Genomic DNA, 57,671 nt, shown 5'->3' with positions numbered 1-57,671 from the left:
CAAGGCTCGCATCAGTTCCAACCGCTGGGCTTCTCCAGCCGAAAATGTCGTCGTATCCATCACCGTGTCAAGCCCAGCCTCTGTCTCTAAAATACGGTCTTTCATCTGGCATTTTTCTGCCAAAGAAAGGATTTCCTCATCTGAGATATTCCTCCGTCCCAGGACCAGATTTTCACGAATGGTCTGTTTAAACATCTGGGGTTGCTGGGGGACATAAGCAAAATGGGCCTGTAGCTGGTAAGGATGCACCGTCTGACTATTGCGCTTGTTCAAGCGAATCTCTCCTGCCTGCCAATCATACCAACGCATCACCAGTTTCATCAAGGTTGATTTTCCCACTCCCGACGCTCCCACAATGCCAATAATACCCCCTGTTGTAAAGTCGACGGACAAGCCATCATAGATGGGTACCCCATCAGGTGCATAAGCAAATTGTAGGTCGCGAATGCCAATCTCCTCGATGGTTTCCAAGAAAGGCTCTCCCGTCTTATCCATCTCTGGCTCATCGAGCAGGGCCAAGATATTACGCCCCGCATTCATGGCACGTCTAAACCCTAAAGGCAGGCGACCTAGCTCCAGAAATGGTGCAAAGGAACTGGTAAAGGCAACTACTAACGATAGGCCCGCAAATCCGCTCAATTCTTCCATTTCAACAAGTAGGAGCGTTTGCCAAGCAAAGAGAGTCAGACCGAGACCGATCACCGCAAAACTACCTGCCTGCTGCATAAAATTGGTCTGAGCCACCTGCCTTTCCCTCGCATTGACTTGTTGACTCTGTCCCTGCAAGACCTTGGTGTAGGCAGGCATTTGTTGGAATTGTAATAAATCCTTGACCGCTTTCAATCCTTGAAGAAAAGAAGCTGCATAACTCTTTTTCTCCTGATGCTGTGCTTGTAAAATAGGGGTCAACTCCTTGGCAAATCGCTCCGGTAAGACGAGTCCCAGAACAGCATAGGTCAAAAGGGCTAGAGCTGCCAAGAGGAGACTCTGCCAGGCAAAAAAACCAGCTACTAGAATGGCTACCAACACTCCTGTGGCAATAGGTGCTAAGGTATGGGCAAAAAAGATTTCCAAGGCCTCAATATCCTCACCAATCATCTTGAGCAAGACTCCACTGTCTTGACCATCCAATTTACCCGGTGCCATACGGCGTAATTTGGCAAATACCATCTTTCGCAAGGTGGCAAGACTATGAAAAGCCACATAATGCCCAAAGTAGTGTTCACCATATCGGAAGACACCCCGCAACAACCCCAAGCAGATAAAGACTAGAAGAAGCCACCCAGACGGTGCTGTCCCCTTCTCTAAAGCCTTCCCTGCTGATTGTAGTAACAAAACAGGAATGCCAATCGTGGTGCCAACTCCCATAACCGCAAAGAAAACCGCTAGCCCAATGTAGAAAAGCAGGTGTTGCATCATCTTTATCAACCGGAACACCACCATTCTTGTCGGGTATCTTTCTTTATCCATAGACGGATGCCTCCAATTCTGCCTGAGTATCTACTAAGTGGCGAAAGGCTGGAATCGTATGATACAATTCCTCTGCCGAACCTATAAACACCTGATGATCTACCAAGAAAAGGGTCTGCTCTGCACGATACACCTGTTTCATCTTATGGGTGATCACCACGACGATTGCCGTCTTTGCAATCCATTCAATCAAGCGAAAGATCTGCGCTTCATTATCCGCATCAATGCTCGACGTTATTTCATCAAAGATATACAGGGACCGCTTCGCCAAGATTGCTCGGGCGCAGATAATCTGTTGGCGTTGACCGACAGACACCTTCTGTCCATTTTCTCCTACTATCGTCTCTAAGCCATCTGGCAAATCATGGATAAACTGCAAGACACCCTGCCTATCTATCCATGCGAGGATTTCTTCTTTTGTCCAATCACAGGCCATTGCCAAATTGTCATAGATGGATTGATTCAACAGGTAAGATTGATTCGATACATAAAGAACCTCGCGGTTGATAGCTGTTTGAGACACATTTTTAAGAGCAGTTTCACCACATACAATCTCTCCTGTTTGGGGAGTCAAGCGTTTCATCAAGAGCTGGGCTAGGGTTGTCTTGCCCTGTCCAGACGTTCCTGAAATAGCATAGAGATGTCCCGCTGATAGGTCGGCGTCAATTTTTTGCAAGACCTCCTTTCCTTCATAGGCAAAAGAGACCCCTCGCAATCGTACACAATCAAAACTCTCTAAAGTCGGCGTCTGTCCTTCTGATATTTCCTCCATACTATCTAAAAAACAAAAGATACGATCAGCCATTTTGGTCGTCATCATGACAAGGTGCATACCGTAGCCCTGCTCTCGAAGCGGGGCAAAAAATTCGGTCGCAATCAGAATAAAAAAGATAAACTGAAACAAGGACAGGTGTCCCGTAACCAACTGACCGATAGCTAAAAAGCCGGATACTCCAATCCCTAGATACATGACTGCATCCATGTAGCCTACTGCCTGCAGTTGAAAACCTAACAATTCCATCGTTGCATCCCTAAACTCTTCTGCCTGCTCATTGAAATTCTTCTCATACACGGCATCTGCCTGATAGGTATATAAGGTATTTAAGCCCTTCAAATCATCTAGAAAAAGGTTCCCCACATCCATATAGGAGGCCCAGTAGCGATTCATGATACGCTGTGAGCGCTTCTGCATAAGAATACTCGAAAGCGGAATGAGAGGAAGAGCTATAAGAAAGAGGAGGCTCCCTAGCGGGAACAGCCAAGCCACCACAAGGAGAACCGTTGTACAGTTCAGATAGGTCCTTAGCGCCAGTGTCAGGTAATGGGAATAATAGGTATCCAGGCTATCAATGCCTTGGGAGGCTATCGTAAAGACATCTGAGGCCGTTGCCTCCGACTCAAACTGCCCATCTCGCGCAATCAAGACCTCAAAAAAGGATTTTTTCAACGCATCACGGGCAAACTGGGAGCCGATTCCCTGCAAGCGCTTCGCCATAAGCGCTACCGCATAGCCGACCAAATTCACGGCTAACATACGAAAGAGTAAGTCATTGAGGGCAATCGTTTCTGTTGCTAGAGAAGCAGCAAAAATGTGACTCAGCCAGTAAAAACTCAAAACCCGTACCAAAAACTGAACCCAAGACAACAAAGCTGCCACATAGACCACTGTCATCTTCGGTCGTATCTGCTCTTTTAGTCGTGCCAACAGATATTTTCTCTTCTTCCGTGACAGTTTCTGAGCTTGATGCATCCCACTCCTCCCTTCTCCTATTTGTGACTATTATAACATTCTTTGAATTATCTGTAAATTCTAATCTGGCACTCAATAAAAATCAACTATAAACATTGTTATAGTCAAAAATGAGAGAAACATTCACCACACAAAAAAGGGAGTAAACAGGTACCGTTCGCAAAGCTACAGTCCTGTCCTACTCCCTGATGTTATGGATAAAAAGTCCGGATTATATTTCTGACAACAAAGCGGATATTGGCTAAGGTCACCTCTTTTTGCATGGCTGTTTCAAGAGGATAGACTCCCGTCTGAATAGCATAGGTGGCTAAAAAATAGTCATCAAATACTCCTAGCTCTGTCGCTAGACTGCCGCAAACTGCAATCGTAGGAATCCCTCTGGTCCGAGCTAGGCTCGCCACTCCCACTGGAACCTTACCACTCAGACTTTGGGCATCCAAGCACCCTTCCCCTGTAATGACTAGGTCTGCTTCCTGCATCGCCTGCTGTAAGCCAACGATTTCTGCCACAAAGGGAAAGCCTGCTCTGAGCTCACCTCCCAAGACCACAAGCGCACCACCCAAACCACCTGCAGCTCCCGTTCCAGCAAGGGTCTGCAAATCGATGCCCAGTTGCTCCTTGACGAGTGCTACATAGGCTAAAGCCTCCCGATCCATTGCTGCTACCTGATGGGGAAGAGCCCCTTTTTGCGGACCAAAGATACGGGCGTACCCTTCCTTGCCTGCATAGACATTGGTCACATCTGTCAGCCCGACAAGAGAAAGGGAGCGCAGTTGCTCCTTCTCCTCTTTCGTCAAACTAGCCAGTAACCCCTGTCCGCCATCAGAGGTCCCCGTGCCACCTAAGGTAACAATGATTTCCTTACATGAGCGACGGAGAGCATCCCTAATCAAGGCTCCCAAGCCACAGCTAGTCGCTCGCTCAACCGTCTCTGGTGTCGGCGCTATCCTATCGATACCAATGACTGACGCCGCCTCAATAAAGGCTGTCTGTCCGACCAGAAAATAGGAAGCCTCAATAGGGCGCTCTAATAAGTCCACCGTTGGAACACTGATAAACTCTCCATCAAGCGCCTCCACTAAAGCCGCCAAAGTCCCCTCACCACCATCAGCAATCGCAAAGGTCTCTACTTTCGCCCCTGCAAGCACTCCCTCGACAGCCTCTCTTGCTGCCTGATTCAACTCTGCAGAAGTCGCCGAACCCTTAAATGAATCAATGGCAATGATAATCTTCATATCGTCCTCCATTACCGCCACTTAAAACACTGCTACTACCCTACCGCTACATTCCTATAGTCGTAAACAATCAAACTGGTCCTTCCTCTACTTAAAATGGTACTTGGGCTAAAGGGATACTGAGCTACTTAGCCCGTCGAAACAGCAATGAGCAGACACTGGAAGAGTCTCCTTATTTATAAATAGATGTTTTGAAATCATCTGTTTGACGTAGATAGGCCTTATAAATTTTAGATTTTAATAAGTGAACCCAGCTAGCTGGTGTATGCGATGTGGTTCGGTCAATATTTGACGCATCTGTTACCATCGCTGCATCCATTAAGTCTTGTAGTTGTTGCACCGATGTAATGGTCACCTCTTTGGTTGAATTCGGCACACCTAGTTCATACTGAATCGTGATTGGTTTTAAGGATGGGGCCTTTGCAACACGTTCTGCATACATTGCCTTTTTAAACTCAGCCCACGTGCCATACTCTTGGTTAAAGACTTTATCAAATACTAAATTATCCGTAATCAATCCGACATATCGCTGGAACCAATTTGACCAGGTGCGACTACCACTATTTAGAGCTTCCTGACCATACTGATTCGATACATACGGTAGGAACCCATCTTTATAGCCCTTCGCCGCCCAAAGCTCAAAGGCCATCCGTTTAAACATGATATCACCAGGAGCCCCCTTCTCATTGGACAAGGCTGCATAGATAGGCGATAACATGGAAATTCCATAATAACTGTTGCGGGCAGGCTCTGCCTCATCATAGTATGACCGTCGATTGATTATATTCCGATCCACCAAATCATCTAAGGTTTGAAGGGAGGCTACTTCATTGTCAGCTAAACGTCTAATTTTATTGCCCGCATGTGTTTGATTGCCATCCCTATCAGTGATGTATTTGTTTTCAATGACACGCAACCATTTTTTCTTCACATCATCGGACTGTTTTAAGAGTGAGCTTGCTTCTAGATAATCCAAGGTATAGATAACATCAAACATGCGGGTGATGTATTGGTCGACATCTGCCATACTTTGATAGCGCTCCAAAGGATTTGCCGCATGGTATCTATCTGCATCATCAACAGGCTCTTTAAACATCGTATTGAGGCCGATGATAGACGAGCTTTTTCCAACAGACTCTAACAAGCCAAAGGCAAACAACTCTGCACCCAGCCCTTCTCGACGATGCAAATTATTAAAGAAGGCTGTCCCATCTAGGTTATGAGTCATTTCATGCGTAAAGGTCTGAGACCCTGCCTTATCCAAGACACCATATGCAACAAAGTGGATCACAACTCCCGTTGCATAGGCTGCAGAGCCATTACTGAGATAATAGCGACCAACCGGTCCAAAGAATCCTTGAATGGAAGCATCTTTATCATGCAGTGTCCGCCAAGACGATCCTCCAGAAGCATTGGCATAATTAAATCCGTCATAGGTCAAAATAGTGGCAAACAGCTTATCTTTGGCTGAATCCTCTAAAATGTTATACCAAATATCAAAATAATCCCGTTGCCAGATTGCAGCAGTATTGACACGCTCTCTCATATAGGCCTTAAACTCATCGCCAGTTAGTGACGTGGCATTCTTATAGCGTTCATAGCCACCAAAGGAAATACCGGCCATATTTGACATCACAAAGACACTCTCATCCGGTAATGTCAATAGGGGTAGTAGCATATTCCGATGGAACCATCTATCACTCGCAATGGTATCGTAGACACCCACAGAATAGCGATTATTTTTTTGACCGTAGGCTGCATCTTGTTTTTGACGTGCTTCTTCAACACCCGATACTGTTTCTACGATATAGGCCTTACTATTTTCTTTCAACCACTCATTGTTCGATTTTGTTGGTAAAAATAGTTGGCGGTAATTTTCAACATAATCAAAGAGTGTCTTATTCGGCTTGGCAGTGCTGATGACATTATCAAATGCCTGAACATTATTTGAAGCCCTTAATAGATCAAAGCCAACATTTCCCAAACGGATGATATGGTCAATTGTCGATACGGATTGGTTGCCAAAGAAGTCTAATTTATAGGCTGACAAATCTTTGACGTTCATCGCACCATAATTGATATTGTACCACTTGTTTAAATAAGTTAATCCCAAAAGAAACGGTGTAGCATTGGTCTTTATTTTTTCAATCAGGGCCTCCTTGACTGCTCCTTCTGGAAGGTTAATCGCCGCATCCGTTGATAAGACCTTTCTCAACTCTTGCGCTAAGTTTGCCTTGACAGTAGTAAATGTGCTGTCTAGGTACAAATCCTGAATCGATTTTGTTGTATCGTTTTCTTGAATCTTCAAGGTTTGACGGACTGCTTGTGAGTCCAATTCAATCGCTGATAGGGTTGGTAGCACAGCATCAATGACTTCTGAATAGCTATCTACCAAGACCTCTGGTGTATATAGTAGAGGAGTTCCTACAATACTATACTCTGCTATCCGATTATTTTTGAAGTCCCCTTTGTAGGCGAGGTCCAGATATTCTATCGTATTGTCATCATAGTGGAGCAGCAGGCGATTGATTGCCGTCTTATGAGTATGAATATCTAAAATTGCTTGATGATCGATCATTGGCACAACATCACGCAAACTGGTTTGATACAATTTTTGTGAAGCTAGGATCTGATTTCCCATGCGCACAATGTACTCTTTATTATAAAACGGCAGAAGTTTTTCTGTATTATGGTAGGCTATGGTCCGCTCTGCCCTTGCGTTTTCTACCATAGTGTAGTCCGCCCGATACTGGTTCAGTCGCTCCGACCTGTTGGCAGACTTAGGAAGATAAAATACAGCGTTATCCTGATAGCTTCCTTGCTCATCTTGGACTAATTCTGGCAAGGCAACGCGGACCTTATAGACAGGCAGGCCATTTTTTTCTTCTTCACTACTAGTCGTAATTGGTAACCACAGGGGCTTGCCGCTGGTGGATAAGACTTTGATAAAGTGTGTCTGAAGGTTGTCCTCCCTTAGATGTGGCTCAGTCTGTAACTGATAGGTATCACCAACCTTTTTATACAACTCAACACTGCTAATATCTCTAAATTCGATCTTCTTATACTCTAGTTCAACGGTGGTCGATTGTTGAATATCGCTCTGTGCACCGCTTCCTAGATCGTAGGTAAGCTCTGTTTTAAGGGTGTAGGGGGTAAAATACTCTAGATTTCCGATAGTCAGCGGCGCATGAACATCTGTAATCGCAATATCACGAACCAAGACATCTCCCTTATACAGCTTGACCTTAGCCGATTGATAGGTCTGACTTGGATCACTCAAGGTAAAGGTCATGGACACCGACCTAGTATCTTCATTTTTAGTGAGCGTGGACACGGTCATTGTCGGTGGCTGTTTTACCTTCGAGCCTACTTTAACAATCTTATCTCTTGCCGGTTGGATAGCTATCGTTGGACTACCTGCAATGACTTGACCTGTCTGTGCATCTACTGTATAGGTTGTCGTAGTCGTTTTTGTCCCATTTTCTCCAGGCTGCTCTACAACCTCCTGCCCTTGTTCCAAGGTATCATCCGTTATTCGACGCTCACTGTATGGTACAACTTCTGTGATGACGGTCGGTTTCGTTCCCACTGCAACCTGCCGTGTAACGGGGAGTATCGTTATGGTTTCACGGATAAGGGTGCCTGTACCTACTTGCGTAACTACTAGCTTTTCCCCTGCTTGTCCAGCCTCTACCTCTACCGTCTGACCAAGATCCAGAGTCTCATCAGCTGAATAGACCGTTTCAAATGGTAGCATCGTACGCGTTTCAACTTCGCCTACCTTACTCCCCACCTTCACCACTCTATCGACAGCAGGTACCTCGGTGACTAGGGGAGCATTCGCCGTCACTTGACCTGTTGCTTGATCCAGCGTATAGGTAATAGTGGTGGTTTTTATCCCATTTTGACCAACCTGTTCCACCACTTCTTGCCCCTGTTCTAGGGTATCATCTGCAATGCGCTGCTCGTTATAGGGAACTTCTTCTGTTGTGACAGTCGGCTTTACACCAACAGCGACTCTATGATGGATAGGTTCTTTAATGACCGTCTCATGGAGAACCTCATTTGTATCTGCTTGTCTAGCAACAACTTTTTCTCCTACTTGTCCGACTTGTAAGTCCCTGGTTTGACCAGGTAATAGGCTATCATCCGCTTCGTACAGAGTGGTAAACGGGAGCTCTACTCGGGTTTCGATTGCGTTGATTTTCGTCCCCACCTTGACGACTCGATCAAGGGCAGGTTCCTCGGTGACTACGGGGTCGTTCGGAGTCACTTGACCTGTTGCTTGATCCAGTACATAGGTTACGGTGGTCGTTTTTACTCCATTTCGACCAGCCTGTTCCACCACTTCCTGTCCTTGTGATAGGGTCTCGTCTTCTATCCGTTGTTCACGATACGGAATCTCTTCTCTTGTGACAGACGGCTGTGTCCCTACCACTACTACTCGCTGAATCGGCGCTTTTGTGAGCCGTTCACTAATGACTTCCGTCGTATCTACATAGGTAGTAATTGTTTTTTCACCGCTTTGTCCCGCCTGCACTTCTTTTAATTGCCCATAAGGCATCGTATCATCTGATTCATACACTGTATCAAATGGTACCGTCTCTAGTTGCGAAGCGGTTTGACGCTTATCCTCCTCTTGAGGACTTGGTTGCGGCTCATCAAGTGGCGGTAGGGGGTGCTGTGACGGGCTGGATTTGATGTACCCGACATAGTGATAATTCGGAATATCTAGCGGGGTTGGTGCCTGTCCAGAGTCGCTAACGGATAGCGTTTGGTTATAGCTTGCCAGCGCATGGCTTGAGAGAGCAAGGGCACTAGGTGGCAGAAGAGAGCTCCCTAAAATAGTGACCAATAACACAGAGGTTATTTTTCTTTGCCTATTTTTACCAACAGCAACTCCTACCAGCATGAACAATACTGCAGCCGAAGAAAGGAGTAATGAATAATCACTTCCTGTAGACGGTAATATAGTTGCCACCCTAGCCTTCGTTGGTCGATAGATTAAGTAATAGGTCGCCTCTTCTTCCTGTTCTAACTTTGGCAACTCTTTGACAATTCGTTGCTTTTCTTCCTCTGTCAACTCCTCTTCACTTACATACTGATAGTTTACTGTATGCGTCTTTTGCTCACTCGCCAATACCGGACTAGCCTGAAATGACACCAGCATACATCCAATGACAGCTGGCACCAAGCCCACAGACAGCTTCCTCAACGAAAAGCGCTTACATTTTTCTATTTTCATAAACACCCCCACATAATATTCTTCAGTGCTATTGTACCATACATTATCCCATCCGTGAACAAGTTTGTGAAAAAAATGCCCAGCAAAACGCTGAGCAACACTACGGAGCGACTGATGGTTGGAGACAGGGGCGAGTGAATGGGTACCGAACCGAAAGCAAGTTATACTCTTTAAAAATCAAAAGGATACTTCGTCAACTTGCCTTGGTGAACGCTAGTTCTACCTTCGGCTTCGTTTCCTAGTCTACTTTTGATTTTTATTGAGTATTAGGTTCATGGAGAAAGGCAGACTCCATCTCAGAGTAGATACGCTTCACTCCTTCATTCATTTCACGAACCCAGCCAAACTCTGTGAGTGATTGATTAAATTTCTCCGCCAATCCCCTTAAATGTCTCAACTAAGTCAACAATTTTTTCAAAAACAGTCTGCTTTTTGGTACGGTATTGCGGGTTAAGTGGACTCATCTTGGGTAGCGCCTCATTAAGGGCATTCCCGTTTTCACTAGCATATTCATGTTTGAGGGAGGTTTGGATATAGCGTTTGGCACTTTCTTGGTTCAATCCTTCTGTCTCAATCAAGTCAGCCACTGCTTCTTTCTGCCTTTGACGGGCAAATGTATAAAATTGTTCCAAAATATCTGACTTATCGGCAAAACTATCTAAATCACTATCATGAATAAAATCAACAATTAACCCTTCCTTAGCCCGATGACCTAGACTTGCACGGATGGTTCGTGTGACTTCTTCGATGACTTGGTCCTTACCAGACACTTTTTGATTGGTCTCAAAAATCAACTCTAGAATGTAATCCAAATTGATTTCCTGCGATTTCAGCAACTCTACTTCAAAAACGACTGAATCCCAATCAATAGTAGACTCAGCATCTTGTTGATTGCGACGTTCACTATCATACCAGGACTTGATATCATTATAGACTGATCGATAATCTTGAATCTCACGCATACTTGGGATATTGAGCTGTGAGAATTCTGCTAGAGTCTCATCATCTAGATGAAAACGTTCTTTAAAGATTTCCACAGCTGCTACATCCGTCATATCTAGCTCTTGCAAGACCTGCAAACTCATAAAGTCATCATAGTTTTGCAAGATATTATCCAAGCGTAAGAACTGACCAAATAAGGTCACAAACTCTTTCTTATCACTTTCTTTGACAATCTCAGAGGGATTTGGAAACCTTTCTTGCAATTCTTGAACAACAGCTAAATAACCTTTTTGCTCTTCTCCAGCTTCTACATAACCATTCATATAGTCCTGATAAGAACGTTCCAGCAAAATATCTACCGTTTCCGTCTTCCCGAACAGTTTAATGGCTTCTGTCGTTGCCTCCTCCAAATCACGAAAGGTCACAATATTCCCAAAGGTCTTAGTCGCATTGTAAATTCGATTGGTCCGTGAAAAAGCCTGAATAAGCCCATGATAGCGTAGGTTTTTGTCCACAAAAAGGGTATTCAGCGTCGGCGCATCAAAACCTGTTAGAAACATACCAACGACAATCAGCAGGTCTACCTCCCCAGATTTAACCCGCTTGGCCAAATCACGGTAATAGTTTTGAAACTCATTCCCATTGATACTAAAATTAGTCTGAAAAAGCTGATTATAGTCAGAAATAGCTCCACTCAAAAATTCCTTGCTATCGATGTCTTCCAGATCAGTAGGACTGAACGTCTCGTCATCAATCTCTCCAATGGCAGCCTGCTCCCCATTTACTGCATAGGAGAAAATGGTCGCAATCTTCAATGGCTTGTCCTTCCCAGCTTGCTGAGCTTGCAATTCTTTGTAGTAATCCTTAGCCGCATCAACACTTGACACGGCAAACATGGCGTTAAAGCCTTTGCCGTTTTGCCTATGTGTCTTTTGAGTAAAGTGATCTAAAATATATGTTGAAATCTCTGCAATCCGTGTCGGATGGCGCAAGAGTTCTTTATTTTCTGCCGCGGATAATTTTTCCAAATCTTGCTCCGTTTCAATCGACTTGAACCGGGGACGGACATCATTATAATCCACCTTAAATTTCAAAACCTTTTGGTCACGAATAGCATCGGTAATGACATAGGCGTGCAGCTCACGACCAAAGACAGACGCCGTATTAAAGGCTGAAATAGCGTTTCCCTTTCGCACAATCTTGCCATCACTGTCGTATTTATCAGGGAAAATCGGTGTCCCCGTGAAGCCAAACTGACAGTACTTCTTAAATTTTTGTTTCAAGCGTCTTTGTGCCTCACCAAACTGAGAGCGATGGCACTCATCAAAGATAAATACCACCTGCTTGTTGTAAATCTCATGTTGCGCTTCGCTAGACATAAAGTTATTCAGTTTCTGAATGGTCGTCACGACAATCTTATTATCATCTTTTTCGATATTACGCTTCAGTCCAGCGGTACTATTTGACCCATTGACAGAGTCTGGGGAAAAGCGCTGATACTCTTTCATGGTCTGGTAATCCAGGTCCTTACGGTCGACCACAAAGAAGACCTTATCCACCTCGTCCATCTCCGTTGCAAGTCTTGCCGCCTTAAAACTAGTCAAGGTCTTGCCTGATCCTGTGGTATGCCAAATATAGCCACCTGTCTCAGGACCACTTTTAATCTTTGACGCAATGGAGGATTTTATCTTCCAGATGATTCGCTCTGTTGCTGCAATCTGATAGGGACGCATGATTAAAAGGGTATCATTCACATCAAATACAGAATAGTTGATGAGAATATTCAACAGGGTCTCCTTGCTCAAAAAGGTGGCTGTAAAGTCTTTTAAATCCTTAATCGGCTCATTGTTTTTCAAGGCCCAGTTCATAGTAAAGTCAAAGGAATTCTTTTCTCGCTTGGTGGTATTGGCAAAATAGCGGGTATCTGTCCCATTTGAAATGATAAAGAGCTGCAGATATTTGAAAAGGGAATTTTCTTCGTTAAAGCTCTCTTTACTATAACGATGTACTTGGTTAAAGGCCTCACGAATGGCCACTCCCCGCTTTTTCAGCTCAATTTGTACCAAGGGTAACCCATTGACCAACAAAGTCACATCATAGCGATTGGCATGAGTCCCCGTCTGCTTCAGCTGATTGATGACCTGTACTGTATTGCGACTAATCTTTTTCTTATCCCAGAGATAGATATTTTCGATATGACCGTCATCAAAAATGAAGTCGTAGATATGATTATCGTGAAGTTTTCGAGTACGGTCAATTAAGCTATCACTAGGCTTATGCAGGTATTCGTCTAAAAAACGCTGCCACTCACTATTCGAAAAACTGACAGCATTAAGCCTTTCTAATTGCTTTCTCAGATTCAGCAAGAGCGCCTCTGGTGTCGTCACATAATTGAGGTATTCATAGCCCTGTTGCTGCAAATCAGCAATCAGCTCCCGCTCCAAATCAGCCTCCGTCTGATACGACCCAGCCTGTTCAGATTTGGTGTACTTTTCTAAGACAATAAAATGATTGGACTCCAAAATCGGGTCTGTTTGAGTGATGGTAGACATGCTTACTCCTTATAAAAATGGTATCGTTCTATAAAATCTTCAAAAAGATATTTTAGCATTTGTTTATGCTGGTCATTTAGAGTTATAACTTCTTCAGCAGAATGTTTAGAGTGACTTGAAAAATCTAAAATCCTCTTTTTATAAGCGTTTCGAACCCCGTCATTTGAACCCTCTGGAAACAATTCTTTCCAATCCTTATAGCCCAAAAAGGTAGACGTCTTTTCATAAAGATTTCTTAGAAAATTAAAATGAAATTTTTGAATGTTGTTATTCTGTATAGCTTGAGTAAGTTGCTCACATAGAAACAAATGGTAGGCGAAAGGAGAGTCTTTGCGCTGAGTATGGAGTTGGTAAGTGCCATCTTCTAGCTTTTCCAATCTATGCTTGCCTGCATTTCCAAATTCATTATGTAAGACATTGTAAAACAACGGATTATGGGTTGTAATAATAAATTTCAATCCTAACCTTTCATTATTACTTTCCTTAATAAGACCAGCTAAATTTGAAGCTACTTCTATTAGATGATTTTCATCTAAAGATGAAACAGGATCATCAATAAAAATATATTCTAGATTATCAAAGTCTCTAGTACTCCGTTCCTCTGGCTCAACAATTTTTCGTTCATTAATCACCAACTCCAACAAAGTATAAAAGATAGACCATATAAAATTACTCTCTTCACCTTTAGAAAGTTTTACTTGCTCATGGCTTTCTTCATTTCCTCTTTGGAAGGTAAAAACAATCTGATTGTTCGCCAAGTCAAAGCTAGGATTCAGCTTATCATCTGTATAATGCTGAAAATTTGAAATAATATTCTGATCCTGTCCTTGCTCTTCAATCACCCATGATATAAAAGAATTTGCCTGTATCTTCAACCGATAATCCTGATTCGTTTCAAGGTCGTTATCCCAATAAAACAAATCTTCTGTAAAAGCATTGTAATAAAGAATCTTATCTCTCGTAAGGCTATCACCCTCGGCCTCTGCATGAACCAACTTAGCAAATGCCTTGGATAACCTAGTTTTCCCTGTGCCATTAAAGGCATAAATCAACTGTACAGCTTTAGAGGACTGCCTTAGCTCTTCAGCGATTTCTTCCAGTTTTTTCCCCATACTATTTCCTTATCCATTATCTAAAATCTCAATAGCCTATCCCTAAAATATTCATATTGCTTCTGTCGTTGCTCAATCTCCTTGGGCAACCCCTGGGATAAATCAGATGTTAAGGTATCGAATTTATCGAGGATAGAGACAAGACGGTCTTGTTCAGTAAGGGATGGAAGAATTATACTTATTTTCTCAATATTTTTCGGATAAAATTCAATAACCTTCGTGCCTACAACTAATTTTTCTTTTTGAATTTGAAAATCCCTCGTTGTAAAATAATATGCTAAATACTTGGGATTTTGTTCAGTATGTAGAACACAAGAATGCCCTCCAACCCCCACTTCATTACTACCCTCCCATACAAGCGCCTTTCCCACATCTTCCACATTTTCAGATGTGGTTGCCATGATAATATCGTACGGTTGAGCCTTTTTCAACTTGTCAAAAACTGTCTTTTCTGCAAAGGATATCGTTTCTTTCGTTGAAAAACCATAACGCGTGTAGATTTGTCCATAATGAATAACCGGATAGCCCTCCTCGACAAAATCTTTCTTCTGGAGACCATTACCACGTGTAAAGTCGCAAATAGCTCCCAATGACACCCGTATTGGTCCAAAGACCCATTGGAGGAGCCTGATGAAGTCGGAATGCCCCAACTCCTCTACTCTACTCTACTCTCAGCATACACGCCTTCGGCGGTGAATGTCAAGAGTTTTTCTCTAAAAAATTCATATTGTTTTTGACGTAGTGCGATCTCCTTGGGGAGTCCGATTTTTAAATCATTACAAACCGTGTCAAAGTTATCAAGGACTTGAACAATGCGAGATTGGATATGAAGAGGTGGGAGGGGAATTTTTGTTTTTTCAATATTTCCATTGTAAAGTCTACTAATTGTACCTCCGTTTGAAACTTGCCAAGGATTCATTTGATAAAAATAGAATAAGTAACGATTCAAAACTTGACTTTCATCGTGCTCTAGCCAAACAATGTTAGAATCTTGAAAATATGAATCTTCACCATTAAAAACAACCGTCCTACCGATTGTTCCTGAAGCGGAGATTAATATATCACCTAATTTAGGATAAGAAAATTTTTCCTTATAGTTTTCAAATAGCTCTCGCGAAATATAAGCTGTAGCCTCTTTTCCAAATGTACCAATCTTATAAAAAGGTATCTCTCCAACTTCAGATGTCTGATTTTTCAATATTCTCTTACACATCGAAACTTTGCCAACTTCCCCTAATGTCTTCCATTCCACCTGATAGACATCATCCTCAAAAGAGAGGAGCTTATCCCGACAGTAGGAATATTGCTGTTTACGGAACGTAAGTTCCGCCGTAAGTTCCGTAACATATTTTGTGAATTTGTCAAGTATTTGCACGATTTCTTCTTGAATTTTTAGAGGAGGGAGAGGGATTTGAAAAGTTTTCATCTTTGATAAAGAAATTATTGGAAAACTCCCCTCACTTACCCCTTTCTTCATATCATCACTAAGAATCTGCATATAGTAAAATAAAAATTTAATATCCAAAGTCTTTTTATATAAAGCCTTAGGAATGACCGCTGTAATCTGTTGGTTGCATAAAAATGGAACCATTATGAGAGCAACTTCTCCAATCGTTGCAGTTGTTGAAACAATAACTGACTTGGCTGGAAATATTTTTCCATTTTTAATAGCAGCATCAGTGACATGTTGTATAGCATCAGAAAGAACTCGACCATTTTTCCTAATGTCTTCTAGTCGAAACCATGGTACACTTCCATTTTTCCAAAATTCTACCTTAGCTTTTGAAGGCGTATAACCATTCTTTAATTCACACACTTCCCCTAACTCTTTCCATTCTACACCATTAGGGCAGTGTTCTGCCAGCATCTCTTCAATCTTAGTCATGGTTCCTCTCCCCCTTCTTGGCAAGCTGTTCTAAGTTTTTCAATTCAGCCAGATAGTCTTTCTCGACTTGGCTAAGTGTCTTAGCTTGGTATTTGCGGTACTCTGTCGTCACCTTGTCTAACATCTGCTCCCGAGAAACCGTGCCACTCCCCTCTAAGACTTGATCGCCTGTGGCTTTCAAGATACTATTGACATGCGTAATCCAATCTTTCATGGTCATGACGATTTCACGCTCCGCCTGTCTTTCAGCAAAGTCTAAGTATCCTGACACCAACTGATTGAGCCCACGCAGTTCTTTTTCATCCAGATAGTTCTTAGCCACTTGCGCTTCTTTTAGGGTCGGCAATTCTCCTTTAAAAGTGGTCAAACCCAGAAAAGCCTTCTCACTATCCACACGGTCAACAATCAACTCACTTGCGGTATGCTGATGGATGGCATAGTGCATCTTATTTTGCACCGTGGCAAAAAAGGCTTGCGCTTCAGGACTGTTGGCACTGTAGTCACTGGATGTAGCAAACAAATCCAAAACTTGACGATAAAAAACTTTTTCACTAGAACGGATGTCTCTGATACGTGCCAACAGTTCTTTGAAATAGCTGCCACCTATATTTTTTAGGCGGTTATCGTCCATGGCAAAGCCCTTAATCAGGTATTCCTTGAGAACCGTTGAGGCATAAATTCTAAATTGCACCCCACGCGGCGAACGCACTCGATAGCCAATGGCTAGAATCATATCCAAATTATAAGAGGCTGTCTTATAGTTTTTTCCATCACCGGCAGTTGTCAACTGATAGTTGACAACTGAACTTTCCTCTAATTCACCATCCTTAAAAATAGCCTTGATGTGCTTACTAATGTTTTGCTTACTAGTTTGAAAGAGCTCAGCTAGTTCCATCTGTGTCAGCCAGACAGTGCCATTATCCAGATGAAGTTCAATGGCTGATTTCCCATCGTCTGTCCGATAAATAATCACTTCATTAGCCATGACTCAACTCCTCGACAATCTGGTCAATCTCAGCCCGCAGACGGTCGATGTTTTTGACCGTTTCTGCGATTTTCTTGTTCAAGTCATCAATATCAATCTTCTCTCGGGTATCCTCTTTCTCCACGTAGGTAGAGACAGAGAGATTGTAGTCCGCTTCTGCGATTTTCTCTTGGGAAATGAGCTTGGCAAAATAGTCTTCGTTTTCTTTATTTGCGACACTGGCTAAGATTTTCTCAATATGTTCTTCCTTTAAGACATTATTATTCGTCTCTTTTTTAAACTGCTGACTGGCATCAATAAAAAGAACATCTGTTGTGGGCTTATTTTTCGCTAAAATCAGTATACAGGTCGCAATGGATGTCCCAAAAAAGAGATTGTCTGGCAACTGAATCACCGCCTCTATATAGTTGCTATCTACTAGATACTTGCGAATCTTCTGCTCCGCACCCCCACGATAAAAAATACCAGGAAAGGTGACGATGGCAGCTCGCCCTCTATTGGATAGATAGGATAAGCTGTGCATGATAAAGGCAAAGTCTGCCTTGCTCTTAGGTGCTAGAATGCCCGCCGGTGCAAAGCGGTCATCATTGATAAGGGTCGGGTCGTCACTGCCAATCCACTTGATCGAGTAAGGTGGGTTTGATACAATCGCATCAAAAGGCTTGTCATTGCCATGCTTGGGATCTAGTAAGGTATTGCCTCGTTCGATACTGAACTTATCATAATTGATATTGTGCAAGAACATATTCATGCGTGCTAGGTTATAGGTGGTCATGTTGATTTCTTGACCATAAAAACCATCTTCGATGATATGCTCCGTAAATTGCTTTTTAGCTTGGAGAAGAAGAGAGCCTGACCCACATGCTGGATCATAGATTTTATTGATTTTATTTTTCTCATCCTTACCCAGCATGACAATTCTAGCCAATAGTTTGGATACACTCTGTGGTGTGAAGAATTCCCCACCTGACTTACCAGCATTTGAAGCGTAATTTGAAATCAGGTATTCGTAAGCATCCCCAAAGAGGTCAATCTGATTATCCTCAAAATTTCCAAAGTCAAGACTTGCGATTCCTTCAAGAATAAGTGCCAAGCGTTGATTTCGTTCAGGAACGCTACTACCCAGCTTATTACTCCTGGTATCCACATCATCAAAAAGGCCCTTGATATCGTTTTCGCTAGCATAACCAGCTGCACTATCCTCAATAGCATCAAAAATAGCTTTTAAATCTCTATTTAATTTATCATTGGTTCGTGCTGTTTTGACGACAGTTGAAAAAAGCTGACTAGGCCCAATAAAATAGCCCTTGGTCTTGACGGCATCATCTTTTACCTCTGGCGTAATCAACTCTTCTGGGACCTCTTCATAATTGATAGATTCGTCGCCGCCCTCGATATAGGTCTTAAAATTTTCACTGATAAACCGATAAAACAGAATCCCTAAAATATATTGCTTAAAATCCCAGCCATCTACTGCTCCACGGACATCATCTGCAATCGCCCAGATTTTCCGATGGAGTTCTTGTCTTTGTGCTTGTTCAGACATGTTACTATTCCTCATTATTTTTTAATACCTCCATTATACCATTTTCCCCCTCTATCTCGAACTATTTCTCAAGGGAATTAGGGATTGTCCCGAGATATAAAAAACATCAGCTAAAAAGTATCACTTCTACCTTTTCTAATACTTATTTTTACGATAGTCTGTATACACTGTCCGAGCTCATCAATACCACAAATAATTTTTTAGGCCAATTTTAAATTTCCTGTGTCACAAAAAACACCCCATGGTGGTAACCATGAAGTGTTGTAAAATCTGTATTGTAGCTGGTTCTTAACGTTTTGAGAACTGGCTAGCTTTACGTGCTTTCTTAAGACCTGGTTTCTTACGTTCTACCATACGAGCATCACGTGTGAGAAGACCTGCGCGTTTCAATGAGTCGCGGAAGTCTGGGTCTACTTGAAGAAGGGCGCGAGCGATACCGTGGCGGATAGCTCCTGCTTGACCTGCATAGCCTCCCCCTACAACATTGACCAAAACATCGTAGCTACCCACTGTTGAGGTAACAGCAAATGGTTGGTTGATAACCAAGCGAAGGTCAGCATGTGGGATATACTCTTCTACATCTTTTTTGTTAACAGTGATTTTACCAGTTCCTGGAACAAGGCGAACGCGTGCAACAGCGTTTTTACGACGTCCAGTACCTGCATATTGTGCTTGTGACATACTTTATTTGTTCCTTTCCTTAGATAAGTCCTGAAATATCAAGAACTTCTGGTTTTTGTGCAGCGTGGTTATGCTCAGCACCGACGAATACTTTCAATTTCATCCCTTGAGTGCGTCCAAGGGTATTGTGTGGGAGCATTCCTTTCACTGATTTTTCAATCAAACGAACCGCATTTTTTGAACGAAGCTCACCAGCAGTGATGGACTTCAAGCCACCTGGATACATTGAGTGAGTGTAGTATACTTTATCCGTTGCTTTTTTACCAGTCAATTTTACTTTTTCAGCGTTGATAACAATCACAAAGTCACCTGTATCAGTGTGCGGTGTAAATGTTGGTTTATTTTTTCCACGAAGAACGCTCGCTACAACTGCTGAAAGGCGTCCAAGAGGCACATCAGTAGCGTCCACTACGTACCATTTGCGTTCAACTTCACCTGGCTTAGCCATGTATGTTGTCTTGTTCATGATTTCTCCTATATGAATATCGTTTTTGTTTACGAAGCGGATGTTCCGGTCCGCAGGTTATTTGAAGGGTTCCGGGGCCTTTCAAATGGGGTAAACAATACCGTTTTCCATTATATCAAAAGAAAAGAGAGAAAGTCAAGCCCTACCTTCCCCTTTTTCTTGATTTTGTCACCATTTTTTGCCCGTTTTTTGCTCCCACCTTTCCAAGGAAAGTAAACCTTTGATTACTCCAGCTCTAAATAAGGCAAGGGGCGGTCACTATCTAATGGAACATCTCCAATACTCCTTTCTAAGAGTCCGAACCATTGATTGGAAAATGCTTCAAATGTAAGATTGGCTTCAGGAGTAGCTTGCGCCAATCTGCGACCAAACCATGCCATGGTGGCTTGTTCAAACTGTAACATCGCATATGCGATACATGGCAAACCTGCCCCCTCAAAGTCCGCATGAACAGCTCTTGCAACTTCTGATGCCTGAGGAAGTAGCTGCTGTTCAATCTTATATTGAGCCTCTTCACCCAATTCTTGCCAACGGAGTAGCCGTCCATCCACTTGATAAAACAAGTCAAAGGTCTCTTCGTTTTCTTTAAAATTGACCAGCACAAAAGCCCGCTCTATCTCTTGACTTGCCGCTTTTACAGCGTTGACCAACAATCCCTGCTGCATGGTGTGCCAATACTGTAGAGCTTCCTCTTCAGAGACTGTCTCTCCAATATACATGTCTTCTGCCAGACTTTCCGGGCTAGCTTGACCTGTATTGACCTCTTCAACCTTCTTAAACAATCGTTCAATGAATCCCATGTCTGCTCCTTACTGTATACAACAATATCCATGATCACTCACGCAATCCCAAAATAGAAATAAAACGACATAGTAGGTGCTTATTTTCCAAACTATACTAGCTACTAGCTAGCGAAGAATAGACTGTCCCATTCGGAAATAGGTATGCCGTCTTCCCCTGACTGCCAAGCTGAGAGCCAGTATATTTTCAGGATCTGGCATGCGACCGTAACCCCCATCTCCAATGTGGTGAATATCTGCCCCCACGCGCTTATTGCTCAGACCAAATTCACGAATGGTCTGACTGTCTGCACTTTCTTGACTGGTTCCAATCGTTGACATGACCAAGGCACCTGCTTGCTTGACTCGCTCCACAATCGGTGCTACGATACTTTCCCTCACTCCAGGAACAGTTCCTACTGCTGGTACCAACACGCCGTCTGCACCAGCAGCTACAAAATTGAGCAGGGCTTCTTCGCTAACCACCGCTTCTCCTAGACCTGCCCCGTGCATTTTTCCTGCAAAAATGAGTCCCTTAAAATGCTGAACGGAAAGTCGAATAGCTTCCTCAATCGCAGATAGCGAGACTCCTGTAGACGGATTTCCTGTCAACATAATAAAATCAACACCGAGTTCATTGGCCTTTTGCAGACTCGCTGGGCTGACTCTGCGACCAGCAGGAAGGTGCATCTGCTCATCCATCACCTCTTTTGTCTCATCTACTGGCTCTAAGTTAATCCCAATAGGCCGTCCTGTCAAGCGTTTCAGCTCTGCAATAGGATTGGCACAAGTATAAAAATCCTGAATAACACCAGTAAAGACATCAAATTCATTGAGGACCAACAAGTCACAGCCAAAAGCTGCCATCATCTCTGCATTAGACACTCCGGCAATCAGAGGGGCTGCTGTGACCACTGTTTCCCCTAGTAAAATCCGTCCTTCACTAGCTTGAATACTCTTTTTTAAGTCAGATCTATCCATAGCTTGTATATCACTTGTATAGGCTGATAGTAATCGTTTCATTTGCTTCCTCCTAGAAAACGTTTTCTCATAGTTCTTGAAAGAAAAGCGAATCATCGCTTATCTGTTCCAATGGATAAAATGGCCAGAGAACCTGTCCCTGTATGGCTAGCAATAATAGGACCTAAAGGCGCCATCAGCACTTGCTCCACCTGCTGTTCTGCCAGTAAGGTATCCCGTAAGCGTTCCGCAGCTGCCACATCTCCAGTATAGGCCACCATGACATAGGGATCAGCCAACTGCTCCAGCGTTAGAGACAGCATCTCCCTTATCCCTTTTTTCTTACCTCGAAACTTGGCGAGGGAGACGAGTTTTCCTTCGCTATCGATCGAAATCAAGGGCTTGATATTCGCCAAACCACCGATGAAGGCGGCAGCCTTAGAAAGGCGCCCTCCACGTACCAAGTGCTGCAAATCATCCACCAAGAGATAGGTTCGCACACGGGGAATCAAATCTTTGATGAGAGCAACCGTTTCCGGTAGTAGCAAGCCTGCTTCCCGTGCTTTGGCAGCCTGTAATACTAGGTAAGCCTCTCCCAAGGTAGCTGCTTTGGTATCAATGATCTCAATCACTGCTTCTGGATAGTCAGCCATGACGATTTCCCGCGCCATCACTGCGCTTTGATAGGTACCTGATAAGGCAGCCGAAAAAGCGAGGTACAGGACTGCCTGATTGGCTTTAGCAGTTTTTCTAAACAGGGCTTCAAACTGCCCGACATTGACCTGACTGGTCGTCGGCTGTCCACCTGCTAGCATTTTTTCTAGCAAGACATCACTGGTCAGACAGTTTTCCCCGACAGTTTCATAGACAAGACCATCTAGCTCCACGGTCAAGCCCATCACCGTCAGGTCATATTGTTCAATCCACTCTACTGGTATATCCGCGGTGGAATCGGTCACGATTGTAAACTGAGCCATATATCTCCATTTCTAAGAATCTGTATTCATAAGCAAAGTGCTTTTAATTTTTGAATGATATAAGTTCGGGATATACTTTCCCAACCTTACAGCTTCTTCCGAAAGACTTCATACATCAACACAGCAGCAGCCACACTGGCATTTAAACTCTGCACATGCCCTTTCATGGGAATCGTAATCATCTCATCAACTTGTTTTTTGATATTAGTAGAAATCCCCTTCCCCTCATTTCCAATGATAAGGGCGAGTTTTCCTGCAGTATTCCACTTGTGGATAGGGGTACCATTCATATCCGTCCCAAAAATCCAGAAACCGGCGGTTTTTAGTATGTCCAAGGTCTGACTTAGATTAGTCACTCGAGCAATGGGCACATGAGCCACTGCCCCTGTGGAGGTCTTCGCCACAACGGGGGTCACTCCGACCGCACGATGTTTGGGGATGATGATTCCTGCCACCTGAGTCGCGTCTGCAGTCCGCAAAATGGATCCGAAGTTGTGGGGGTCTGTTAGACCATCCAAGATGAGAATGAGGGGATTGGCTTCTGCTTCCGCCTTTTCCAAAATCACCGACAGGTCCGCATAGGCAAATTCGGATACCCGCAAAACAAACCCTTGATGAACCGCACCATCTGTCATGTCAGACAAACTCTTTTTCGGTGTCCAAGAGATAGACACTTTTTTCTCTGCCGCTAGGGTCTTGATTTTTTCTACATTTTTTCCACGTAAATCATCCTGAATGTAGAGCTTATTGCCAGTGTTGGCTTCCAAACTCTCCACTACAGCATGCACACCGTACACAATGTCATTTTCTTCTATTTGTCTCATGCCTTTATTATACCACAGCCCAGATAGCAGTCCAACCGACAAACTATTCTAGTGATAAATCTCTGATGCTAGTCAATAAAAATTAAAAAACAAACTAGAAAGCGAACCACACTGGAGTACAGCGAGGCAAGGCTGACCTAGTTTGAATGTACGTTTTTTTTGGGGGGGAATTGGTCCATAGCAAAAATCTCTGGATAAGAACCCTACAACATGGAACTTATCCTAGAGCAGAGCTTTAGGAAATATTGAGAGACATTCACCTCCTATGGTCTGAATAGAAGTATTTAGAGACTCCCTAGACAAGAGGCAAATAACCTTGCTTGTTACAGCATTTTCCCGTGTACGTCCCAACCCTTTTCTTCTGTTTCTTTGATTGCTTCCATCCGACGAAAACCGACTGCATGGTCGGCCATAAAATTTGACAGTTTTAACCAAAAACCATCCTTATGATTGCGCACACTTCTCATATATTCATCAAAATCAACGTGAGAGTACAGGTGTTTGCCGGCAAACAAGACCATCATAGATCGCTTTCCTTCGGGTGCGTAGTAATAGGCACAACGATCTGCTGTCCATTCTTGGGCCCGTGTCAAAGATTTATCAATAAAGAGTAGCTTAGCGACAGGTTGAACAGCTGTCCGCCAATATCAGCTTGACAATGTTAAATGTCTCTATCCATCGTAAGACAAATAGAGACAAACTTGCTCCAGAACTACTTAGCTTTTTTAATCAATGTAGCCTGTATTTTATCCCATAATCCAGTATTTCTAGCACGTCGGAAGAAGCTCCACACTGTCGGATAGGGAGGGAAATCATGGGGGTAACATGCGCCATTGACAACCCGTCTTGGTGATATAAAGCGCAGCATTTACAAGCTCTCGTTTGGACCATTTATAGGTTCGATGGTTTGAAAAATACGGCTCAATAAGAGACCACTGGGCATCTGTCAAATCTGTGTTATAACCTTTTCTGTTCATAGAGATAAGATTAACACATTTTATACATACTGTTTCTACTTTTTATCTATTTTTTAGTTAACAAAAATCTACAGAAAAATCCACATTTCCCAATACTAGATAAAAAGAAAGGCAGCTATCGCTGTTACAGATACCATTCATTCTACGGAGACGGAAGAAACTATCCAGTGGATTGAAACAGTTGGGTGAACTGTTTCAGCTGGTCATCCAAAAAGAAGAAAGTGACCATAGAAGCCCGAGCCTAAAAATTAGACAGCTAGGTTAGCGGTTGTTGGAGTCACCTGCTCCAATTCCCTATTTTTCTTTACATTTTCTTAACGTCCTCACATCTTAACTGAACTCGAGCTACAACTCACTGAAAAAAAGACCAATCTCATTGGTTGCAAGACAACCTGCTTCGATTGTCTATTTTTTCTAGGAGTTGTTTTACGCTCTCGTATCTTATGCTATAATTAGCATAGTGCATCATCTATTTTTCTTCACATTCACTATAGGAGGCGCTCATGCCCTTATTTCATCGAACGATTAAGCTGGTCCTTGCGACCTGTATCGCCATTTCTTTGGCTGAATTTTTACATTTGTCTTACGCTACATCCGCAGGGATTATTGCTCTTTTAAGCATTTTAGAGACCAGGCGCGCTTCACTCAAGACAGCCTGGGCAAGACTTTGGTCAACGGTCTTAGCCCTTGCCATCGCAGCCCTTGTCTTTTCCCTGTTTGGGTTTCATATCCTAACGGTAGGACTCTATCTCTGCCTCTATGTCCCTCTTGCATACAAGGCAAATCTAACAGCAGGGATTGCTCCTTGTACTGTTCTTGTGACCCATCTGTTCTTGGAGAAGTCTACCTCACTAAGCCTTTTAGGTAATGAATTGGCTCTCTTTCTCATCGGTGCTGGGATTGCCCTTGTCGCCAATCTCTACATGCCTTCACAAGACAAACAAATCCAACTCTACCACGAAAAGGTCGAACAAGGTCTAAAATCAATCCTCCTGCGCTTTCAAACATTTTTACTGACAGGAAATGGGCGCAACGAAGCAGAATTGATTATCCAACTGGAGCAAATACTCCAAGAAGCACTAGCTATTGTCTACCTCGATCGCCACAATCAAGTCTTTCACCAGACCAACTACCAAGTTCATTACTTTGAAATGCGTCTTTCGCAAAACAAACTATTACGGACCATGGCCAACAATATGAACAAATTTTCCCTCGAAACGCGCGAAGCCGTTATCCTAGCCAGCCTGTTTGAACGAACAGCCCTCCAGCTGAGCAGGAAAAATCCCGGTCATGAACTTCTGGACGATATTCAGCTCTTTCACCAGACCTTTCGGGAACGTCCACTCCCCCATAGCAGAGAAGAATTTGAAGCACGGGCAACCCTCTTTCAACTCCTCCATGATATGGAAGCCTTTATCCAGCTAAAGGTTGATTTTTATGAGCAATATGCAAGGGAGTGAAACAGTTCGGTGAACTGTTTCAGCTGGTCATCCCAAAAGAAGAAAGTGACCATGGAAACCCCGACCTAATACTCAATAAAAATCAACAGTAGACTAGGAAACGAGGACGAAGGTAGTTGAAAATACGAAAAGCCATGACTTTTCTCAATAGGTCCATCCTATTTCAAGGGAACAGGCCGAAACCCTCCCTGCCGTTTGGCAGGGAGGTTCTTTAAATTTCAGCAAGCAGATGTTCTAATAAACTACGAACATCAAGTGAACCTTAATTGAGTATTAGACAATCGCCTTGTTGGTATCATTATCAAAGAAGTGGGCCTTGTTCAAGTTGAAGGCTAGGCGTACCTTTTCACCTGGTTTGTGGAAATCACGTGCATCCACACGAGACACAAACTCAGTTGAACCGACACGACTATAAAGCATAGACTCTGCGCCAAGCAACTCAGAAACCACTACTTCTGATGTCATGATACTTTCAGGATAGGTATCCAATTCCAGTTGAGAAGCCTTGATGTCCTCTGGACGGATACCAAGTGTAAAGGTTTTTCCTTCATACCCTTTTTCTTCCAAATGTTTTCTGCGACCTTCTGGCAAGCGCAAGGAGAAATGATCCCCGTCTGATAAGACACCCTCTTTCAAGGTTACGTTAAAGAAGTTCATCGCTGGGCTTCCGATAAAACTTGCAACAAACTTATTCACAGGTGCGTTATACAATTCTTCTGGCGTCCCGATTTGCTCAATACGTCCAATGGTACCTGTACCTGCCTCATTTTTAGTTGCACTCATAATAACGATACGATCAGCAAGTGTCATTGCCTCTGTCTGGTCATGGGTTACGTAAATAGTAGTTGCCCCAATACGGCGGTGAATTTTCGCAATTTCTGTACGCATGGACACCCGTAGCTTCGCATCCAAGTTTGACAAAGGCTCATCCATTAGGAATACTTTTGCATCACGAACGATAGCACGCCCCATCGCAACCCGCTGGCGTTGTCCACCTGACAAGTCAGCAGGCTTTCTTTGTAAGAATTCGGTCAAGCCCAGAATACCTGCAGCTTCTTCTACACGTTTTTTAATTTCATCCTTGCTGTATTTGCGCAACTTCAAACCGAAGGCCATATTATCAAATACTGTCATGTGAGGATAAAGAGCGTAGTTTTGGAATACCATGGCAATGTCGCGATCTTTTGGCGCCACGTCATTCATCAATACATCATCAATATAGGCTTCACCCTCTGTAATATCTTCAAGACCTGCAATCATACGAAGGGTAGTTGACTTCCCACATCCTGAAGGACCAACGAATACAATAAATTCCTTGTCTTTAATGTCTAGGTTAAAATCTTCAACAGAGTAATGCTCGCTATTTGGGTATTTTTTGTAGATATTTTTTAAATTTAATTGAACCATGTTCAAACCTCGCTTTCTTTTACATTTCTATTATAAATGAAAACGCTTTATCTGTCCCTGTCAATCTGAACAAAAAGAAAAAGACAATTTGTACAAGTTGCACAAGATACAAAGCCCGTAAAAAACTCAAAGCGAAAATAGGAAATGCGACGAAGAAACTGGAGTTTCTAGGAGTATTTGTCTTTTTCACACAGAGTTTAGGGCGTGTTCAATTATAAGATACGAGAGCGTTTGATACGAGTAATACTCGTTTTATTTCCAACCTTCAACAGTCTATCCCTAGACTGTTAAAGCAACTCCTAGAAAAAATAGACAATCGAAGCAGGTTGGCTTGCAACCTATGAGATTGGTCTTTTTTTCAGTGAGTTGTAGCTCGAGTTCAATTACAAGATACGAGAGCATTTGATACGAGTAATACTCGTTTTATTTCCAACCTTCAACAGTCTATCCCTAGACTGTTGAAGCGAGCAAAGCAAAAATAGGAGTTTTGACGCAGAGGGTTGCTGAGAGTTTGCTATGGCAAACTTCTATTTCCCGCCTTCAAAGGTATACCATTCCTTTGAAGCTAGGAAAAACTCTCTTTTTTGCACAGCTCGTAGCCCGTGTTCAGTTGCACAAGATACAAAGCCCGTAAAAAACTCAAAGTGAAAATAGGATTGAAACAGTTCGGGGAACTGTTTCAACGGTCACCAAAAAAGAAGAAAGTGACCATAGAAGCCCGAGCCAAGAAAGCGGAAAGCGAGGAGTAACCTGTTGAAACAAGAAAGTGACCACAGAAACCTGAGCTAGGAAATAGGAAATCTGACGAGCGAAAAGCTCCTGTGACGATTTTCAGCCTATTTTAAAGTCAACAGAGAGTTCGCCAAAGCAAACTCTCTGTTGACTTCCTCATCATGTTTCCGAATTTTCAGTCGCTTTTATACGCCCTTTGTATCTTATCTTTCCTCCAAGACAATCTGGTAACAAACTGCTAAATCCGTTAGGTTGCGGAGTTGGAGACCGCTGACATCTAACCATTTTTCAAGGCGGTATTGAAGAGTATTACGATGGACATAGAGACGTTGAGCCGCCTTGGTCACCACTGCTGCTTCCTCCCATAAGGCAAGAATGCTGGCTGCTAACTGATCTTGCTGACGAATCATCTGGGCTAGGTGATGCCGCAAGGGGCTAAGCGAAATGTCTTGACCTTGTCCCCACAAAAAGACATGGCCAAAAGAAAGAACCCGCGAAGATTGGAAGCGTTGCTGCCAAGCCATAAAGAGCTGATGCTCCGCTTGAAAGAGACTTCTCCAGTCCTCTTCTGCTACTTGTGACCACATTTGCCCGACCAGAACCGTTAGCTTTACGCTAAAGTCAAATTCCATGGTGGATAGGGTATCGGTTAAGACGGCATGAATCGGGATAAAGGTAGTTTGATCAAGTACAAAAATCCTATCATGGGCTGTCAGCTGAAAGTCCGCTAGGCGGTTGGGCAATAAAGACCGCATGACCTCCAACCAATCCTCTAATACTTCCTTGTCCTCAAAGGCTGACACGGAATGATGCACATGGATCCATTGCATGGGACTACTTTGTTGGGGCATCGGGCCGATTCCCTTGACTAAAAAACGATACCAGGGATGGCTTGCATAGAGCTCTTCCTGATTGGAAGAAAGAGATAGCAAATAACGTTCCCGCTCTGTCAAACTCTCCTGACTGACCTGCAACCATTGACCATTTGATAAGGGGAGGTTCAGCTGATCCGGCTGGTTAGAAGGCAGAGCAACAATGCGCGCTGCTGGAAAGAAGTCTAAGGCCTCCTGACTATCTAGCAAATGAGAGCCTTCCCTCCTTTTTCCCTTACTTGAAAAAAACTGTTCAACCTGCATAAAACCTCCCTATCCCTGTTCGATACACCAGTTAATCACTTCCTCAAGACGCTCGATTTGCTCGGTCATGTGGAGATAGCCCACAACTGCTTCAAAGCCTGTAGACATGCGATAGGTCACGACATCTGTATTTTTCGCCTTGGTATGACTATTGGTATTGCGTCCGCGCTTGTAAATATCCACTTCTTTTTCTGTCAGAAAATTCATCTCTAACATCTTTGAAACGAGACTGGCTTGAGCCTTGGCTGACACATAACGATTCGCTTTGTGATGCAGTTGATTGGGCTTGGTCTCCCCCTTAAAAATCAGGTATCTACGAATATACATGGAATAGACTGCATCGCCTTCAAAGGCCAGGGCAATCCCATTGATGAGGTTGACATCTATCGGACTAGTCACGTGTCCACCTCACACCATCCTTGGTATCCAGAAGTTTAATTCCCTGCGCTGCTAGTTCATCTCGAATACGGTCAGCCGTCGCAAAATCTCGATTGGCACGAGCCGCTTGACGCTCCGCAATCAAGGCTTCTATCTCGCTATCCAAGACTTCCTCTTCAAAAACGATACCAAAGACTGCCAACATCTTGCCAAAGGCATCTTTTACTGTTTCATCATAGTTACCAGAGTTAATCCATTTGGCAAAATCAAAGATAGCCGTAATCCCATTAGCAGCGTTGAAATCATCATCCATAGCTGCTTCAAAGGCCTCCAAGTGCTTGGCCAAACCAGCTTGGTCTGACATGGCTGATAGAGGCTGCGTGTAGGTGTTTTTCAGGTACTTGAGATTTGTTTCCGCATCCGAAATCGCTTTTTCCGTATAGTTAAGCGGGCGGCGGTAGTGCTGGGTAGACAGGAAAAAGCGCAAGATTTGTCTGTCGATTTGCTCCAACATATCATGTGCTGTCAAGAAATTCCCCAAGGACTTGGACATCTTCTCATCATTGATATTGAGCATGGCATTGTGCATCCAGTAGTTGGCAAAGGTCTGACCCGTCTTGCACTCGGACTGGGCGATTTCATTGGTATGGTGAGGAAATTCTAGGTCTGCCCCACCACCATGAATGTCAATGGTGTCGCCCAAAATCTCTGTCGCCATAACCGAGCATTCGATATGCCAACCCGGACGACCGTCCCCCCACGGACTTTCCCAAGATACTTCGCCTGGTTTGGCCGATTTCCAAAGGGCAAAGTCAAAGGGATATTCTTTCAGTTCCCCTTCGCCCTCAACGCGACCAGAGGCACCGGCTTCTAGCTCTGACAAGGTTTTATTGGCCAAGCGGGCATAGTTTTCAGCCTTTTCCACACGGAAATAGACATCACCATCGGCCTCATAAGCATAGCCATTGTCAATCAAGACCTGCACAAAGTCGATGATTTCATCCATATAATCGATCACTCGAGGATTTTGACTAGCTGGTTTGACACCCAGTTTTGCCACATCTTCCTTGAAGGCCGCGATAAACTTATCCGACAATTCCTTGGTTGTCAAACCTGCTTCCTTGGCTGCCTTGATAATCTTGTCATCCACATCTGTAAAATTAGAAATGTAGGTCACCTCAAAGCCACGATATTCAAAATAGCGACGAATGGTATCAAAAGCCACAACGCTACGGGCATTTCCGATATGGATATAGTTGTAAACAGTTGGCCCACAGACGTACATCTTGACCTTCCCTTCTTCCAAGGGCACAAAGTCACGCAAACTGCGGGTCATGGTATCGTAAATTTTAATCATAGCTTCTCCATTACTTCTGATTGTTCAAATTCTTCAAGCAACATAAACGATTCTCTGTTCTACAAATGCGACGAATGATGGCTTGCTTCTCGTAGTTCTGCCAGCTTGGTGATATAGTGTTCGCGGCTACCTTCCATGTCGTGAATCACCTGTTCATCTTTCTTGCCATGGACACGGACGATTTTAGCGGGCATACCGACTACTGTCACATCGGCTGGTACATCGGCTAGGACAACGGCAGCTGCACCCACTTTAGCATTTTCCCCAATCTCAATGGGACCAATGACTTGAGCGTGGGCAGAGACCAGCGCCCCTCTGCGAACAGTCGGATGGCGTTTGCCACAATCCTTACCGGTACCACCCAAGGTCACCCCGTGATAGAGCATGACGCCCGACTCGATAATAGCAGTTTCTCCAATGACCAAGCCAGCCCCGTGGTCGATGAAGACTCCCGAGGCAATCTCAGCACCTGGATGGATCTCAATATTAGTCCAAAAACGCCAGAATTGGCTGTGCATCCGAGCGAATAATTTAAATCCTTTTTTCCACATCCAATGAGAAAGACGGTGGGCAGCCAAGGCCTTGACTCCTGGATAAGTCAAAAGGACTTCCAAGCTGGTACGTGCTGCCGGATCTTTTTCTTTTACAATATCAATGGTGTCCTTCCACCAACCCATAGTCACTCCTTCTAGCGAGAAGACAAGCTCGCTATCGAACTTGTCTACTCAGCCTATTTCTTTTCAACCTTATGGAATTTAAATTCGCCAAAGTTGCTGTCTTTTTTCTCTTTGTGATCCTTGTCCTTATGACGACATGGTTTGTCAGCACGCTCACGTTTTTCAGGCTCAACATAGCCCTCTGGTTTTGGTAAAAGAGCCTTCATAGAGGCGTCCACACGACCTTTTTCGTCAATCTTGATAACTTTAACATCTACTTCATCGCCAATCTGTAGCAAATCTTCTACTCGGTTGACCCGAGTCCAAGCCATTTCAGATACATGGACAAGGGCATCTGTCTTATCAAAAAGATTGACAAAAGCTCCAAACTTCTCAATACGAACAACTTTCGCACGATAGACTTCATCAACTTTTGCCTCGCGCACCAAGCCTGCAATAATTTCCTTAGCACGGTCAATCGCCTCACGATCACTGGAGTAGATGGCTACGTTTCCTTCCTCATCAATGTCGATTTTGACACCTGTTTCGGCGATAATCTTGTCAATGGTTTCCCCACCCTTACCGATGACAACCTTAATCTTATCCACATCAATCTTGATGGTATCAATCTTAGGTGCCGTCGGTGCTAAATCTGGACGTACGCTTGGGATAGTTGCTTCCATTACGTCCAAGATTTCAAGACGGGCCTTCTTAGCTTGAGCAAGGGCTTCTTGCAGAATTTCTGCTGTAATCCCTTCAATCTTGATATCCATTTGAAGGGCTGTAATACCGTCACGTGTCCCTGCTACCTTGAAGTCCATATCACCAAAATGGTCCTCAAGTCCCTGAATATCAGTCAAAACAGTGTAATTGGTTCCATCTGAAATCAAGCCCATAGCAATTCCTGCCACTGGCGCTTTAATAGGCACACCACCAGCCATAAGGGCAAGAGTCCCTGCACAGATAGAGGCCTGGGAGGAAGAACCATTTGACTCCAGCACCTCTGCAACCAAACGAATGGCATAAGGAAACTCTTCAAGGCTTGGCAAGACTTGCTCAAGTGCGCGTTCTCCAAGGGCTCCATGACCGATTTCGCGACGTCCTGGAGCACCGTAACGTCCTGTTTCCCCTACCGAATATTGTGGGAAATTGTAGTGATGTAAAAAGCGTTTTTTGTATTCAGGGTCCAAACCATCTACAATTTGCGTTTCTCCCATCGGTGCTAAGGTTAAGACAGATAAGGCCTGGGTTTGTCCTCGGGTAAAGAGACCTGAACCATGCACACGCGGTAAGAAATCAACGACAGCTTCTAATGGACGAATTTCATCCACACGACGACCGTCTGGGCGAATCTTATCTTCTGTGATCAAACGGCGTACTTCTGCATGCTCCATTTGCTCTAAGATCTCTGCCACATCGCGCATGATACGGTCGAATTCTTCGTGGTCTGCATATTGTTCTTCATAAACGGCAAGCACTTGTTCTTTTACAGCATTCGTTGCTGCTTCACGAGCCAGCTTTTCTTCCACTTGAACCGCTCTTTGCAAGTCACTATTGTAGGTTGCAACGATAGCTTTTTGCAAGTCTTCATCTACATGGAGCAATTCAACATCCGTTTTTGCCTTGCCGACCTGCGCTACGATGTTTTCTTGGAAGGCAATCAATTCTTTGACAGCTTCATGACCTTTGAGTAGGGCTTCTAGCATAATGTCTTCTGACAATTCTTTGGCTCCAGACTCCACCATGTTAATAGCTTCTTTCGTTCCTGCTACTGTCAACTCAAGCAAGGACTGCTCGGCCTGTTCTTTGCTTGGATTGATGAACCATTCGCCAGCTGCATACCCGACTTGGACACCAGCAATCGGGCCATTAAATGGAATATCTGAGATGGACAAAGCTAGGGAGCTACCAAACATGGCTGCCATCGGTGCACTCGCATTTTCATCATAAGACAAGACCGTATTGATTACCTGTACTTCGTTTCGGAAGCCTTCTGCAAACATCGGGCGAATCGGACGGTCAATCAGACGAGCGGTCAAGGTTGCATCCGTTGAGGGACGACCCTCACGTTTGTTAAAGCCTCCTGGAAACTTCCCAGCTGCATACATCTTTTCTTCATAGTTGACTTGAAGAGGGAAGAAATCTCCCGTCGCCATTTTTTTAGACATGACAGCCGCTGTCAAAACTGTACTGTCTCCGTAGCGAACAAGGACGCTACCGTTTGCTTGTTTTGCAACTTGACCAACCTCAACGACAAGAGGACGACCAGCAAAAGTCATTTCAAATGTTTGTTTTCCCATTTGTATCTCCTAATGTTAAATAATTCTCTAGAACATCAACAGTTGCTCTATAGAGCCTGTTTTTTTGACTTCAAAGAGGATGACGCGTTTTCTACAAAGATCAACCTAGGAAAGTCCCAGACTCAACTTTGCACAAAACCACGTATCCTACTTATTTTATCATATTTTAGCAGAAAAACAAAAGATGGAAAACGAAAATTATGAAGAGAAAGGCGGAATCAATGACAGACCAACGGCCTTGAAGGTTCACAGATATTCACCATTCTTTGCAACAGTAGACTAAGATACAAAGGGCGTGTAAAAGTGACTAAAAAATAGGAGATTGACGGTGTATCCTGTTGATTGTTAAAAAATATAAGGAGGACCCAACGCCAATAACCTACCCTTGTGTACCTTTGTGTCAGATACCTATCCATCTATTCGGCGAACATATACTTGCTGACTTAACACTTGAATATTTTGCGCTCTCCGATAGGCACTCCAGACAAATGACTCGTGTAGTTGTGCCTCCTCTAAAAAATGTAAGCCTGTTAGTAAGGTCCGCTTATATAGATTTCCCCAGACTTTTGTATAGTAGGTCCCCTTCATTTCTGAACACTGCATCTCCTGAGCGATAGCAGAGAGGGATTTTCTGGCTAATCTATAGGGGGCATAAGAAAGAAATTGGAAACAGCCCCCTTGAAACCGTGCAAAAGCTCCAATTAAAATATCTGACTGGGTCGCTTCTGCGAATTGATGAAGCACACGAATACCTTCGTCAAAAACAAAATCCCCTTCGTCAATAAATAGGACATATGGGCGACTGGATAGATACAGTCCCCTTTCTTTTGCTGCATTTAGGGATGGCGACGATTGATATTCATATAAAATACGACTATCTCGACTGCAAAATTCCTGGCAAATAATGGAGGAGTCATCATCTGACCCTGCATCAATAATGATAATCTCAATATTATGAAAGAGTTGATTGACTAAGGTATGCAGGGTATGGCGCAAGGTAGCTTGCTGATTGTGAACGGCAAGAATGACACTGACACCCCCGTATCGCTTCATTATCTCTATATAATTTTTTCTCCAAAGAGCAATACTATCACCTACCTGCCCTATCCACTCTTTATCCCATTTAACCCATGGTTTGATATGGGCCGAGTTGAAATGAAAAATGGCTACCTCATCCAGTAACAATCTTTGTTGCCTCATTGCTTCTGCAGTATAGTTATACTTGATAGAAAGTTCTGCTATCCTACCTTTTAAAGCGATGTTTATAACGTCTTGGTCTTGGAATTGAATCTGATCTTTTAATCGGATTGTCTCAGACAACAAGAGTTCTGTAATATGGTCCCGTCTCATCGCAGCAAGATTCATCAATAGTACCCCAGCATTGACATAGAGAGCATCTACTTCAAATCCAATCTGCTGCTTGTAATCTGCATAGTGCTGGGCAATATCGATTTCTGATACTCCAGCCATGTAGACATCAGACAAATCAGTTTCCCAGCATTCGGATAAGTTTCCCGAAACCAACACATCACTATCTAAATAGAGAACCCTATCCCAATCCAAAATGATGGAGGGAAGAAAGTACCTAAAGTAAGTTTCGATTGTAATATGATGCAGCGTCAGAGGAAGCTGGCTCACTCTCTTTATATCAAGTTCCGTATAGAGTCTCAACTCCTCAAGCCGCAGTTGATTCAACTTGCTCATAGAACCTTCTGATAAATCAGAAGAAAGAATGGCAACTGCTACATTGGGATGAAAGGTTCTAACCGATTCAATGATGGTCACTACATACTCTATATGGGAGTCCGTTACACAAAAGGCTAATTTCATAGATATAAATCCTTATTTCTTTTTATCCACACTCCATTTTGATACAGTGAACATTTTTATACTCACTTAGTTTATACCTAAAGGTAGCCACAGCTGTCATTGACGAAAGCCGAAACAGCTGCGTCTCTTCTATTACTTCGTCGAGTGAAAAGCTCCAGTGGAGGTTTTCACTCTGCCACCTGTCATTAAAAGGTGGTGGCTGGAAACTCCGTTTCCCTATTTTCAACCTTGCCCACTTCGCTCTCAAATTTCTAGGCTCAGGCTGAAACAGTTCCCCGAACTCCTGTGGTCACTTTCGTGTTTCTAGGTGACCAGTTGAAACAGTTCACCGAACTCCTGTGGTCACTTTCGTGTTTCTAGGTGACCAGTTGAAACAGTTCACCGAACTCCTGTGGTCACTTTCGTGTTTCTAGGTGACCAGTTGAAACAGTTCACCGAACTGTTTCAATCTCCCAGACTGGTGGAGCAAGTATTAAAAATAAACGAAAAGACTATATAAGCAATATAAAAGCACTTTATCAACTAATGGGTAAAAAAATAGACTCAAAAATTTACTTTTTTCTATTTTATGGATTTGTACGCCTTTTATTGTAATAAAATTGTACTTCTTAGTCAATTTATTACAAAAAACTAAACTTATAGGTACTGATATTCACGGTCACTTAAAGATATGATAAAAGCACTACCAATGAAAAGGAGTGCTATACATATGTCATTAGGTATCCAAGTCGCCAAACGTATCCGAGAGCTTCGTAAAAGCAAACGATTATCACAAGAACAGCTCGCTATTCGAGCCGATATGGAGGCTACCGTTTTAAGCCGAATTGAACGAGGGTTGAGTCCAAACATTCAAATCAACACTTTGGAAAGAATCATATCTGCATTGGAGGTCACTCCCTCAACCTTCTTTCACTTTACAGATGATAACAGCCCCACTTCTCAACTGGTTGCTAAATTATCCATCATTGAACAGCCAGAAAAAACCGTACTCTTACTGAATCAACTGCTGGATTGGAAAATGAAGTAGCCCTGTACTCGTGGAAATGAGCTACTTTCAAACGACAAAAAAAGGGAACAAACGTCCCTTTTTTATAGTTGCTGGATTAGCGACGAAGACCTAATGAATGAATCAATTCACGGTAGCGGTTTACATCTGTCTTACGCAAGTAAGCCAATAAGTTACGACGACGACCGATTTTCTTCATCAATCCGCGGTAAGTTGCGTGGTCTTTTTTATGCTGTTTGATATGTTCGTTTAAGTGGTTGATTTCCCAAGTAAGCACTGCTACTTGTACTTCAACTGAACCAGTATCGCCTTCATGACGCGCGTATTGCGACATGATTTCATTTTTTTTCTCTTTTGAGATTGCCATGAGTAATTCTCCTTTGTATTTAAGCTAAATCCGAGTAACAGGTTGGCAACCTGTGACCAAGAAAGGCTAATGATTGTCCTTAGACCCCATCATTCTATCAATCTTTTCCTTCTTTGTCAACTATTTCTGCGTCTCACCTGGCAATATTAGATTCAGAATGATTCCCACAATCGCACTGAGGGCCGTTCCTGAAAGAGTGACGGCACCAATATTCAAGACCGCACCACCTAGCCCCAAAACCAACATGGAACTTGCAATGATGAGATTACGAACCTGTCCAAAATCCACACGGCTTTCAATCAAGACCTTCAAGCCATTGCTTGCAATGACTCCGTAAAGCAAGATAGACATCCCGCCCAAAACAGCACTTGGAATGGTAGAGATAAGCGCAGTAAATTTTCCAAAAAAGCTAAAGGTAATGGCAATCAAGGCCGCATGACGAATCACCGACACAGAAGCAATCCGCGTCATTCCGATAACCCCTGTATTTTCTCCATAGGTCGTATTGGCAGGACCACCGATAAAGGCAGATACTGCCGTCGCTACCCCATCCCCAATCAAGGTACGGTGCAGGCCTGGATTTTTCAAGAATGAACGGCCACAAATCTGGCTCAAAACGGTATGGTCACCGATATGCTCTGCTACTGTTACAACTGCTATCGGTAAAATCGCAAGCATTTCTGGGCCAAAGTAGAGCCTATATTGTTCAAATACACCTGACGTAAACGGCAAGTAGAAGCCTGGTAATTCAAGCCAAGAGGCCTCGATAACCGGTGTAAAGTCAACCAAGCCAAGTGCCAAAGCAATCACATAACCACCGATAATTGCAATCAGGAATGGGACAATCTTCACGAAGCCCTTGCCCTTAGTGTTAACGAAGGCTGCAATCAAAAATGTAGCAATGGCAGCCACTACATTGCGCCAGTCACCGTCTGCAACAAATCCCGCATTGGTCACGGCTGAGTTTGCCAAACCAAGTCCGATAACGATAATCATCGGGCCGATGACAATCGGTGGCAAGAGGGTATCAATCCATTTGGTGCCAATCACCTTGACCAACCCTGCAATCAAGACATAGATCAAACCGACAAATAGGACTCCCGTCTGGGCCGCAGATACATCACCGTTCAACTCTTTGATAGCTAGTGCCATAGCTGAAATGTAAGCGAAGGAGGAACCTAGATAGACAGGAACCTTAAACTGGGTCGCAACTTGGTAAATCAGGGTTCCTATACCCGAGGCAAAGAGCGCAACGGATACAGGCATCCCCAAAATCAAGGGCACCAAGATTGTCGCACCAAACATCGCAAATACGTGCTGGAAACTCAGTAAAATACCTTGCCCAAATGACGGCTTCTCATCCACATCGAGCAACAAACGAACAGATTCTTTCATAGTCCTCCTTTTGGGCATGCAAAAAGGCCCACATAACATATAATAGTCATAGGCCTTTGTATACGCTTTTAGCAATACTCCGTAATTGTCTTTCTCACCTCTCAGGATGAGTTTAAAAACCTATGCTTTTGGTATTGTAGCACAAAGATTCGATTTTTGGCAAGGAATTTTATAAATTTTTACTTCTCCTAGGAAAATAACGGGACTGGAAGCACCCCTGGCTCATCATTCCTCCATTTCTGCTGCCAACTCTTTTTCCACCTGCTTCTGCCGATAGGTATTTGCCCAAGAAATGATTTGTAGCAATAGCAGAACCAGACAGGTAATAGAGAGAAAGAATAGTAAAATGACTGCCCAAAAATGGCCGTCCCAGATGCCAGTATAATGCTGTCCATACCTCTGGTAATTGGTCACAGCCATTAAAAGAGTTGTACCGATAATCCCCACTCCTAAATAGAGGTATCCCTGCCAAGCAGATCCCAGTTCCATATCTAAGCCTTTTTTCCAATAGCCGAAAATGATATAGGCTGAAATCACCAACATGGCAACCAGTTCAAAAACGTAGGTATCAAAAGACCATTTTAGGACCAGGCTCTTGAGCAAAAATGAGAGCGGCAACAGAATATTCATTGCCTTGCCCACCCAAGCAAAAACTTGGTTTTCTTCCTGTCGAATACGTTCATCAGTGACTATTTTTTTCGTTTTCATCAGTTGGTTCCTCCCAAAATAATTGATCTAAACTTTTTCCTAAACAGTGGCAAATAGACAGACAGAGACTAAGGCTAGGATTATATTTCCCCGCCTCAATCAGACCGATGGTCTGTCGGGTCACTCCGATAGCTTCTGCCAAGTCCCCTTGGGTCATATCTTTTTCCACGCGAGCCGACTTTAGCCGAAGATTTTTCATCTCATAGTCATCCTCCTCTTGTATTTTTATATTTTAATTATACACTATATTTTCTATTTTGCAATATATATCTTGCATTTTGTTTGGTTTTTTTAACAAAAAAGGATGACCTTGACGAATGTTTCCTTTTGATTTTTAAAGAGTATAAAAAAGAAGAAGATGGCAATCCCCATTCTTCTCCGATTCGTATTCAATGCGAAATGAATTTATTTCTTCTCTTTCAGCACCAAGTTTAACACCAAGGCTGCCAAGGTACCTGTCGAAATACCTGAAGACAGTACCATCTGAAGTGCTGACGGAAGATGGCTCAACAATTCTGGGCGAACAGTTACACCAATCCCAAGCGCAAAGGCAATGGAAATAATCAGCAGCTCACGATCACCAATTTTAACAGTTGCGAGGGTCTTAATCCCTTGAGCAGCAACCAGACCGAACATGATAATACCAACACCACCAAGAACAGGCTGAGGCATGATGGAAATCAAGGCAGACAATTTTGGAAAGACTCCGAGTAGGGCAAGAATAACGCCTGCAATAATCATGACATGACGACTAGCAACTTTTGTCAAGGTAATCAATCCAACGTTTTGTGAGAAAGCCGTATTCGGACCTGCTCCAAAAATACCGGCAAGCAAAGAACCAACCCCATCTGCTAGAACACCATTTGCAGCCCGCTCTGAGGAAATCGTTTGGTTAGAAGCCTCTCCAATTGCCATCATAATCCCCACCGTACCAATCAGGGAAACGACATAGGCTGGAATGAAGGCCAAAATCGAAGATACATCAAACGTAACACCGTAATGGAAAATTTTAGGAAGAGCAAACCAGGCTGCCTCTCCAACGGCTGACATATCTACTTTTCCAAGGAAAATACAGAGTACATATCCAAAGACCATACCAAAGAAGACAGACGCTGTTTTCAGCATTCCTTTACCATAATGATTCAAGGCCAGGGTGAAAACCAAAACGATAAAGGCAATACTGATATTTTCAACTGAGCCATAATCCGTAGCACCCGCACCACCAGCTGCCCAATCCATACTCACGGGCATCAAGGTAATACCAATGAGAGAGACAACAGTCCCCGTGATCAATGGTGGAAAGAATCGCATCAACGGTTTCACAAAACGACTCAAAATAATCTCAACAAATGAACCCGCAATGGTTGCACCAACGATACCAGCAATTCCCAACTGGCTACCAACACTGATAGCTGGATTGGCAAAGGTAAAATCCGTTCCCATCATACCTGAGACACGTGAACCAATCGGACCCAAACCTTTTGATTGTAAAATAGTTGCAATCCCGGCAACAAAGATAGATGCGGACACCATGATAGAAGTATCCTCTACTGATAACCCTATAGCACTCGCAACGACAAGGGGGACTGCGATGATTCCTGCAAAAGCTGCTAAAATATGCTGAAAAGCGAGCAAAATAGCCGTACCTTTTGGTGGCTGTTCATCAACACCATAGAGCATTTCCGAAGAATGTTCAGTTGTTGTTTTCTGAGACATGGTTTCTCCTTTTTTGTTCCTACATAATATTTTCTAGTCTAACAGAAAAAACATCTCATTTCAATACATTTCAACAAAATAGTCGACTAACGTTCAGTTTTTTATTTTGTTACGGCTCTTTTTAGCCTATTTTTATGATAATAATTCGCTTATTGTTTTTTCATCTGACAAAAAAATGCTATAATACAACAAGGAAGCATTTGGAGGAAGAATCATGAAAACTTTGGAAGAACGTATTGTAAAAGATGGTCAGGTTTTAGGAGAAAATATTTTAAAAGTTGATTCATTCCTGACCCATCAGGTCGATTTTGGCTTGATGAAAGAAATGGGACAAGTGTTAGCAGATGCTTATCGTTCTAAGAACATTACGAAGGTCGTCACCATTGAGGCATCTGGCATTGCACCAGCTGTCTATGTTGCTGAAAGCCTAGAGGTACCGATGGTCTTTGCTAAAAAACATAAAAACATTACCATGACAGAAGGTATCTTGACCTCTGAAGTCTACTCCTTCACCAAACAAGTCACTAGCACCGTCTCCATCGCTAACAAGTTTTTGTCACCTGAGGATCGCATCCTAATCGTCGATGACTTTTTGGCCAATGGGCAAGCAGCAAAAGGCTTGATTGATATTATCCAACAGGCTGGAGCCCAAGTAGTTGGTGTTGGTATCATCATCGAAAAGTCCTTCCAAGATGGTCGCCAACTCTTGATAGATGCCGGCGTACCTGTTACTTCACTCGCTCGCATTAAAAAATTCCAGAATGGTCAAGTTGTTTTTGCACCTGCGGATATTTAAAAAGAGACTTACTTCCAGTTGGAAGTAAGCCTTAGACTGAAGAAAAAGTCTATTTTCTTCAAAACGATTATTTTATTATGATACTTTACTTAGGTAGCACGGACGGCAGCAACTCCCTACGGGATTTCATGCCTAGATTTTGAGCCTGAGTCTCAAAATCTCCGAACACCAGAAACATAACGTTTCTGGTGTTTTTTGCTACGGCGTAAAGTAGCGGTTATGGGCTCGCTTCGCTCGCCTTTTCACGAAGGGATAAGAGCACTGATACTATCCTTCGATGTTGACATTGACAAATTTTCTCAGAGATACTTTGTCTACAACCTGAGACTTGCTTCCAGTTGGAAGTAAGCCTTTTTATTATCTATAATGCCACCCCAAAGACTTCTAAGCTAGCTAGTTCCGATTCTGTCAATCTGCGGTAGTCTCCTGAGGCAAGTGTTTCATCCAGCACCAGAGGCCCCATCTTGATGCGCTGTAAATCCGTCACTTGCTTGCCGCAGGCTGCCACCATGCGTTTCACTTGGTGGAATTTTCCTTCTGCAAGGCAAATCTGCACGCGCGAGGTCTGACTTAGCTCATCTACTGCTAAAATTTCCAAAGTAGCCGGCTGGCAGGTGAAGTCTTTCAGTTCAATCCCTCTGGCAAAATGGCGAACATCTTCTTGCGTCATGATACCTGCCACCTCAGCTTGATAGACCTTGTCTACATGCTTTTTAGGCGATAGCAGCTCATGTGTCAAAGCTCCATTGTTCGTTAAGAGCAAGAGTCCATGCGTGTCCCTATCTAGGCGTCCCACAGGGAACACCTCTTTTTGTCTCGCAGTGTCGTCTAGTAAGTCTAAAACAGTTTGGTATTTGCGATCCACTGTCGCTGAGACCACCCCTTTGGGCTTGTTTAAGAGATAGTAGACCATTTTTTCATAGATGACCCTCTTTCCTTGATAGGCGATATGGTCCTTCTTTTCATCAATCTGCGTCTTTGCAGATGTTTCCACTGCTTGATTGACCGTTACCCTTCCTGATTTGAGAATTTTTTTGACCTCTGTCCGTGATCCAAGACCACATTCCACTAAAAATTTATCCAAACGCATCTGCTATCCTCCGATTCCTTATAGGGGAATATTTTTCATACCAGTACGGCACAGTATCTCCCATCTTATACCCTCCTTTTCTTCTCTTTCTTTTCGTGCTATACTAGTCTTTAGAAACTAGAAGGAGAACACTATGTCTGTAATTGAACGTTTAACAAAAGCTAGCCATTTGATTGATATGGATGATATTATCCGTGAAGGACATCCCACTCTGCGAAAGGTCGCTGAGGAAGTCCAGCTCCCTCTGTCTGATGAGGACGTAATCTTAGGAGAAAAAATGATGCAGTTCCTCAAGCATTCGCAGGATCCTATCATGGCAGAAAAATTAAAACTGCGTGGTGGGGTTGGTCTTGCTGCGCCACAGCTTAACATTTCAAAACGTATCATCGCTATTCTTGTCCCCAAGCCCGAAGTAGATGAGAGTCAGCCATCGACCACTGCCTATGCCCTGCAAGAGGTCATGTATAATCCTAAAATCGTCTCCCATTCCATTCAGGAAGCAGCTATGGAAGGGGGCGAAGGTTGCTTGTCCGTTGATCGAGAAGTCCCTGGATATGTGGTCCGCCATGCCCGTGTAACGGTAGAATATGTTGATAAAAATGGAGAGACACACCGCATCAAGCTCAAGGGCTTCAACGCCATTGTCGTCCAGCATGAAATTGACCATATCAATGGGATTATGTTCTACGATCGCATCAACCCTGAACATCCCTTTGCTATTAAAGAAGGCATGCTAGTGATTGAGTAACCTTCACCTGAAAAAACACGATCGGCCACCTTATGCCCCCTGCAGTCTAATGGTTTAGTGTCATCAGAAAACACCTCTTCATTGAAAGAGTAGGAGCGACAACTAGCGATTCATCCCCCATTAAGAAATCCTAAACTGAAGAAAAAGTCTATTTTCTCCAAAACGATTATTTTATTATGATACTTTACTTAGGTAGCACGGACGGCAGCAACTCCCTACGGGATTTCATGCCTAGATTTTGAGCCTGAGTCTCAAAATCTCCGAAGAGGCTGGGACAAAAACCCTGTTCCAAATAGAAAAAACGAACGAATATGAAATTTGTAGTCACATAAATTCAATTTTGTTCGTTTTTAGTGGCTAATTGTAAATTTCACAGAAGTTATAATAGGGAATTTCAAAAATCAAAATCTTTTTGTCCCAGCCTCTTTGTTGCTACGGCGTAAAGTAGCCGTTATGGGCTCGCTTCGCTCGCCTTTTCACGAAGAGATAAGAGTACTGATACTATCCTTCGATGTTGACATTGACAAATTTTCTCAGAGATACTTTGTCTACAACCTGAAATCCCAGACTACACCAGTCTGGGATTTTTCTCAACTTCCCCGTTCCCAAAAAATGGCTAGAAGAATGACTGCCCCCAAAACGGAAGGAAGGATAGCCGTATCTGCAATCTGGGGTCCCCAATCACCAAAGAGGAGCTGGCCAACCCAAGCCCCTGCAAGTCCCAATAAAATCTTGCCAATACAGCCCATCTTTTCACCACGATTGGTAATCGCTGCAGCAATAATAGCAACAAGTAGGCCAACTATTAGACTTCCAAGCATATCTTTCCTCCTCTACTCTGTTCTACCAAGCTCTGACAAGGTGCAACATCAAAGGACCACTTGCACTCAACGAGGGAGAGCTTGACTGCAAGGAGCATTAAATCGCCCACTCACCATCACGGAAGATTGGTACAGCTGTTCCATCTGCACGAATACCGTCAATATTCATTTTGTTTGACCCAATCATGAAATCCACATGAACGTCTGAACGGTTGAGACCCGCTGCCTTTAATTCATCATTGGTCATCTCAACACCACCTTCGATGCTAAAGGCATAGGCTGAACCGATTGCCAAGTGATTTGAAGCATTTTCATCAAACAAGGTATTGAAAAAAGTAACACCTGATTGGGAAATCGGGCTTTGGTCTGGTACGAGAGCGACCTCACCGAGTCCACGCGCTCCAGCATTATCAAAGACCAATTTCTTCATCACTTCATCGCCTTTTTCAGCACTAATATCGACAATTTCACCATCTTTAAAGGTCACCTTAATCCCTTCGATGATATTGCCATTGTAGCTGAGGGGCTTTGTGGAAGTCACGTACCCGTCTGCCACACGGTAGTCAGGTGCTGTAAACACTTCTTCTGTCGGCATATTGGCAATAAAGTGTTCCCCTTGGGCATTGATAGACCCTGCTGCCTCCCATAAGTGGTTTTTCGGCATACCGAGAGTCAGGTCTGTTCCTGGTGCAGTGTAGTGCAATTTAACAAATTGCTCCTTGTTCAAAATAGCAGCCTTCGCCACGAGACGCTCTTCATGCTCTTTCCAAGCGGCTACTGGGTCATCTGCATAGACACGGCAGGTCTTGAAAATTTGGTCCCATAGCAAGTCGATGGCTTCTTCATCACTCGCTGCATCTGGAAAAACCTTTTTCGCCCATTCTAATCCTGCTGCTGCCCCTAAGGTCCAGCTAATTTTGTTGGCCTGAGTCGCCTGACGCATTGGGTTTAAGGCGATACTTGCTGCGCGTGTCGCACGAGAGAGCTTTTCTGGGTCAATACCGTCCAAGGCACCAGGATCCTCAGATAAAACAACCAAACGGCTTGCTTTATGATCCAAGATGTAGTTCATCTCTGCTATCCGTTGTTCAGAAATGGTTTCCAAGCGCTCAATCGGCACATTCAAGTAGCGCTCACGCAAAATCACATCATCTTGCCAATTAACCAGCACTTCTACAGCCCCTTTTTCATAGGCCTCTTTGACAATCAAGCGCGCCAACTCAGCCTGGTCAACACTAATAGTCAATGAAACTGTATGACCTGGTTGCACATTGATTCCTGTTGATACAAGTAACTTAGCATACTTTGCTAAGTTTTCTTTAAAGTTTGGTAATACCATGATTTACTCCTTCTTTTATTCAATTCCCTCCTATTGTACCATATTTTGCCAGGGGAAGATATTTTCTACCACGCCATACGCATGAAGAAAATATACGTAACTGTTTTCTAGCTACATGCATTTTTCAAGAATATTTTCACGACATTTACATAATGGCTGTGATTTATCCCATTTTCACCTACATTATGACAAAATTTCATGATAAAAAGATAACTTTTATGAAAAATGGTTATCTGAAAGCGAAATCTTCTTCATGCATTTGTCGTCATTTTCTGCTATAGTGATCCCAGCTCATTGAACTGAATCCCACCCAAAATATAAGAATAAAAAGGACATGTCTCAGTCCTATTGAGATAAAGTCTAGGTAAGGTCTATCAAGATAAATCGTCCATTTTTTTGACTATTTCCAAGGAGTATGATATACTGATAGTCAATATTATTGACCATTTAATGCTCGCCAAAATCGATACGATACTCAATCAAAATAGACGGACGTTCACAATTCCTATTGATGAAAGCCCGTTTGTTCGTACGCTCTGTTGGGGAGTCGCAATGAATTTATACTCTTTAAAAATCAAAAGGATACGTTGTCAACTTGTCTCGGTGAACGCTAGTTCTACCTTCGCCTTCGTTTCCTAGTCTACTTTTGATTTTTATTGAGTATTAGAAAGAGGGAATTCTCGCGATGATGCAGATGAAACAGCAGGCAAAAACCTTCGCTCGCTTGAAATATGAACAAGACATTCTCTATGACCAGTATGCGAAAAAATTTGGTCTACAACGGACATCATTTTTCATTCTGGTCTGGCTATACTACTCTCAACGCCCCCTATCACAAGCCTGCCTTAGCCATAAACTGGGAAGTAGCAAGCAGGTCATCAATACCGCCATCAAGGTGTTTGAAGAAGCGGAATTACTCTCCTTTGTGCAAAATGAACGTGATAAACGTCAGAAATTTATCTGCCTAACAAGCAAAGGTAGAGCCTACGCCGCCTCAATTTTAGACCCACTGGAGGAAGCTGAAAGCTATGCCATGTCCCAGATGGATACAAAAGAGCGCGAAAAACTGCTACAACTCTATGCTTCTTTTAATGAAGCCTTGCAGCAACAATTAGGAAGGTAGGCAGCCCATGATTGAGTTTAAACAGGTCAGCAAACATTTTAATCACAAATACGTGCTCCATGAGCAGACCTTTACTATTCGTGATGGGGAATTTTTTGTACTGGTCGGCACAAGTGGCAGTGGGAAAACGACCACCCTCAAAATGATCAACCGCTTGATTGAGCCAGATGAAGGAGACATCTATCTGGACGGCAAATGCCTGAGTGACTACCAACTAAGAGAATTGCGTCTATCCACTGGCTATGTCCTGCAACAAATTGCCCTTTTTCCCAATCTCAGCGTAGCAGAAAATATTGCGCTCATTCCTGAGATGAAAAAATGGTCTAAAAAAGAAATCGATACCCGCACCAAGGAGTTACTAGATTTAGTCGGACTTCCTGCCACCCACTACCTCCACCGCATGCCAAGCGAACTATCGGGTGGAGAGCAACAGCGAATCGGTATATTGCGCGCCATCATTGCTCGTCCCAAGGTCTTGTTGCTAGACGAACCCTTTAGCGCCCTCGACCCTATCTCCCGTGAGCAACTACAGGACTTGGTCAAGAAAATCCAAAAAGAGTTTCAAATGACCATGATTTTTGTGACCCATGATATGGCTGAGGCCATGAAATTGGGCGATCGCATTGCCATTATGGACCAAGGGAAAATCCTACAGCTGGATACTCCTGAACGTATCCAAAAAGCCCCTGCGACCCAGTTTGTCGCTGATTTCTTTCACGTATAGGAGGCTACCATGAACGATTTGATCCAAACCTTTTTAGATAGAAAAGAGGACTGGCTCCTGGCTCTTGGAGAACACTTGCAAATTTCCTTTATGGCGCTCGCCTGTGCGATTTTACTGGCTGTTCCCTTAGCCATTGTCCTCTCTAAACGAGAGCGCTTGGCCAGTCTTGCCCTACAATTTACAGGGATACTACAGACCATTCCTTCTCTGGCTATTTTAGGCTTGCTCATCCCGATTTTCGGGATTGGGAAAATTCCTGCCATTGTCACTCTGATCGTCTATGCTATTTTTCCAATTCTGCAGAATACGGTCACTGGCTTACAGGAGATTGACCCCTCCTTACAGGAAGCTGCAACCGCCTTTGGAATGAACCGCTGGGAAAAACTAACAAAGTTTGAGATTGCTCTTGCAGCACCTGTCATTCTGTCAGGCATTCGGACAGCCACTGTCCTCGTGATTGGAACAGCGACGTTAGCTGCTCTGATCGGAGCAGGGGGACTGGGATCTTTCATTCTCTTGGGAATTGACCGCAACAATAGCTCCCTCATTCTGATTGGAGCGATGAGTTCTGCTATCTTAGCCCTCCTCTTTCATTACCTAATCGGCCTAGTTGATAAAAGGAGTCTCAAGACTATGTCTATCTCTTTTATCGCTCTCTTTTGTCTCAGTTCCATCTCGCTCCTTCCTATGTCCATGATGATGCAGGATAAGATTGTGATTGCTGGAAAGTTAGGGTCTGAACCTGAAATCTTGCTCAATATCTATAAGGAGCTGATCGAGGATCGGACGGACATTACGGTAGAGTTAAAACCAAACTTCGGGAAAACGACCTTTGTCTATGAAGCCTTGAAGGCAGGACAAATCGATCTCTACCCTGAATTTACAGGGACGGTAACCTCAACTCTTTTAAAACAGCCGCCTAGCACATCCACTAATCCAGACGAAGTATACCAGGCTGCCCGCAAAGGGATTTTTGCACAAGATAAATTCATCTATCTCAAACCCATGCTCTATCAAAATACTTATACACTTGCCGTCAAGGAGGACTACGCTAGAGAACACGGCCTAGAAACCATTTCCGACCTAGCCAAGGTCCAGACAAGTGCTACTGCTGGATTTAGCCTAGAATTTAATGACCGCCAAGATGGCGGGAAAGGATTGCAGAAACGCTACAAGCTCCAGCTCCAAGTCAAGACACTGGAACCTGCCCTACGCTACAAGGCGATCGATAATGGGAATGTCCAAATCATCGATGCCTATTCCACAGATAGTGAGCTTCAGGAATACCACCTCAAAACACTCAAAGATGACCGGCAGCTCTTTCCGCCTTATCAGGGAGCGCCCCTTTTACGGGAAGAAACACTCAAAAAATACCCCCAACTAGAGGACATTCTCAATCAGCTAGCTGGTAAGATTACTGAAAAAGACATGCAGGACATGAACTATCAAGTGAATGTTGAGGGCAAATCACCAAGCAAGGTCGCAAAAGCCTACCTTATAGAGCAAGGGGTGATTTCCAATAAATGACGGAGCCTGATAAAGGTTGGAGATAAAACAAGAGCAAGACGTGTCAATAGCTAGAGCCTCCTTCAATAGCATGAGACTGTTGAAGTAGCCTGTAGCTCGTTGCCTAGTATAGTTGATTTTTGAAGAGTATAACCTGATAGAAAAATAGGGAAGCGGATTGATGACAAGCGTCATCTTCTCCAATTCCCTATTTTTTATGTTCTTCAAGTCTCCCTCATCTTAGTCTCTTTTAAAACAGGTCATCAAACAAGCTTAGCTGATTATCCTCAGGCATGTTGCCTAAAATCCCCATTTCATCGAGCTTGTCTACGAGGGTCGCAGAGAGACCTCCGCGTTTGCGCAACTCAGTCTTAGAGAGGAACTCCCCTTCTTCACGCGCCTTGACCACCTGACGGGCAACGTTTTCACCTAGACCATCCATAGCTACAAATGGTGGAATCAAGGTATCTCCCTCTATTTGAAATTCGGTCGCATCAGACCGGTACAAGTCTAGCTTGCCAAATTTAAAGCCGCGCTCTAACATTTCATTGACAATTTCAAGCGTGGTAAAGAGGTCCTGTTCCACATTGCTGGCTTCATTATTTTTCTTCTTGATTGTGATTTCTTCCATCTTAGCCTTCACCCGGTCTAAACCAGCAGACATGGTCGCTAAATCAAAGGCCTTGGCTCGAATGGAGAAATAAGCACAGTAATAATAAATCGGATGATGCACTTTAAAGTAGGCCACGCGAAGGGCCATCATAACGTAGGCTGCCGCATGGGCTTTAGGGAACATGTACTTGATTTTTCCACAAGATTCAATATACCAATCCGGTACATTATTGTCCTTCATAGCCTGTATATAGCCTTTGCGTTCCTCTTCAGAAATCTTGAGCCACGCTCCTTTACGCACCCGCTCCATGATATTAAAGGCCATTTTAGGAGCGAGTCCCGCATGCATGAGGTAGACCATGATATCGTCCCGACAGCCGATAACCGTAGACAAATCGGCAATACCTGCCTTAATCAAATCCTGGGCATTGCCCAACCAGACATCTGTTCCGTGCGATAGACCAGATAATTGGAGGAGTTCAGAGAAGGTCGTTGGATGGGTTTCTTCTACCATTCCACGGACGAAGTTGGTTCCAAATTCGGGAATCCCTAGCATACCAGTCGGGGTCCCTATCTGCTCTGGTGTGACTCCCAGCACCTCAGTCCCTGAAAAGAGAGCCATGACTCCTTTGTCGTCTGCGGGAATGGTCTGCGGATCAATCCCTGATAGGTCCTGAAGTTTGCGAATCATGGTCGGGTCATCGTGTCCCAGTACGTCCAGCTTTAAGACGTTTTCATCAATATCATGGAAATTAAAGTGGGTCGTCTGCCAGCTGGCTGTCAAATCATCTGCTGGATATTGGACAGGGGTAAAATCATAGACATCCATATAGTTTGGAATGACGACGATTCCTCCCGGGTGCTGACCGGTTGTCCGTTTAACACCGGCCGCACCAGCAGCCAGGCGTTCTACCTCTACATCACGATAGAATTTGCCATAGTCCCGCTCATAGCCACGCACATAGCCATAAGCCGTTTTCGCAGCAACCGTTCCCACTGTTCCAGCCCGAAAGGCATACTGGTCTCCAAAGATTTTCCGGACATCCAAATGAGCATCCGGTTGATCGTCCCCTGAAAAGTTCAAGTCAATATCGGGGACCTTATCCCCGTCAAAACCTAGGAAGGTTTCAAAGGGAATATCCTGCCCGTCCTTGGCATATTTATGACCACATTCTGGACAGTCCTTATCTGGCATATCAAAGCCCGAACCGTAAGAGCCATCTGTGATAAATTCACTGTGTTGGCATTTCGGACAGACATAGTGCGGTGGCATCGGGTTGACTTCTGTGATACCAATCATGGTAGCAACAAAGCTCGAACCGACAGACCCACGTGAACCAACGAGGTAACCACGTTCGTTCGACCGCGTTACCAGCATCTGAGAAGCCAGATAAATCACGGCAAAGCCGTTCCCCAAAATCGAAGTCAATTCTTTTTCAATCCGCAGGTCAATAATATCTGGTAGAGGATTCCCATAGACTTCAAAAGCCTTTTTATAGGTCAATTCTGCCACTCGCTCTTCGGCATTTTCCAGATAAGGAGTATAGAGGTCTTTTTTGACCACCTCGACCTCTTCAAAACGCTCGAGCAGGGCATTTGGATTGGTAATCACAATTTCGCGCGCCATCTCCTCACCTAAGAAGGCAAAGTCATCTAGCATTTCATTGGTCGTACGAAAATGAGCCTTAGGAAGTGGTGCTGGTTGGGCATTCTCACCATGTCCTATGGTTCGATTGATCATCGCACCTTGTCCCAAGGAACGGACGATAATCTCCCGATAAATCTCTTCCTCTGGGTCAATATAGTGGACATTCCCTGTTGCCAGAACAGGTAGATGAGCCCTACGCCCAACCTCAATTAGGTTCTGAATCATGGCTTTTATTTCCGCCATATCCTTGAATTGCTCCTTGGCAATCATGGGAGCATATAGGTCAGGAGGCATCACTTCAATGAAATCATAGTAGCTTGCCACCTTGGCTGCCTCTTCAATCCCTTTTGACAGCAATTCATCAAAAACCTCCCCCTCTTGACAGGCCGTGCCTACTATCAGACCTTCACGGTGTTCATTTAGGACCGTCCGTGGAATCCTTGGCACCCCTTCAAAATACTTGGTGTTGGATAAAGAAACCAATTTGAAGATATTTTTCAAGCCCACCTGATTGGTCACGTATAAGGTTGCATGTTTGACGCGAGCTTTCTTATAGGAATCTTCTGCTATCAATTCTGTATTTAACTGGCTTAATTGGCTGATACCATACTTTTCAAGGGCATCTTTTAAGAAAATAAAGAGGAGACGTCCAGTCGCTTCGGCATCGTAATTGGCCATGTGGTGATGCTCAAGAGCAACACCAAAACGCTTGGTCAACGGTCCTAGACCGTGTCGCTTATATTCTGGATAGAGGTTACGGGCAAATTCCAAGGTATCGATGACCGGCTGGGTAATCGTTGGCATACCTGCTCGCTCATAGTTCACATCCATAAAGCCAACGTCAAAGGTCGCATTGTGGGCAACGAGAACAGACCCCTCACAGAAGGCCTGAAATTCCTGTAAGACCTGCTTGAGAGGCTTGGTATTTCTGACATGCTCATCTGTAATCCCCGTCAAGTCAGTCGTAAACTGGCTCAAGGGATGACCTGGATTGATAAATTCGTCAAATTCAGCGATAACATTGCCCTTATACATCTTAGAAGCCGCTATCTGAATTAAGCTATTGTAAACAGCAGAGAGACCGGTTGTTTCCACGTCAAAGACCACATAGGTCGCTTCTGATAACAAAAGCTCTGCCTCGTTATAGACAATCGGAACACTATCCTCTACAATATTGGCTTCCATCCCAAAAAGTGCACGAATCCCTGCCTTACGAGCTGCATGATAGCCGTGAGGAAAGGATTGGACATTCCCATGGTCCGTAATAGCAATCGCTTTATGCCCCCACTGGGCCGCTCGGGCAATCAACTCTTCAACAGGTGGCAGGGCATCCATAGTAGACATATTGGTGTGGGCATGAAATTCAATTCGCTTTTGATCATCTGGCATGAGGTCTTTACGAATATCGCGCTTGACTTCTTGAATTTCCTGAACATTCATCGTCAAGTCGCGCGTGAAATTATTGGTTTCGATATTTCCTCGAACACGCAACCAATTCCCTTTTTTCACCATGTCAAACTTCTGGGCTTCTTCTTCATTTTTTGCCCACTTTTGCATGGAAAAAGAAGAGGTATAGTCCGTCATCTTGAAATTGATAATCACCCGCCCCGTCCGTGTCGTCCGCTGTTCCACATCAAAGACTAGGCCCTCAAATACAATCCGATTCTCTTCCGTCTCAATCTCAATCATCGGTGTAATCTCCGATTTCTCAAGACTTACCTTGCGCGGTGTCTGCTTCTTAAAGTCTTGGAAACTTGGCTGTGGACTTACTTCTGGTGGAGGGGCCATCTGAGCCAGTTGTTCCATGGCTTCCAAGGTTTCCTGACTCGCCTTCTGGAGAATTTCTTGATTTTGAGCATGAAACTCTGCAAATTGCGACTGGGTCATTTCTTCACAGACCTCGATTTCCACCGCTAGATTGGCAAAGCCAAAGCGGGAAAACTGCTCGACCAAATTGGGTAGATGATTCTTTCTGAAATGCGGTGTATCAATGGAAGCTGGACCTTTTATCCACAGAATACCGTCACGGAATTCGACGGGTAACTGCTGAAAAATCGAACGAAAGCCAGCACTCTGGCACAGCTCTTCTGTAAAGGCTTCTGGATAGTAGGCCTGCACTAGGTCTGAATCAACCATCTCTTGGCTCGTTACCAGACGAAAACGTGCGTGATTGCCCGTCTTTTGAAACTCGTTGAGGAGCTTGGCCTTAAATAATTGATAGTGAGCCAAAGGCAACGGTGCTTCAAATCGAAAGGTAAAATCCCACACTTTACTCTTTTTATGCAGCAAAACCTGCTCAATCTTGCCGCCTGTGAACGCGCTTGATTCCTTTAATTCAAGCGGCAGACCAATTTGATTCAATAGTAATTGAAACGTATCTGTCATTCTCATATCCCTTGTCTTTCTATTCTCTCTATTTTACCACAATGTTCGAGCCTTTTCCTATGACAGGTCAAACAGACGGGTGAAAGTGGGTCCTTCAGCCAGTTTTCCCGCTCATCCTTTTTCAATTATCTACACTCTTGACGAAGTATCCTTTTGATTTTTAAAGAGTAGGAAGCTCTCATATCTTAACCTTACAGGGCTCACCAGGCGGGTGCAGTTGTGGGTTCTTGGAGATAGTGGAGCCAGGTCTGGTCTTTTAGGCGACAGAGGGTCACAGACAGCCCCGCCATATCTAGACTGGTTGCAAAGCGCCCTGTCTTGATAAAAGGAAGCCGCAAGCCTTCCACATCCAGTAGCTGGCAAATATCATTTAAAAAGATGCCCTGCTCCAACTCTGAAATTGTACCCAAGTTGTTGACCAAAAGGAGAAATTCCTCCCCCTCCCGCCAACGAAAGCGGAGTTTTAACTTGTTGACAATCTCATTTGCCAACTGCTCAGATGATTCAAATGAAACTGTCCGATAACCCTCTTCCCCATGAATCCCAATACCGTAGGAAATCTCGCCCTCTTTTAACTCAAAGAGGGGAGAGGTCCCCTGTGGAACATGCGCCGAACTCGTTGCAAATCCTATGGTTGCCATTTCGGTCGATGCGCTGAGCGCCAACTCCTCCAAACAATCTAAAGACATCCCAGACTGAGCTGCTGCTCCTACAATCTTATGGAGCAAGATGGTCCCAGCAAGCCCTCTATGGCGCTTTTGAAAATTCTTTTTGGTGTCAACCGAAATATCATCGTGGGACAGGACGTATTTCACTTGAATCCCCTCTTTCCGTGCCTGACGAATCGCCTCTTGAAAGGAGAGCAAATCCGCCTCAAAATTTTTGATGATGACAAAAACACCCCGCCCCTTATCCACATGCCGAATGGCACATAAAATCTCATCAGCTGTAGGAGGGGTAAACAGCTCGCCATAAACCGCAGCTGTCAACATCCCTTGCCCCACAAAGCCGACGTGCATCGGTTCATGACCTGAGCCGCCCCCAGAAATGACGGGTATAGAATCGTGATTCACCTCTCTCACAGTGATGACCGGCGCCTGACTCAGGCGCCCAAGTTCAGGATGCGCTACTAAAAAACCGTCCATGTAGTGAGCGATAACACGCTCTGCTTGATTGATGATAGCCACCATTTATGTCCCCTTTCTCTCCCTCACCGTTCCTATCAATACCCTTACTAACTGTGGATAATGGGCACAAAGCTGACAGGGCCTTTGCTTCATTTCCTGCTCAATTAAGGAAAGCAAAGCTCCTGTATGATAGGAAATCAAAAAGTGCTGGTAGGCCTGACCTACATCTACCTGCTCCTCTCGTTGTAGTTCTGTCAAAATCTTATCCACTAAAATCCGACAATAGCCCTCCAAGTAGGAAACAAAATCATTTTGCCCCTTCGTTTCAAATAATTGAACGTAAAAATGCTGGTTATTCTCAATATAATACAGCAGTTCATCCAACATGCTCAAACCGCTGATATAGTTCAAATTATCGGTCACTTGCTCCTGCAATTCTGTCTCAAAAATCCAATCCAGCAATTCATACTTATCCACAAAATAATTGTAGAACGTTTGCCTACGCATCTTGGCCTCCTGCATAATATCCACAACGGAGACCTTATCAAAACTTTTCATTGCTAGTTGACGTTTCAAAGCCTTGGCTATCCTCTTTTTTGTAATCAGAGATGTTCCCATTAAGCCCCCCTTTCTCTCTTGGTTTCTCCACATTATCCTTACTGTTTATCATGATGATTACCTCATACTCTTCAAAAATGAAGGGGTAGGTCATCAAGAGTCTCGGTGAACTGTTTCAACCGGTCACCCAAAAACACGAAAGTGATCATAGAAGCTCGAGCCTAAAAACGAAAGAGCGAAGAAAGGACATTGCTCCTTCATAATTTAGGCTGAAAACCTTCACTGGAGCTTTTCACTCGTCGCATTTCCTATTTTCGCTTAGACCTTTTAACGTCCTCACATCTTAACTGAACACGGGCTAAAAGCTCGGAAAAAAGATAGGCTGTCTTGTGTTCAACAAACACTGCGACAGCCTCCTATTTTTCAGTCGCTTTTTTTACGCCCTTTGTATCTTGTTTCTACCTTATCATACTTTCGTTGAAATCCAAAGGGACAGACCCTTCCATTTGTCCCTTTCTTTTTACTGAACATTCTAGTATACTGAAAGCGTAATCATTTAGGCTGTCATGGGAAAATATAGCTGTACTCGATCTATCCAATCGTCAGATGATTCCACATGACCATTTGTTTCGAGGAGGAACATCAATGAAAAAAATTATCAACCAAGCTGAGCATGTCGTTGATGAAATGCTCAAGGGTCTTGTCTTTATGCACGGCAACTTAGTCGAACGCTTGGACGGCTACGATGTGATTGTCAGAAAGACTGAAAAACATGGCAAAGTCGGACTCATCTCTGGTGGTGGTTCTGGTCACGAACCATCTCACGCTGGATTTGTCGGCCAGGGAATGCTGTCTGCAGCTATCTGTGGCGCCGTCTTTACCTCTCCAACTCCAGACCAAATTTTAGAAGCCATTAAAGCCGCTGACGAAGGGGCGGGCGTATTTATGGTCATCAAAAATTACTCTGGTGACATCATGAACTTTGAAATGGCACAAGAACTGGCTGAAATGGAAGGCATTGAGGTCGCAAGCATCGTCGTCGATGATGATATTGCAGTGGAAAACAGTCTTTATACTCAAGGTCGACGTGGCGTTGCAGGAACTATTCTAGTGCATAAAATTCTCGGCTATGCTGCCGATACAGGAAAATCCCTTACTGAAATCAAGGAACTAGCAGACAGACTCGTTCCCCAGATCAAAACGATCGGACTTGCCCTTTCAGGTGCTACGGTTCCTGAGGTTGGAAAACCGGGCTTCGTCCTTGAAGAAGATGAATTTGAATACGGAGTGGGTATCCACGGCGAGCCAGGCTATAAAAAAGAAAAACTTCAACCTTCTAAAGCCTTGGCAAAAGAACTCGTTTCAAAACTACTCCAAGACTTTGAAGCCCAGGCAGGAGAAACCTATGGCCTCCTCATCAATGGACTCGGTGGGACTCCACTGATGGAGCAATATGTCTTTGCCAATGATGTCGCCCAACTCCTTGCTGATAGACAGATTAAGGTAGCCTTCCATAAGATTGGTAACTATATGACCTCTATTGACATGGCAGGACTCTCCCTTACTTTTATCAAGCTAGCAGATGCTGGCTGGCTAGAAGCATTAGAAGCCGCTGTCGAAACCCCAGCTTGGTAAAGGAGACGATATGGAGACACAAGCAGTATTCAAATGGATGCAGTTATTTGCACAAAAAATCCAAGATAATAAAGACCTATTGAGCCAACTAGATACACCCATTGGAGACGGTGATCACGGTGGCAACATGGCCCGTGGTATGGCAGCAGTCATGGAAGAATTAGAAGGTCAGGAATTTACTCATCCTGGGGACATCTTCAAAGTTGTTTCCATGCAACTGCTCAGCAAGGTCGGTGGGGCCTCTGGTCCGCTCTATGGCTCAGCCTTTATGGGGATCACCAAAGGAGCGCAGACCGGCGCTTCCTTGGCAGATAGCCTCCAAGCAGGGCTGGATATGATCCAAAAACGAGGCAAGGCAGTCGTCGGTGAAAAGACTATGGTAGATGTCTGGACACCTCTTATCGCAGATATACGAGCGGGACAACTCAGCCTTGAGTCGATTCGACAAGCCGTTGACAATACGAGAGATTTACAGGCTACAAAAGGGCGGGCCTCCTATGTCGGTGAGCGCTCTGTCGGTCATATCGATCCAGGTTCTTATTCTTCTGGTCTACTCTTTGAAGCATTAGTGGAGGCAGGACTAGTATGACACAGACAGTTGGTATCGTTATCGTCTCCCACTCCCACCATCTAGCCCAAGGAATCATCGACCTGCTCTCAGAAATCGCAAAGGATGTCCCCATCACCTATTGTGGAGGGCTAGAAGATGGCAGTATCGGAACAGC

At 43.8% G+C, this 57,671-nt stretch carries 46 protein-coding genes and 1 pseudogene (2 of these 47 cut by a window edge); 10 read left to right on the top strand and 37 right to left on the bottom strand.

The annotated features are described in order from the left end of the window. From BVE84_RS03570 to BVE84_RS10665, 19 genes and pseudogenes are all read right to left on the bottom strand, one after another. Window positions 1-1,470 carry the 5' portion of an amino acid ABC transporter ATP-binding/permease protein gene (locus BVE84_RS03570; protein ID WP_076995718.1) on the bottom strand. The gene continues 168 nt to the left of window position 1, outside the view, so 1,470 of the gene's 1,638 nt are visible here — the first part of the coding sequence; the start codon lies at window positions 1,468-1,470; its stop codon lies beyond the left edge, outside the window. Beyond that, a complete protein-coding gene (locus BVE84_RS03565) occupies window positions 1,463-3,220 on the bottom strand; it encodes an ABC transporter ATP-binding protein/permease (protein ID WP_076995717.1) in 1,758 nt (585 codons plus the stop codon). The genes BVE84_RS03570 and BVE84_RS03565 overlap by 8 nt, the downstream gene beginning before the upstream one ends. Window positions 3,221-3,411: 191 nt before the next feature. Next, window positions 3,412-4,455, bottom strand: a complete 1,044-nt coding sequence (locus BVE84_RS03560; RefSeq protein WP_076995716.1) for a glycerate kinase family protein — start codon at window positions 4,453-4,455, stop codon at window positions 3,412-3,414. A gap of 172 nt (window positions 4,456-4,627) precedes the next feature. Next, window positions 4,628-9,700, bottom strand: a complete 5,073-nt coding sequence (locus BVE84_RS03555) for a ZmpA/ZmpB/ZmpC family metallo-endopeptidase (RefSeq protein ID WP_076995715.1) — start codon at window positions 9,698-9,700, stop codon at window positions 4,628-4,630. Between the two features lie 268 nt (window positions 9,701-9,968). Further along, window positions 9,969-10,061 (bottom strand): annotated as a pseudogene (locus BVE84_RS03550) (ATP-binding protein); the annotation flags it as partial. Window position 10,062: 1 nt separating this feature from the next. Then, the gene (locus BVE84_RS03545) at window positions 10,063-13,194 is read right to left on the bottom strand and encodes a type I restriction endonuclease subunit R (protein WP_076995714.1); all 3,132 of its coding nucleotides are present in this window, start codon (window positions 13,192-13,194) and stop codon (window positions 10,063-10,065) included. Window positions 13,195-13,196: 2 nt separating this feature from the next. After that, on the bottom strand, window positions 13,197-14,306 hold the full coding sequence (locus tag BVE84_RS03540) for an AAA family ATPase (RefSeq protein WP_076995713.1): 1,110 nt from the start codon (window positions 14,304-14,306) through the stop codon (window positions 13,197-13,199). Window positions 14,307-14,326: 20 nt separating this feature from the next. Continuing rightward, window positions 14,327-14,956 carry a restriction endonuclease subunit S gene (locus BVE84_RS03535; RefSeq protein WP_228062185.1) on the bottom strand — a complete coding sequence of 210 codons (630 nt, stop codon included), beginning with the start codon at window positions 14,954-14,956 and terminating at the stop codon, window positions 14,327-14,329. A gap of 5 nt (window positions 14,957-14,961) precedes the next feature. Beyond that, window positions 14,962-16,191: a restriction endonuclease subunit S gene (locus tag BVE84_RS03530; protein WP_076995712.1), complete on the bottom strand. Its 1,230-nt coding sequence runs from the start codon at window positions 16,189-16,191 to the stop codon at window positions 14,962-14,964. Beyond that, window positions 16,184-17,176 (bottom strand): virulence RhuM family protein, encoded by a 993-nt coding sequence (locus tag BVE84_RS03525; RefSeq protein WP_076995711.1) that lies wholly within the window; start codon window positions 17,174-17,176, stop codon window positions 16,184-16,186. The genes BVE84_RS03530 and BVE84_RS03525 overlap by 8 nt, the downstream gene beginning before the upstream one ends. Beyond that, window positions 17,169-18,722, bottom strand: a complete 1,554-nt coding sequence (locus tag BVE84_RS03520; RefSeq protein WP_076995710.1) for a type I restriction-modification system subunit M — start codon at window positions 18,720-18,722, stop codon at window positions 17,169-17,171. The genes BVE84_RS03525 and BVE84_RS03520 overlap by 8 nt, the downstream gene beginning before the upstream one ends. Before the next feature lie 288 nt (window positions 18,723-19,010). Continuing rightward, a complete protein-coding gene (gene rpsI / locus BVE84_RS03515; RefSeq protein WP_075105055.1) occupies window positions 19,011-19,403 on the bottom strand; it encodes a 30S ribosomal protein S9 in 393 nt (130 codons plus the stop codon). Between the two features lie 19 nt (window positions 19,404-19,422). After that, window positions 19,423-19,869 carry a 50S ribosomal protein L13 gene (gene rplM / locus BVE84_RS03510; protein ID WP_076995709.1) on the bottom strand — a complete coding sequence of 149 codons (447 nt, stop codon included), beginning with the start codon at window positions 19,867-19,869 and terminating at the stop codon, window positions 19,423-19,425. A 224-nt stretch (window positions 19,870-20,093) separates the two neighbouring features. Beyond that, entirely contained in the window at window positions 20,094-20,669 is a 576-nt protein-coding gene (locus BVE84_RS03505) for a hypothetical protein (protein WP_076995708.1), read from the bottom strand. 108 nt (window positions 20,670-20,777) lie between these two features. After that, on the bottom strand, window positions 20,778-21,671 hold the full coding sequence (locus BVE84_RS03500) for a DUF7916 family protein (protein ID WP_076995707.1): 894 nt from the start codon (window positions 21,669-21,671) through the stop codon (window positions 20,778-20,780). Window positions 21,672-21,721: 50 nt separating this feature from the next. Continuing rightward, on the bottom strand, window positions 21,722-22,585 hold the full coding sequence (locus BVE84_RS03495) for a DegV family protein (protein WP_076995706.1): 864 nt from the start codon (window positions 22,583-22,585) through the stop codon (window positions 21,722-21,724). 86 nt (window positions 22,586-22,671) lie between these two features. Then, entirely contained in the window at window positions 22,672-23,409 is a 738-nt protein-coding gene (rlmB, locus tag BVE84_RS03490) for a 23S rRNA (guanosine(2251)-2'-O)-methyltransferase RlmB (RefSeq protein ID WP_076995705.1), read from the bottom strand. Window positions 23,410-23,732: 323 nt separating this feature from the next. Then, window positions 23,733-23,933: a M48 family metalloprotease gene (locus BVE84_RS03485; protein ID WP_076995704.1), complete on the bottom strand. Its 201-nt coding sequence runs from the start codon at window positions 23,931-23,933 to the stop codon at window positions 23,733-23,735. Window positions 23,934-24,221: 288 nt separating this feature from the next. Beyond that, window positions 24,222-24,386 (bottom strand): transposase, encoded by a 165-nt coding sequence (locus tag BVE84_RS10665; protein ID WP_135017439.1) that lies wholly within the window; start codon window positions 24,384-24,386, stop codon window positions 24,222-24,224. Window positions 24,387-24,889: 503 nt separating this feature from the next. On the opposite strand from BVE84_RS10665, the gene BVE84_RS03475 reads away from it, so the two are divergent. Further along, window positions 24,890-25,846 carry an aromatic acid exporter family protein gene (locus BVE84_RS03475; protein WP_076995703.1) on the top strand — a complete coding sequence of 319 codons (957 nt, stop codon included), beginning with the start codon at window positions 24,890-24,892 and terminating at the stop codon, window positions 25,844-25,846. Window positions 25,847-26,119: 273 nt separating this feature from the next. Here BVE84_RS03475 and BVE84_RS03470 read toward each other — a convergent pair whose 3' ends face one another. The 7 genes from BVE84_RS03470 to BVE84_RS03440 all read right to left on the bottom strand — a co-directional run bounded on the left by BVE84_RS03470 (window position 26,120) and on the right by BVE84_RS03440 (window position 35,642). Then, window positions 26,120-27,253, bottom strand: a complete 1,134-nt coding sequence (locus BVE84_RS03470) for an ABC transporter ATP-binding protein (protein WP_076995702.1) — start codon at window positions 27,251-27,253, stop codon at window positions 26,120-26,122. A gap of 935 nt (window positions 27,254-28,188) precedes the next feature. Then, complete coding sequence (locus BVE84_RS03465) at window positions 28,189-29,121, bottom strand: helix-turn-helix domain-containing protein (RefSeq protein ID WP_083708208.1); 933 nt, start codon at window positions 29,119-29,121, stop codon at window positions 28,189-28,191. Window positions 29,122-29,130: 9 nt separating this feature from the next. Then, window positions 29,131-29,520: a Mini-ribonuclease 3 gene (locus tag BVE84_RS03460; protein ID WP_076995701.1), complete on the bottom strand. Its 390-nt coding sequence runs from the start codon at window positions 29,518-29,520 to the stop codon at window positions 29,131-29,133. Further along, window positions 29,513-30,856, bottom strand: a complete 1,344-nt coding sequence (cysS, locus tag BVE84_RS03455) for a cysteine--tRNA ligase (RefSeq protein ID WP_076995700.1) — start codon at window positions 30,854-30,856, stop codon at window positions 29,513-29,515. Before cysS ends, BVE84_RS03460 begins: the two co-directional genes overlap by 8 nt. A 59-nt stretch (window positions 30,857-30,915) precedes the next feature. Continuing rightward, the gene (cysE, locus tag BVE84_RS03450) at window positions 30,916-31,533 is read right to left on the bottom strand and encodes a serine O-acetyltransferase (RefSeq protein ID WP_076995699.1); all 618 of its coding nucleotides are present in this window, start codon (window positions 31,531-31,533) and stop codon (window positions 30,916-30,918) included. A 53-nt stretch (window positions 31,534-31,586) separates the two neighbouring features. Next, the gene (gene pnp / locus BVE84_RS03445) at window positions 31,587-33,812 is read right to left on the bottom strand and encodes a polyribonucleotide nucleotidyltransferase (RefSeq protein ID WP_076995698.1); all 2,226 of its coding nucleotides are present in this window, start codon (window positions 33,810-33,812) and stop codon (window positions 31,587-31,589) included. Between the two features lie 408 nt (window positions 33,813-34,220). After that, window positions 34,221-35,642, bottom strand: a complete 1,422-nt coding sequence (locus BVE84_RS03440; RefSeq protein ID WP_076995697.1) for a glycosyltransferase family 8 protein — start codon at window positions 35,640-35,642, stop codon at window positions 34,221-34,223. Window positions 35,643-36,351: 709 nt separating this feature from the next. Between BVE84_RS03440 and BVE84_RS03435 the strand changes: the two genes are divergently transcribed. Next, window positions 36,352-36,669 carry a helix-turn-helix domain-containing protein gene (locus BVE84_RS03435; protein ID WP_076995696.1) on the top strand — a complete coding sequence of 106 codons (318 nt, stop codon included), beginning with the start codon at window positions 36,352-36,354 and terminating at the stop codon, window positions 36,667-36,669. Between the two features lie 76 nt (window positions 36,670-36,745). Here BVE84_RS03435 and rpsO read toward each other — a convergent pair whose 3' ends face one another. The 5 genes from rpsO to BVE84_RS03410 all read right to left on the bottom strand — a co-directional run bounded on the left by rpsO (window position 36,746) and on the right by BVE84_RS03410 (window position 40,834). Beyond that, window positions 36,746-37,015, bottom strand: a complete 270-nt coding sequence (gene rpsO / locus BVE84_RS03430; RefSeq protein WP_076995695.1) for a 30S ribosomal protein S15 — start codon at window positions 37,013-37,015, stop codon at window positions 36,746-36,748. Window positions 37,016-37,135: 120 nt separating this feature from the next. Continuing rightward, on the bottom strand, window positions 37,136-38,410 hold the full coding sequence (locus BVE84_RS03425; RefSeq protein ID WP_076995694.1) for a uracil-xanthine permease family protein: 1,275 nt from the start codon (window positions 38,408-38,410) through the stop codon (window positions 37,136-37,138). Window positions 38,411-38,635: 225 nt separating this feature from the next. Next, a complete protein-coding gene (locus BVE84_RS03420) occupies window positions 38,636-39,118 on the bottom strand; it encodes a DUF6773 family protein (RefSeq protein ID WP_076995693.1) in 483 nt (160 codons plus the stop codon). Beyond that, window positions 39,093-39,317 carry a helix-turn-helix transcriptional regulator gene (locus tag BVE84_RS03415; RefSeq protein ID WP_076995692.1) on the bottom strand — a complete coding sequence of 75 codons (225 nt, stop codon included), beginning with the start codon at window positions 39,315-39,317 and terminating at the stop codon, window positions 39,093-39,095. The genes BVE84_RS03420 and BVE84_RS03415 overlap by 26 nt, the downstream gene beginning before the upstream one ends. Before the next feature lie 206 nt (window positions 39,318-39,523). After that, a complete protein-coding gene (locus BVE84_RS03410) occupies window positions 39,524-40,834 on the bottom strand; it encodes a nucleobase:cation symporter-2 family protein (RefSeq protein WP_076995691.1) in 1,311 nt (436 codons plus the stop codon). Window positions 40,835-41,048: 214 nt separating this feature from the next. Between BVE84_RS03410 and BVE84_RS03405 the strand changes: the two genes are divergently transcribed. Then, a complete protein-coding gene (locus BVE84_RS03405) occupies window positions 41,049-41,630 on the top strand; it encodes a xanthine phosphoribosyltransferase (RefSeq protein WP_076995690.1) in 582 nt (193 codons plus the stop codon). A gap of 361 nt (window positions 41,631-41,991) precedes the next feature. On the opposite strand, the gene BVE84_RS03400 is transcribed toward BVE84_RS03405, so the two are convergent. After that, entirely contained in the window at window positions 41,992-42,720 is a 729-nt protein-coding gene (locus BVE84_RS03400) for a pseudouridine synthase (RefSeq protein WP_076995689.1), read from the bottom strand. Window positions 42,721-42,853: 133 nt separating this feature from the next. Between BVE84_RS03400 and def the strand changes: the two genes are divergently transcribed. Continuing rightward, on the top strand, window positions 42,854-43,468 hold the full coding sequence (gene def, locus BVE84_RS03395; RefSeq protein WP_076995688.1) for a peptide deformylase: 615 nt from the start codon (window positions 42,854-42,856) through the stop codon (window positions 43,466-43,468). Between the two features lie 590 nt (window positions 43,469-44,058). On the opposite strand, the gene BVE84_RS03390 is transcribed toward def, so the two are convergent. Further along, entirely contained in the window at window positions 44,059-44,289 is a 231-nt protein-coding gene (locus BVE84_RS03390; RefSeq protein WP_076995687.1) for a GlsB/YeaQ/YmgE family stress response membrane protein, read from the bottom strand. A gap of 97 nt (window positions 44,290-44,386) precedes the next feature. Next, complete coding sequence (locus BVE84_RS03385) at window positions 44,387-45,628, bottom strand: aminopeptidase (protein WP_076995686.1); 1,242 nt, start codon at window positions 45,626-45,628, stop codon at window positions 44,387-44,389. A 685-nt stretch (window positions 45,629-46,313) separates the two neighbouring features. Between BVE84_RS03385 and BVE84_RS03380 the strand changes: the two genes are divergently transcribed. From BVE84_RS03380 to BVE84_RS03370, 3 genes are read left to right on the top strand one after another with little or no spacing between them, the layout of a single operon-like run. Further along, the gene (locus tag BVE84_RS03380) at window positions 46,314-46,751 is read left to right on the top strand and encodes a MarR family winged helix-turn-helix transcriptional regulator (protein ID WP_076995685.1); all 438 of its coding nucleotides are present in this window, start codon (window positions 46,314-46,316) and stop codon (window positions 46,749-46,751) included. A 7-nt stretch (window positions 46,752-46,758) separates the two neighbouring features. Beyond that, on the top strand, window positions 46,759-47,475 hold the full coding sequence (locus BVE84_RS03375) for an ABC transporter ATP-binding protein (RefSeq protein WP_076995684.1): 717 nt from the start codon (window positions 46,759-46,761) through the stop codon (window positions 47,473-47,475). Window positions 47,476-47,484: 9 nt separating this feature from the next. Continuing rightward, window positions 47,485-49,002: an ABC transporter permease/substrate-binding protein gene (locus tag BVE84_RS03370; protein ID WP_076995683.1), complete on the top strand. Its 1,518-nt coding sequence runs from the start codon at window positions 47,485-47,487 to the stop codon at window positions 49,000-49,002. Window positions 49,003-49,231: 229 nt separating this feature from the next. Here BVE84_RS03370 and BVE84_RS03365 read toward each other — a convergent pair whose 3' ends face one another. The 3 genes from BVE84_RS03365 to dhaS all read right to left on the bottom strand — a co-directional run bounded on the left by BVE84_RS03365 (window position 49,232) and on the right by dhaS (window position 55,371). Continuing rightward, on the bottom strand, window positions 49,232-53,626 hold the full coding sequence (locus BVE84_RS03365) for a PolC-type DNA polymerase III (protein ID WP_076995682.1): 4,395 nt from the start codon (window positions 53,624-53,626) through the stop codon (window positions 49,232-49,234). A 200-nt stretch (window positions 53,627-53,826) separates the two neighbouring features. Further along, window positions 53,827-54,816, bottom strand: coding sequence for a DhaKLM operon coactivator DhaQ (gene dhaQ / locus BVE84_RS03360; RefSeq protein WP_076995681.1), 990 nt, complete (start codon window positions 54,814-54,816; stop codon window positions 53,827-53,829). After that, window positions 54,817-55,371 (bottom strand): dihydroxyacetone kinase transcriptional activator DhaS, encoded by a 555-nt coding sequence (gene dhaS / locus BVE84_RS03355; RefSeq protein WP_076995680.1) that lies wholly within the window; start codon window positions 55,369-55,371, stop codon window positions 54,817-54,819. A 585-nt stretch (window positions 55,372-55,956) separates the two neighbouring features. On the opposite strand from dhaS, the gene dhaK reads away from it, so the two are divergent. The 3 genes in view from dhaK to dhaM are tightly spaced (at most 10 nt apart) and all read left to right on the top strand, a layout consistent with a single transcriptional unit that may run on beyond the window. Beyond that, on the top strand, window positions 55,957-56,946 hold the full coding sequence (gene dhaK, locus BVE84_RS03350; protein WP_076995679.1) for a dihydroxyacetone kinase subunit DhaK: 990 nt from the start codon (window positions 55,957-55,959) through the stop codon (window positions 56,944-56,946). A gap of 10 nt (window positions 56,947-56,956) precedes the next feature. After that, a complete protein-coding gene (gene dhaL / locus BVE84_RS03345) occupies window positions 56,957-57,535 on the top strand; it encodes a dihydroxyacetone kinase subunit DhaL (protein WP_076995678.1) in 579 nt (192 codons plus the stop codon). Beyond that, window positions 57,532-57,671: the 5' end (the start) of a dihydroxyacetone kinase phosphoryl donor subunit DhaM gene (dhaM, locus tag BVE84_RS03340; RefSeq protein ID WP_076995677.1), read on the top strand. Its footprint extends 238 nt past the window's final position; only the first 140 of its 378 coding nucleotides appear in the window; the start codon lies at window positions 57,532-57,534; its stop codon lies beyond the right edge, outside the window. The genes dhaL and dhaM overlap by 4 nt, the downstream gene beginning before the upstream one ends.

This window comes from Streptococcus azizii, from assembly GCF_001984715.1.
In the GTDB taxonomy this organism is placed as follows: Bacteria; Bacillota; Bacilli; order Lactobacillales; family Streptococcaceae; genus Streptococcus; species Streptococcus azizii.
The sequence above is the reverse complement of the archived record's forward strand: the minus strand, read 5'-3'. Positions and strand labels throughout refer to the sequence as shown.

Coding starts and splice junctions, on each gene's coding strand:
- BVE84_RS03565 (WP_076995717.1), bottom strand. CDS start 3,220: ATGCATCAAGCTCAGAAACTGTCACGGAAGAAGAGAAAATATCTGTTG.
- BVE84_RS03560 (WP_076995716.1), bottom strand. CDS start 4,455: ATGAAGATTATCATTGCCATTGATTCATTTAAGGGTTCGGCGACTTCT.
- BVE84_RS03555 (WP_076995715.1), bottom strand. CDS start 9,700: ATGAAAATAGAAAAATGTAAGCGCTTTTCGTTGAGGAAGCTGTCTGTG.
- BVE84_RS03545 (WP_076995714.1), bottom strand. CDS start 13,194: ATGTCTACCATCACTCAAACAGACCCGATTTTGGAGTCCAATCATTTT.
- BVE84_RS03540 (WP_076995713.1), bottom strand. CDS start 14,306: ATGGGGAAAAAACTGGAAGAAATCGCTGAAGAGCTAAGGCAGTCCTCT.
- BVE84_RS03530 (WP_076995712.1), bottom strand. CDS start 16,191: ATGACTAAGATTGAAGAGATGCTGGCAGAACACTGCCCTAATGGTGTA.
- BVE84_RS03525 (WP_076995711.1), bottom strand. CDS start 17,176: ATGGCTAATGAAGTGATTATTTATCGGACAGACGATGGGAAATCAGCC.
- BVE84_RS03520 (WP_076995710.1), bottom strand. CDS start 18,722: ATGTCTGAACAAGCACAAAGACAAGAACTCCATCGGAAAATCTGGGCG.
- rpsI (WP_075105055.1), bottom strand. CDS start 19,403: ATGTCACAAGCACAATATGCAGGTACTGGACGTCGTAAAAACGCTGTT.
- rplM (WP_076995709.1), bottom strand. CDS start 19,869: ATGAACAAGACAACATACATGGCTAAGCCAGGTGAAGTTGAACGCAAA.
- BVE84_RS03505 (WP_076995708.1), bottom strand. CDS start 20,669: ATGGGATTCATTGAACGATTGTTTAAGAAGGTTGAAGAGGTCAATACA.
- BVE84_RS03500 (WP_076995707.1), bottom strand. CDS start 21,671: ATGAAACGATTACTATCAGCCTATACAAGTGATATACAAGCTATGGAT.
- BVE84_RS03495 (WP_076995706.1), bottom strand. CDS start 22,585: ATGGCTCAGTTTACAATCGTGACCGATTCCACCGCGGATATACCAGTA.
- rlmB (WP_076995705.1), bottom strand. CDS start 23,409: ATGAGACAAATAGAAGAAAATGACATTGTGTACGGTGTGCATGCTGTA.
- BVE84_RS03485 (WP_076995704.1), bottom strand. CDS start 23,933: ATGATGGTCTTGTTTGCCGGCAAACACCTGTACTCTCACGTTGATTTT.
- BVE84_RS10665 (WP_135017439.1), bottom strand. CDS start 24,386: ATGAACAGAAAAGGTTATAACACAGATTTGACAGATGCCCAGTGGTCT.
- BVE84_RS03475 (WP_076995703.1), top strand. CDS start 24,890: ATGCCCTTATTTCATCGAACGATTAAGCTGGTCCTTGCGACCTGTATC.
- BVE84_RS03470 (WP_076995702.1), bottom strand. CDS start 27,253: ATGGTTCAATTAAATTTAAAAAATATCTACAAAAAATACCCAAATAGC.
- BVE84_RS03465 (WP_083708208.1), bottom strand. CDS start 29,121: ATGCAGGTTGAACAGTTTTTTTCAAGTAAGGGAAAAAGGAGGGAAGGC.
- cysS (WP_076995700.1), bottom strand. CDS start 30,856: ATGATTAAAATTTACGATACCATGACCCGCAGTTTGCGTGACTTTGTG.
- cysE (WP_076995699.1), bottom strand. CDS start 31,533: ATGGGTTGGTGGAAGGACACCATTGATATTGTAAAAGAAAAAGATCCG.
- pnp (WP_076995698.1), bottom strand. CDS start 33,812: ATGGGAAAACAAACATTTGAAATGACTTTTGCTGGTCGTCCTCTTGTC.
- BVE84_RS03440 (WP_076995697.1), bottom strand. CDS start 35,642: ATGAAATTAGCCTTTTGTGTAACGGACTCCCATATAGAGTATGTAGTG.
- BVE84_RS03435 (WP_076995696.1), top strand. CDS start 36,352: ATGTCATTAGGTATCCAAGTCGCCAAACGTATCCGAGAGCTTCGTAAA.
- rpsO (WP_076995695.1), bottom strand. CDS start 37,015: ATGGCAATCTCAAAAGAGAAAAAAAATGAAATCATGTCGCAATACGCG.
- BVE84_RS03425 (WP_076995694.1), bottom strand. CDS start 38,410: ATGAAAGAATCTGTTCGTTTGTTGCTCGATGTGGATGAGAAGCCGTCA.
- BVE84_RS03420 (WP_076995693.1), bottom strand. CDS start 39,118: ATGAAAACGAAAAAAATAGTCACTGATGAACGTATTCGACAGGAAGAA.
- BVE84_RS03415 (WP_076995692.1), bottom strand. CDS start 39,317: ATGAAAAATCTTCGGCTAAAGTCGGCTCGCGTGGAAAAAGATATGACC.
- BVE84_RS03410 (WP_076995691.1), bottom strand. CDS start 40,834: ATGTCTCAGAAAACAACAACTGAACATTCTTCGGAAATGCTCTATGGT.
- BVE84_RS03405 (WP_076995690.1), top strand. CDS start 41,049: ATGAAAACTTTGGAAGAACGTATTGTAAAAGATGGTCAGGTTTTAGGA.
- BVE84_RS03400 (WP_076995689.1), bottom strand. CDS start 42,720: ATGCGTTTGGATAAATTTTTAGTGGAATGTGGTCTTGGATCACGGACA.
- def (WP_076995688.1), top strand. CDS start 42,854: ATGTCTGTAATTGAACGTTTAACAAAAGCTAGCCATTTGATTGATATG.
- BVE84_RS03390 (WP_076995687.1), bottom strand. CDS start 44,289: ATGCTTGGAAGTCTAATAGTTGGCCTACTTGTTGCTATTATTGCTGCA.
- BVE84_RS03385 (WP_076995686.1), bottom strand. CDS start 45,628: ATGGTATTACCAAACTTTAAAGAAAACTTAGCAAAGTATGCTAAGTTA.
- BVE84_RS03380 (WP_076995685.1), top strand. CDS start 46,314: ATGATGCAGATGAAACAGCAGGCAAAAACCTTCGCTCGCTTGAAATAT.
- BVE84_RS03375 (WP_076995684.1), top strand. CDS start 46,759: ATGATTGAGTTTAAACAGGTCAGCAAACATTTTAATCACAAATACGTG.
- BVE84_RS03370 (WP_076995683.1), top strand. CDS start 47,485: ATGAACGATTTGATCCAAACCTTTTTAGATAGAAAAGAGGACTGGCTC.
- BVE84_RS03365 (WP_076995682.1), bottom strand. CDS start 53,626: ATGACAGATACGTTTCAATTACTATTGAATCAAATTGGTCTGCCGCTT.
- dhaQ (WP_076995681.1), bottom strand. CDS start 54,816: ATGGTGGCTATCATCAATCAAGCAGAGCGTGTTATCGCTCACTACATG.
- dhaS (WP_076995680.1), bottom strand. CDS start 55,371: ATGGGAACATCTCTGATTACAAAAAAGAGGATAGCCAAGGCTTTGAAA.
- dhaK (WP_076995679.1), top strand. CDS start 55,957: ATGAAAAAAATTATCAACCAAGCTGAGCATGTCGTTGATGAAATGCTC.
- dhaL (WP_076995678.1), top strand. CDS start 56,957: ATGGAGACACAAGCAGTATTCAAATGGATGCAGTTATTTGCACAAAAA.